Genomic DNA, 57,152 nt, shown 5'->3' with positions numbered 1-57,152 from the left:
CCAAGGTGCCCACCCTGCCGGACGCCGGGCACGGGCCGGGCGCACTGTTCGAGTCCAGCGCCTGGGTGGACAACCCGCACTGGGACGTCGACGAGGTCCACGAGATCTTCCGGCGGTGGCGGCGCATCGGGGACACCTACGACGGGGACCGGCTGTTCGTCTCCGAGGCGGTGGTCAACGGCCCGGAGCGGCTGAGCCGGTACGTGCGCGCGGACGAGCTGCACACGACCTTCAACTTCGACTACCTCAAGGCCCCGTGGGACGCCGGCCGTATCCGCGCGGTCATCGACGGCACGCTGGCCGCGCTCGAACCGGTCGGGGCCCCGGCCACCTGGGTGCTGTCCAGTCACGACGAGACCCGGCACGTCACCCGGTTCGGGCGTGCCCGGAGCGGCGCGGCGACCATGGGCTTCGACGTGACGGCACCCGCCGACCTCCGGCTGGGCCTGCGCCGGGCCCGCGCGGCGGCGCTGCTCACGCTGGCCCTGCCTGGCGGGGCCTACCTCTACCAGGGGGAGGAGCTGGGTCTGCCCGAGGTGGAGGACCTCCCCGAGGAGGCGTTGCAGGACCCGACGTGGGAACGCTCGGGACACACGGCCCGCGGGCGTGACGGCTGCCGCGTGCCGCTGCCGTGGTCCGGGGACCGCCCGCCGTTCGGGTTCGCCCCCGACGGCGTCGTCCCGTGGCTCCCGCAGCCGGCGTCGTGGCGGGCCCTGACGGTGGCGGCCCAGCGCGACGACCCCGCCTCGACCCTGTCGCTCTACCGCTCCGCGCTGCGCCTGCGTCGCAGGCTGCCTGGTCTCGCCGACGACCGACCACTGACCTGGGTCGAAGCGGGGGAGGACGTGCTCGCCTTCGACCGCGGACCGGCCTTCCGGTGCCTGGTCAACCTGTCCGACCGGCCGGTGCCGCTGGCCAGGCACGGGCGTCCGGTGCTGACGAGCGAGTCCGTGGCGGAGACGCTGCGGCCGGACACCGCGGCCTGGCTGGGAACCGGCTAGCGCTGCAGGGAGCGGGTCAGCACCAGGCGGTCCTGCCCCGGCCCCGCGCGGTCGGGGGCGAGGTGGACGGTCGCGCCCAGTGCGGTGTGCAGGCCGATGGTGGCGGCGTCCTCGGGCCGGGCCACCGCCTGGACCACACGCGCCCCCGTGCTGATCGCGATGGCGTCGAACCGGCGCACCAGCCGGCGCCCGAGGCCGGTGCGCCGCCGGTCGTCGCGCACGGTCAGGAGGTGGACGTAGGCCAGCCGGTCGGCGGAGACGGTGCCGAGCAGGTACCCGACGTCCAGCCCGTCGCATGAGCGGGCGAGCACGCCGAAGCCGCCGAACTGGTCGAACCAGACGGGATCGTGCAGCGACCGCGTGTCGACGTCCCAGAACCGGTCGTGCTCGGCCAGCAGCCGCGCGCGGACGACGCCGGCGGACAGCTCGGCGAGGCCGACGAGGGTGACCTCGCGGCTCACCGGCGGGCCGCCGCGAGCTCCTCGCGGGTCGGCGGGCCCGCGCTCACGCGGGTGCAGTCGAGGACTGCGACGAGCGCAGAGTCGTCGACGATCGCCAGCAGCTGCTCGTCCGAGAGCTCCTGCAGCGCCGCGTGGGCCGCGTGGGTCGCGATCCCGGCGGCGAGCGAGTCGCCCGCGCCCACCGTGTCGACGACGTCCACCCGGGGGCCGGTGCCCAGCCGGGCGACCAGCCGCACCAGGGCGCCGAGCCGGCCCGGGGCGACGGCGACGGCGAGGGCGTCGCCCCCGGGGCGGGCGACGGGGTACGGGGCGGTGCCCTGCGCACCGGCGCTGACCTCGTGCACGGGGAGGAGCTCGACGACCAGTTCACCCAGGACGCTCGACACCGGGGGATCGGTGTACACCCGGAGACCCTAACGGGGGAACGTCCGGGGGCGTCCCTGGTGGCTCACCGACCGGCACACCTGGGACCATGGGGGTGACGACCATCGCTGCGGCCCACCGGCCGGGGATGACTGGTGGACGATCCGCGCCGAGCAGGAGGACCCATGCCCAACCCGTTCGTCAAGCTGTGGAGGTACCTCACGGCCTCCGCCAACGCGAAGATCGACGAGAAGGCCGACCCGAAGATCCAGATCGCGCAGGCGATCGAGGCCGAGCAGCAGCGGCACCAGGCCCTGGCCAACCAGGCGGCTGCCGTCCTGGGCAACCAGCGACAGCTGGAGATGCGGCTCAACCGGCAGCTCGGCGAGGTCGAGAAGCTGCAGGCCTCCGCGCGCCAGGCGCTGGTCCTCGCTGACAACAGCCGCGCGGGAGGTGACGCGGCCAAGGCCGGCGAGTACGAGAACGCCGCGCAGGCCTTCGCCACCCAGCTGGTCGCTGCCGAGCAGGCCATGGAGGACCTCAAGCGGAGCCACGACGAGGCCCTGCAGGCGGCCGAGCAGGCCCGCGGCGCGGTCGAGCAGAGCCGGATGCGCCTGCAGACGACCCTCGCCGAGCGCACCAAGCTGATGAGCCAGCTGGAGCAGGCGCGGATGCAGGAGCACGTCGCGTCGTCGCTCAAGCAGGTCAACGAACTGTCGGCGCCGGGGAACACGCCCAGCCTGTCGGAGGTCCGCGACAAGATCGAGGCACGCTACGCCAACGCGCTGGGCCAGGCCGAGCTGGCGCAGACCTCGGTCGAGGGCCGGATGCTCGAGGTGCAGAAGGCGACCCTCGACGTCGCCGGCGCCTCCCGGCTGGACCAGATCCGGGCATCACTGGGTGGCGACCAGACGGCGGTCACCGGGGGCGCCTCGAACCCGGCGCTGGAGCAGGGTGCGCCGTCGGTGCCGACGCCGGAGGCGCAGCCGGCGGCCCAGCCCGCGGACCGGCCCGAGACCACCGCCTGACCCACCTCCCGCTCCGTCACGACGGGCCGGCCGCCTGGCGCGGCCGGCCCGTCGTGCTGTCGCGACACTCGACGGATCCGCATCGCAGTTGAGTGGCTGCGGGAGTCCCGCGGCGGACCCGGCCGACACCGCGAGCCCGGAGGTCGCGGCCGCACCTGCCACCGCGGCGCCCTCGGCTGCCATCGTGTCTGGCCCGGCCCCGACGGCCGCCCCGACGACGGGCGATGTGATGACCCGCTGCTCCGACGACCTCGCCGGCGTCGCCGCACTCGATCTGGTCGGCGTGGTCCTCGCCCGGCAGGGCGACGTGCTCGTGGCGGCCTTCGCCCTCGGGTCGCCCAGGCTCCGCGGAGGGGTGCGCTCGGGGACGACGTCCCGTCCGTCGTGGTGCCGTGACGCGCGCCGGCCTCAGTACCGGGTTGCGACCGGCTGCGGCCGGCCGGGCTCGCCCGTCCGCGCGGCCGGGTCGACGGGAGAGTCGGCGGCCTGACACCTCGGGCACCACCACGTGACCCGCTCCTGCAGATCCGGCCCCTGGTCGCCCAGCAGGATCGACGTGCCGCAGCGCCGGCAGGGGCGGCCCTTGCGGCCGAAGACCCAGTGGTCCTCGCCGCGGCGCAGGCTCCCCGTGGTGCTCTGCTCCGGATGCTCCCGGTTGGCCAGCATGAGGGTGCGAGCCCGCTCGACCAGCCCCGGGAGGTCCGGGACGTCGGCCACCCGGATCCACGGGTGGACGCCGCAGACGAACAGCGTCTCGACCTTGTAGAGGTTGCCGATGCCGGCCAGGTTGCGCTGGTCGAGGAGTGCGACACCGATCTGCTCGTCGGGGTGCGACCGCAGCCGCCGCAGCGCCTCCTCCAGGTCCCAGTCGGGACCGAGGACGTCGGGGCCGAGGTGGCCGACCAGCTGGTCCTCGTGTGCCGTGCGCACCAGGGCGACGTCGTGCAGCCGGTACCCGACGCACTCCCACTGCTCGGTGCCCAGCACGGCCCGGACGTCGAACGCGGGGCCGCCACGCCATCGCGTGCCAGGGCGGTAGATGTGCCAGCTGCCGTCCATCCGGAAGTGCGTGCGCAGCGTCCACCCGTCGGCGAACCGGACGAGCAGGTGCTTGCCGCGGGGGACGACCTCGCTGACCGAACGCCCGGCGAGATCGGTCGCGGCCAGCTGGGGGACCCGCAGTTCCCCCCGCTGCAGCGTGGCGCCGGCGAGCGCGGAGTGCATGCGCTTGGCGGCCAGCCAGACGGTGTCTCCCTCGGGCACGTCGCCAGTGTGCCGCGCGACGGCGCCACCTGCTGTGAGACCGCCGACAACGGGGATGACGACGCGGTCTCTCAGCGCTGAGAGATCCGTGGCCGTCGTGACCCCGCTCCGTTCCCGCCTGACCCGACGCGAGGTGGCCGGGCGGACGCCCGAGCCGGTGACCGTCACGGTCGCGCGGGTGGTCCGACCGCACCGCCGGCAGGCGTTCGAGCGGTGGGCCGCCGACGTGCTCCGACTTGCCGCGACGTATCCCGGCAACCTCGGGGGCACCCTGCTCAAGCCGGGGCCGGGCAGCTCGGAGTACCACCTGGTCTACCGCTTCCGGGACGACGCCTCGCTGGCTGCCTGGGAGGCGTCCCCGCAGCGGCACCAGGCACTGGAGCGGATGCAGGAGATGATCGACGAGGAGCGGTACGCGCGGGTCGCCGGGCTGGACAGCTTCTTCACCCGGCCGGCCACGCCGGGGCCACGGTGGCGCTCGACCGTCCTGACCATCGCCGCGGTCTTCCTCATCACCTCGACGCTGCAACTGCTGGTCATGCCGTTCATCGACGGCTGGCCGTGGCCGCTGCGGCTGCTGCTGTCGGCCTGCATCGTCGTGGTGCTGCTCGGCTTCGTCGTCATGCCCACCCTGACCCGGCTGTTCGCCGGCTGGCTGCGTCCGGATCGCTGACCCAGGCGCCGTGACCCGAGCGCCCGGCCGTCATCCCGCCAGGGCTCAGGCCCGGAGGCGCAGACCGCGGGGGGTCGCCGCGAACCCGGCCGCCTGCAGCGCCGAGGACAGGGGCGTCGACTCGTGCACCGACGCCCCATCGGCCTTCTGCACGACCATCCGGCCGAGCGCCCCCGCGGCCGCGGCGCCGGAGAGCGCCGTCGCGGCCTCCTTGAGCACCGTCTCCTCCTCGGTCCACGACAGCAGCGTCCTGCCGCCGCGTTCGACGTAGAGCACCAGGTCGCCGTCGACCAGCACCACGAGCGCCCCGGCCTTGCGGCCGGCCCGGTGGCCGGCGCTGGGGCGTCGGGTACCGGTGCCCTCGCCGACGTCCACGCCCTCCTCGCTGCCACCGGCCGACCGCTCCGGCCAGGGGAGGGCGGCGCCGTAGACGTTCGCCGGGTCGGTGGCGGCCAGCACCACAGCGCCACTGGGCACCCGGTCGGGTGTGGCAAAGCTGCGCAGGCGGTCGACCGAGCCCGGGGTGCCGAACTGGGCGGCGCCCAGAGTCTCGACGAAGTAGCCGCGCCGGGCGCGGCCGTTCTCCTCGAAGGCCCGCAGGACGGGGTAGACCGCGGGGAACCCGCCCGGCACCTGCTCGGCCATCACCGCACCGCGGGTGAGCACGCCGTGCCGTTCGAGCAGCGCCTCCGCGCGGGCGGTCGTCCGCTTGGTCGGGTTGGTCTCGCGGTCGGGCAGCCGGGACCAGCGGCCGGCCACCGTGGGGGGGCCGGTGCGCGTGGGCATCGCCGGGCGCCCCAGACGCGTACGCCCGTAGCGGTTGCGGTCCAGGCGCGCTCGCGGGGCTGCCGGCTGCCGCTTGTGCGTGCCGCCGCCGCCCAGCCGGGTGCGCAGCGGGGCCAGGGTGTCGTTGGTCAGCAGCCCCGCCCAGACGAGGTCCCAGACCACGTCGGCCAGGGCGGTGTCGTCGGTGGAGCCGACGAGGTCGGACAGGCCGCGGAAGAACAGTGCCTGGCCGGCGGCCAACCCCTCCAGGACGGCGGAGCCGACGTCACCCTCGCTGCCGTCGCCCACCCCACCCGGCTCCAGCGGTTCGGGCAACAGCAGTGGCGCGAGGTCGACCGGGACGAGGCTGATCCACCCGTCACCGCCGGGCAGACCGCCGGCGCCGGCCCACAGCACCTCACCGGCGCTGGTGAGCTCGTCGAGCATCCCGGGGGAGTAGTCGCGCACCCGGGCCGGCAGCACCAGCGACTCCAGGGCACTGGCGGGTACCAGCGCACCGGCCAGCTGCTCGACGACGGCCAGCACGCCGTCCGGACCGCGCATCCGACTGCCCACCGACTGCCAGGACGGGGTGAACCGCGCGAGGGTGCCGATCGGCACCGGCTCGACCTCCTGGCGGAGTCGCGCCAGGCTGCGCCGGCGGATGGAACGCAGCACGTCGGCGTCGCACCACTCCTGGCCGGTGCCGCCCGGACGGAACTCGCCGGTGACCAGCCGGCCGTTGCCGACCAGACGCTGCACGGTCGCGGTGACGACGGCGACCCCCAGGCCCAGCCGCTCCGCGATCTCGCCGGGCTGGAAGGGACCGTGCGTACGGGCGTAGCGGCCCACCAGGTCGCCCAGTGGATCGGGTACCGGTTCGGTGAAGACCTCCGGCACGCCGACGGGGAGCGCGGTCCCCAGGGCGTCGCGGAGGCGGCCGGCGTCCTCGATCGCCACGTGCCGCTCCTCGCCGGCGATCCGGACCACGAGCGCGCGCCGGGCGGCGACGAGCTCCTCGAGCCACTCCCGGGGCACACCGCGGGCGGCGGCCTCGGCCGGGGTCAGGTCGCCGACGAGGCGCAACAGGTCCGACGCGCCGTCCAGGCCGCGGGGGTGCCGGTCGGCCGGCAGGCGCTGCAGCTCGGCCTCGACCTCGGCCAGCGCCTCGGCGTCGAGCAGCTCCCTGAGCTCCGAGCGGCCGAGCAGCTCGGCCAGCAGGCCGGTGTCGAGGGCGAGCGCCTGGGCCCGGCGCTCGGCCAGCGGTGCATCGCCCTCGTAGAGGAACTGGCCGACGTACCCGAACAGCAGGGACTGGGCGAACGGGGAGGCCGCCTGCGTCTGCACGTCGACCACCCGGACCCGGCGGGCGCGCACGTCGCTCATGAGCTCGACCAGCCCCGGGACGTCGTAGACGTCCTGCAGGACCTCGCGGGCGGCCTCCAGCGTGATCGGGAAGCTGGAGAACTCGCTGGCCACCGAGAGCAGTTGGGCCGCCCGCTGCCGCTGCTGCCACAGGGGCGTACGGCGGCGGGGGTCGCGGCGGGGGAGCAGGAGGGCCCGCGCGGCGCACTCGCGGAACCGGCTGGCGAACAGGGCGGAGTTGCCGACCTCGGCGGTGACCTGGCGCTCCACGTCGTCGGGGTCCAGGACGGCGAGGTCGGCCTCCGGGGGCTCGCCGGTCGTGTCGGGCAACCGCAGCACGATGCCGTCGTCGGAGTGCATCGACGCCACGTCCACGCCGTAGCGCTCCCGTAGTCGGGCGGCGAGCACCAGCGCCCAGGGGGCGTTGACCTGGGCGCCGAAGGGCGAGTGCACGACGAGCCGCCAGTCGCCCAGCTCGTCGCGGAAGCGCTCGACGAGGAGCGTCCGGTCGTCGGGGAGGTGGCCGGTGGCCTGCTTCTGCTCGGCGAGGTAGGTGAGCAGGTTGGCCGCGCCCCACTCGTCGAGGCCGGCGGCCCGGGCCCGCTCCAGGCCCGCCTCCGGGGTCGCGGAGCCGACCTCCCGCAGGAACGCCCCCAGCGCGCGGCCGAGCTCCAGGGGACGGCCGGGCGCGTCGCCGTGCCAGAACGGCATCTTCCCCGGCTGGCCGGGAGCCGGGCTCACCAGCACCCGGTCGTGGGTGATCTCCTCGATCCGCCACGAGGAGGAGCCGAGCAGGAAGACGTCCCCCACCCTCGACTCGTAGACCATCTCCTCGTCCAGCTCGCCGACCCGCCGGCCGCCGGACCCCTCCCCGCCGACGAGGAAGACGCCGAACAGGCCCCGGTCCGGGATGGTGCCGCCGCTGGTCACCGCCAGCCGCTGTGCGCTGCTGCGCGCGGTGAGGGTGTCGGTGACGCGGTCCCAGGTGAGGCGGGGACGCAGCTCGGCGAACGCGTCGGAGGGGTAGCGGCCGGCCAGCATGTCGAGGACGGCGTGCAGCGCGGACTCGGGGAGCGAGGCGAACGGCGCCGAGCGCCGGACCAGCGCGGCCACCTCGTCGACGGTGCGCGGGCGCTCGGAGACGATCGCCACGATCTGCTGGGCGAGGACGTCCAGCGGGTTGCGCAGGTAGCGGATGGACTCGATGGCGCCGGCCTTCATGCGCTCGGCGACCAGCGCGCACTGCACCAGGTCACCCCGGTACTTGGGGAACAGCACCCCGCGGCTGACCGCGCCCACCTGGTGCCCGGCCCGGCCCACCCGCTGCAGCCCCGAGGCCACGGTGGGCGGCGCCTCCACCTGGACGACGAGGTCGACCGCGCCCATGTCGATGCCGAGCTCGAGGCTGGAGGTGGCCACCACCGCCGGCAGCCGGCCGGACTTCAGCGCCTCCTCCACGACGGCCCGCTGCTCCCGGGACACCGAGCCGTGGTGGGCCGCGGCGACCGGCTGCACACCCTCGGGCACCCCGCCGCCGGAGCCGGCCTGGGCCATGAGCGCGGCGGCGGTGGTGCCCGCCGGCACCGTCTCGCCGGTGGCCCGCTCGTAGGCCAGTTCGTTGAGCCGGCTGGTCAGCCGTTCGGCCAGCCGCCGGGAGTTGGCGAACACGATGGTGCTGCGGTGGGCCTGCACCAGGTCGAGCACCCGTTCCTCGACCGCGGGCCAGATCGACGTCCGCGGCTGGTTGCCGGCCGCCGAGCCGTCCAGCTCGCCGGTGGGCTGGCCGAGGGTGCTCATGTCCTCGACCGGGACGACCACCGAGAGGTCCCACTCCTTGGCCGAGTTCGGGGCCACCACCTCCACCGGGCGGCCGCCGGCGAGGAAGGTCGCGACCTCCTCGATGGGGCGCACGGTGGCCGACAGGCCGATCCGCTGGGTGGGGCGCTCCAGGAGCTCGTCGAGCCGGTCGAGGGAGAGCGCCAGGTGTGCGCCCCGCTTGGTGTCGGCCACGGCGTGCACCTCGTCGACGATCACCGTCTCGACGCCGCGCAGCGCCTCACGCGCCGAGCTGGTGAGCAGCAGGAACAGGGACTCGGGCGTGGTGATCAGGATGTCGGTGGGGCGCCGGGTGAAGGCCCGCCGCTCATCGGCGGGCGTGTCGCCGGAGCGGATGGCCACCTCGATCTCGGGGCGGGGCAACCCCAGCCGGGCGGCGGCCTGCCCGATGCCGGCGAGCGGCGCCCGGAGGTTGCGCTCGACGTCCACGGCGAGCGCCTTGAGCGGAGAGACGTAGAGGACCCGGCAGCGGGCGCTGGGGTCGTCGGGAGGCGGTGTGCTGGCCAGCCGGTCCAGCGACCAGAGGAACGCCGCGAGCGTCTTGCCGGAGCCGGTGGGGGCGACCACGAGGGCGTGCCCACCGCTGCTGATCGCCTCCCAGGCCCCCGCCTGTGCGGGGGTGGGGTCGGCGAAGGCGCCGGTGAACCACGCCCGGGTGGGCTCGGAGAACCGGTCGAGAGCGGTCACGGCCCCAGTCTCCACAGGGGGACGACACTCCGCCGGGCCGTCGGGGCCGTGACCGGGACGAGCACCCGATCGGGGTGTGCGCGCGACGGTGGGCACCGTGCCCCCTCCCCCGGTGCGCGGGTGTCCCGGGCACGGCGCCGGTGTCGGGCAGACTGACGGGCATGCGCCGTTCCCTGTACGAGGCCGAGCACGAGGACTTCCGCGAGATGGTCCGGGCCTGGGCCGAGAAGACCGTCGTCCCCTTCCACGAGCAGTGGGAGAAGGCCGGCATCGTGCCGCGCGAGGTGTGGACGTCGGCCGGCGCGCAGGGGCTCTTCGGCATCGACATGGACGAGGAGTACGGCGGCGGGGGCGTCCGCGACTTCCGCTACCAGGCGGTGATCGACGAGGAGCTGATGCGGATCGGCGCCACCGGCGTCGGCTTCGCGCTGCACAACGACGTCGCCGGGCCGTACCTGCGGGACCTGGGCACCGAGGAGCAGAAGCGCCGCTGGCTGCCAGGCTTCTGCAGCGGCGAGCTCATCACCGCCATCGCGATGACCGAGCCGGCGGCGGGCAGCGACCTGCAGGGCATCCGGACGACCGCCCGCCGCGACGGGGACGCGTGGGTCCTCAACGGCTCCAAGACCTTCATCACCAACGGCATCAACGCCGACCTGGTGATCGTCGTGGCCCGCACCGACCCCGACGCCCCCGGCTCCAGGGGGCTCAGCCTGCTCGTCGTCGAGCGGGGCATGGCCGGTTTCACCCGCGGCCGGAACCTGGAGAAGGTGGGGCTCAAGGCCCAGGACACCGCCGAGCTGTTCTTCGACGACGTGCGGGTGCCGGCCGCCAACCTCCTCGGCACGGAGAACCGGGGCTTCTACCACCTGATGGAGAACCTGCCGCAGGAGCGGCTGTCGATCGCCGTCGGCGCCGTCGCCTCCGCCGAGACGGTGCTAGCGCACACCGTCGAGTACGTCACCAGCCGGACGGCGTTCGGCAAGCCGGTGAGCAGCTTCCAGAACACCCGATTCGTGCTGGCCGAGCTGCAGACCGAGGTCACCATCGCCCGGACCTTCGTCGACGAGTGCATGCGGCAGCTCAACAGCGGCGACCTCACGCCGGTCGACGCCGCCATGGCGAAGTACTGGACGACCGAGCTGCAGAACAAGGTCGCCGACCGCTGCCTGCAGCTGCACGGTGGCTACGGCTACATGGACGAGTACTTCGTCTCCAAGGCCTGGCGCGACGCCCGCATCCAGCCGATCTACGGGGGCACCAACGAGATCATGCGCGAGATCGTCGGCCGCGCCATGGGCCTGTAGGAGCGCGCAGCGGTGACCCGTGGGCTGCCGTCGACGCTCGACCCGGCGCGCGTCCAGCGCCGCACGCTCGCGGTGCTCAGCGGCGGCGTGGCGCTGGGCGGGCTGGGCGTCACCGTGGGCATCACCGTCGGCGGTCTGCTGGCCCGTGACGTGGCCGGCAGCGACACAGCGGCCGGGCTGGGGCAGACGGCGGGCGTGCTGGGAGCCGCGGTCGTCGCCGTCCCCCTGGCGCGGATCAGCGACCGGGCCGGCCGCCGCGCCGGTCTGGCCGCGGGCTACGCGGTCGCCGGACTCGGGGCGGTGGTCACGGTCGTCGCCGCGGTGCTCTCCTCGCTGCCGCTGCTGCTCGCCGGTCTCTTCGCGTGCGGCGCGGCGACCGCCTGTGGCCTGCAGGCCCGGTACGCGGCGGCCGACCTCGCCGCCCCCGAACACCGTGGGCGGGCGCTGTCGCTCGTGGTGTGGGCCACCACCGTCGGTTCCGTCCTCGGCCCGAACCTCGCCGGCCCGGGCGGCGACCTGGGCGCAGCCCTGGGGCTGCCCGCGCTCGGCGGCGCCTTCGTCATCTCCTTCGCGGTCTTCGTCGTGGTCGCGGCCGGCAACCTGTCCCTGCTGCGCCCGGACCCGCTGCTGCTGGCCCGGCGGCTGCGGGGCGGAGCCGCCGGTGGCGTACGTCCGCGACGGGCGACCAGCGCGGCGCTGCGCGCGGTGTGGGCCGATCCTGGCGGCCGGCTCGGCCTCACCGCGGTCGTGGTGTCCCACGCCGTCATGGTCGGCGTCATGGTGATGACCCCGGTCCACATGGGGCACGCCGGCGGGCCCGCTGGGACGACTCTCCGCGTGATCGGTGTGGTGATCAGCGTGCATGTCGCCGGCATGTACCTGTTCTCGCCGCTGGTCGGGCAGCTGGCCGACCGGGCCGGCCGACGGAGGACGGTCGTGATCGCGGCCGGGCTCCTGCTCGCCGCCGCTGCGCTGGCCGGCACCGCCGCACCGGGGGACGCCGTCCAGCTCGGCGCGGCCCTCCTGCTGCTGGGGCTCGGCTGGTCCTGCGGGCTGATCGCCGGCTCGACGCTGGTGACCGAGTCGGTGGGGGAGGACCTCCGGCCGACGGCGCAGGGTGGCACGGACCTGCTCATGGGGTTGGGCGCCGCCGTGGCGGGGGTCGTCGGCGGCCCGCTGCTCGCGCTGGGCGGGTACGGGCTGGTGGCCGCGGTGTCCGCGGCGCTGCTCCTCCCGCTCCTGGCGGTGTGGGCCCGCGCCGGCGGCGCCGGGGCAGTGGTTCAGCGGCCGCGGTAGTTGCGGTACAGCAGCACGAGCGACACCAGGAGACACAGGGCGATGCCGATCTCGAGGACCAGGTCCCAGGTCGCCGAGCCCGTGGTGGGGAACACAGCGCCAGCGTAGGAGCCGCCCGTCGGGACCGGGTGTCCGCGGGCGCGCGCTAGCGTCGGGGACGTGCGCCTGCAGGATTTCTGGTCCCGACTCGCCGAGCAGTTCGGCTCCATGCGTGCCGAGAGCGTGGCGCGGGACCACGTCTTCTCCGCTCTCGGTGGACGCACCGCGGTGGAGGCCCTGGAGGCCGGCCTGCCGGTGCGGCGCGTGTGGCTGGCGATCTGCGAGGAGTACGACGTGCCGCGCAAGGACCGTTGACTCCCGGGAGCGGCGTGTCATGGTGGCAGTCGAACACACGTTCGGGCTAGATTGGGCGGTGCAGTCCACAGGCCGGGCGTTCCTCCACAGGTCCGCCGGATCTCCCGGAAGTGTCAGCCCCCAGCTCTAGCGTCGGCACCGACCCGCTTCCACGCGACTTCCCGAAGGTGAACACCATGGCAACGCTCGACCGCGACAAAGCCCTCGACATGGCCCTCGCCCAGATCGACAAGCAGTTCGGCAAGGGCTCGGTCATGCGCCTGGGCGACAGCCCCGAGGTGGCCATGAAGGTCATCCCGACCGGCTCGATCGCCCTCGACATCGCCCTCGGCATCGGCGGCCTCCCGCGAGGCCGCGTCATCGAGGTGTACGGCCCCGAGGCCTCCGGTAAGACGACGGTCGCCCTGCACGCGGTGGCCAACGCCCAGGCCGCCGGCGGCATCGCGGCGTTCATCGACGCCGAGCACGCGCTCGACCCCGAGTACGCCCGCGCGATCGGGGTGGACACCGACGCGCTGCTGGTCAGCCAGCCCGACACCGGTGAGCAGGCGCTCGAGATCGCCGACATGCTGATCCGCTCCGGCGCGCTCGACGTCATCGTCATCGACTCGGTGGCGGCCCTCGTGCCCCGCGCCGAGATCGAGGGTGAGATGGGTGACAGCCACGTCGGCCTGCAGGCCCGGCTGATGAGCCAGGCGCTCCGCAAGATCACCGGTGCGCTGAACAACTCCGGCACCACCGCCATCTTCATCAACCAGCTGCGCGAGAAGGTCGGCGTCGTCTACGGCTCCCCGGAGGTCACCACCGGTGGTCGGGCGCTGAAGTTCTACTCGTCGGTCCGGCTCGACGTGCGCCGCATCGAGACCCTCAAGCAGGGCACCGAGGCCGTCGGCAGCCGGGTGCGCGTGAAGGTCGTCAAGAACAAGGTGGCGGCGCCGTTCAAGCAGGCCGAGCTCGACCTGCTCTGGGGCACCGGCTTCAGTCGCGAGGGCGGCCTGATCGACGTCGGTGTCGAGCAGGGCATCGTCCGCAAGTCCGGCGCCTGGTACACGTACGAGGGCGACCAGCTCGGCCAGGGCAAGGAGAACGTCCGCTCGTTCCTGCGCGACAACCCCGACCTCGCCGACGAGATCGAGAAGAAGGTCAAGGAGAAGCTCGGCATCGGTCCGCAGCTCGACGCGCCCGCCGTCGCTGCCGCCGAGACGCCCGACTTCTGAGCCGATGAGTGGCTGGCCCGAGGCGCGAGACCACTCCGGCTCCGATCGCCGGCGTGGGCGGCGTCCCCGTCTGTCCCCTGACCCGGACAGCGAGGGCGCCGCCGCGCGGGGCGGGACGGCGAGCGAGGACCAGCCCGGTGACCCCGAGCAGGTGGCCCGCTCCATCTGTCTGCGCGCCCTCACCGGCGCACCCAAGACCCGGCAGCAGTTGGCCGATCTGCTCGCCAAGCGAGGAGTCCCCGACGACGCCGCGGAGCGGGTGCTCGACCGGTTCGGCGAGGTGGGCCTCATCGACGACGCCGCGTTCGCCCGCGCGTGGGTGACCTCGCGCCAGGCCGGTCGTGGCCTGTCGCGCCGGGCGCTCAAGGCCGAACTGCGGGCCAAGGGGATCGACGGTGAGGTCGCCGCGGAGGCGGTCACCCTGGTCGACGACCAGCACGAGTGGGACGCCGCCCGGCGGCTGGTCGCCCGCCGAGTGGCCGGCCTGCGCCGCGTCGACCGGGTCACCGCCGAACGGCGTCTGATCGGCATGCTGGCCCGCAAGGGTTACGGCGGAGGACTGGCCTCGTGGGTCGTCCGCGAGGCGCTCGATGAGGACGCCGCCGCCCAGGACGCCGCGGCGGACGAGCCGTCCGACGACGGGCCGGTGGACGTCCGCGCGGGCTCGTCCGAGCGTCACCCCGAGCTCGGCCTGGATGCCTGGCTGCCCTGAACCACCCGTGCAACGCCGCCTGCGGCTCGGGTGCGCCACGGCGTCCTGACGGGCCGCCATGCCGGAGTGCCCAGGACGGCGATCGCCGCGTCCGCGGACCGCGCCGGCGGCTCAGTCGCGGTGGCGCACCACGTTGATCACCGTGCCGTCCGGTGCCCGGACGAAGAAGCGGCGCACGCCCCACGGCTCGTTGGTGAGCGGATGCACGATCTCGAAGCCACGTTGCTGCGCTTCGGCGTAGGCACCGTCCACGTCGTCCGTCAGCACGGAGATGGCCGGGTCCTCGGGTGCCGTCGCGTCGCGCGTCAGCAACTGGAGGTTCGCCCCGGTGTCCGGGGAGGTGTAGCGGGCCACCCAGCCCAGGGTGAACTCCTCGATGCTCAGGCCGAGGTAGTCGGTGTAGAAGCCCTTCGCCGTCTCGAGGTCCGCCACCCTGAGGTCGGTGATGATGCGTCTGGCGCGCATGCGGCCCTCCTGCCTGCGACGGGTGTGCGTGATGATCGCCCGCGGGCCGCAGCCCCGTCCACCCGCGGGCGACGGCGCTCGGTCGCGCCGCCCTGCCACAGGTGTCGTCCCCCGGACCGGCTGGGGGTACCGCTCCCCGGGGACGGCCGCTCGCGACGCGACAGCCCCCGGACGTCACGCTGCGTCGACCGAGCCGTCCCGAGGACGGCACCCGGGCTCAGGTGGGGTCGGGGTCGCGCGGACCCTGCCGGTGGCCGGCGGTCAGGCCGACCTCGCTGACCCCGGCGTAGGGCTCGTGCCGTGCGCCCGCGTGCTTCTCGGCGCTGAGGCGCTCGATCAGGTGCGGGTAGTGCGCCTCGAACGCGGGCCGCTCCGAGCGGATCCTCGGGATCTCGGTGAAGTTGTGCCGCGGCGGCGGGGACGACGTCGCCCACTCCAGCGAGTTGCCGTGACCCCAGGGGTCGTCGCGCAGGGCCAGTCGGCCGTGCCGCCACGAGTGCACCACGTTGTACAGGAACGGGATGATCGAGGCGCCGAGCACGAACGAGAAGATCGTCGAGATCGTGTTCAGCGTGGTGAACCCGTCGGTGGGCAGGTAGTTCACGTACCGGCGCGGCATGCCCTCGTTGCCCAGCCAGTGCTGGATCAGGAACGTGCCGTGGAAGCCGATGAAGGTCATCCAGAACTGCAGCTTGCCCAGCCGCTCGTCCATCATCCGGCCGCACATCTTCGGGAACCAGAACGCGATGCCGGCGTTGGCGGCGAACACCACGGTGCCGAAGACCACGTAGTGGAAGTGGGCCACGACGAAGTAGCTGTCGTGCACGTGCCAGTCCAGCGGCGGGCTGGCCAGCAGCACCCCGGTGAGGCCACCCAGCAGGAAGGTGACCACGAAGCCGATCGACCACAGCATCGGCGTCTCGAAGGTCAACTGCCCCCGCCACATCGTGCCGATCCAGTTGAAGAACTTCAGTCCGGTCGGCACCGCGATCAGATACGTGAGGAAGGCGAAGAACGGCAGCAGCACCGCGCCGGTGGCGAACATGTGGTGCGCCCAGACCACGAGGGAGAGGAAGCCGATGGCCAGCGTCGCGGCCACCATGCCCTTGTAGCCGAACAGCGGCTTGCGGCTGAAGACCGGGATGACCTCGGTCACGATGCCGAAGAACGGCAGCGCGATGATGTACACCTCGGGGTGGCCGAAGTACCAGAACAGGTGCTGCCACAGCATGGGGCCGCCCATCTCCTCGGAGTAGACGAGCGCACCGAGGTTCCGTTCGGCGAGCAGGCCGAACAGCGCGGCAGTGAGGATCGGGAAGACCAGGATCACCAGCAGGCTGGTGACCAGCGTGTTCCAGGTGAAGATCGGCAACCGGAACATCGTCATCCCGGGTGCGCGCAGGCAGACGATGGTCGTCATGAAGTTGACGCCACCGAGGATCGTCCCGAGGCCGCTCACCGCGAGACCGGTGATCCAGAGGCTCCCGCCGACGCCGGGCGCGTGCTCGATCGTCGACAGCGGGGTGTAGGCCGTCCAGCCGAAGTCCGGCGGGCCGCCCGGGGTGAGGAACCCGGAGACCGCGATGGTGCTGCCCAGGAGGAACAGCCAGTAGGAGAGGGCGTTCAGGCGCGGGAAGGCGACGTCAGGCGAGCCGATCTGCAGCGGCATGATCAGGTTGCCGAACGCGAAGAACAGCGGCGTCGCGAACATCAGCAGCATCACCGTGCCGTGCATGGTGAACAGCTGGTTGTACTGCTCGGGGGAGAGGAACTGCAGGCCCGGGCGGGCCAGCTCCCCGCGCATGAGCATCGCCATCAGGCCGCCGAGGATGAAGAACACGAACGAGGTCGTCAGGTACATGAGCCCGATGACCTTGTGGTCCGTCGTCCGCAGGAGGGCACTGAGCCGGGAGCCGCGCGTCGGGGGCGGTACCTCGTTCGGGCGACTGACGATCGGCTGCGGTGCGAGTGTGGTCATGCCGTGCTCCCCGGGCGGACGTGGCGTCCACGCGCGGCACCGGCCGTGGACGGACACCGCAGCGGTCCTCGGTCGCGGATGCGGTGGCAGCCGTCGGAGGTCGGCGTCGCTCGTGGCTGAGCGTCAGCACCATGGTGGACCCCCGGCCCGCACAAGGGAACTGCTGGGCGTCGCGGGACGACGCCGGGCAGGGGAAGCGGAGCACGAGCTCCGCACACGGAAGGCCAGGCGGGAGCGGTGCCGGTCGGTGGTCAGTGCGACTGACCGGCCTCCCGGCGGTGGATCAGGCGCTGGCCCGGACGGCGGTCGCCGACCAGGCCGAGACGTCGACGGCCACGCCGTCGGGTGCCTCGTCGTCCGGCACCAGCCAGTCGCCGGCGGAGCCGCGGCCGTGGGTCAGGTACGTCTGTATCTGCAGGTCGAAGGCCCGCTCGGACGACGCGGCGCGGCTGACCGGGCCCAGGAACGTCAGGTCGACCTCCTCGCCGCCGAGCAGGCGCAGCACCACCCGGCAGCGCGAGCGCCGGTGCCGGGCCGGCGGGACCACCTCGCGGACGACGGCGGTCACCGCGCCGCCAGCGGCGGCGAAGTCGGGCGCGGCCGCGCGCATCCGGGTGACGAACTCCTGGGCGGGGTCCGTCCGCCCGTCCGGTTGGCGCACCAGGGGCGGGAGCGGCGGCACGGCGGGGCGCAGGGCGGTGTCCACGCCGGAGATCTCGGCAGTTCCCCGGCCGGACGTGACCGTCGCGGGTCCCAGGCGTCCCACCCGCTCACCGGCGCATCGCACCACGGCCATCCGCCCCGGGTCACACCGGGACCATGCCGCCGCCCCGGGTCACACCGGGACCGCGCCGCCGCCCCCGCCCATCTGCACGTCGGCGGGGAGTTCGGCCTCGGCGGTGGCCGCGGTCTTCGCGCTGCGTCGCGTGCGCGCCTCGACGATCCGTGCCAGCTGCGACAGCAGCACGTTGACGACGATGTAGATGACCGCGGCGCCGACGTACAGCTGGAACGTGTAGGTGTTGCCGAACTGGAAGTTGAAGAACTCCACCAGGCTGCGCGCCTGCCGCAGCAGCTCGATGTAGCCGACGATGAAGCCCAGCGAGGAGTCCTTGAGCAGGACGACGAGCTGGGCGACGAGGACCGGCAGCATCCGCCGCACGGCCTGCGGGAGCAGGACGAGGGTCATCACCTGCGACTTGCGCATGCCGAGGGCCATGGCGGCCTCGCTCTGGCCGCGATCCACCGACAGGATCCCGGCCCGGAAGATCTCGGCCAGGACGGCCATGTTGTAGAGCGTCAGGCCCAGCGCCAGCGCCCGGAACGCCGTCATCGGAACGCCGACCGTCGGCAGGAACAGCAGGCAGAACAGGATCAGCACCAGCAGTGGCACGGCTCGGAAGAACTCGATGACGACCGCGACCGGCCCGCGTACCCACGCGTGCTCCGACAGCCGACCGACGGCCAGGAGCGCGCCCAGCACGGTGGCGGCGACCATGGCGACGGCGGCGACGGCGAGGGTGTTGACCAGGGCCTCACCCAGCGCCTGGGGCACACCGGACGCCGGGTCGAACAGGATCGCCCACCGCTGGGCCTCCAGCTGCCCGTTGATGCCCAGCCGCCACAGCGCCAGGGCGATCAGCCCGATGACGACCAGGACGCCGACGACGGTGCCGATGCGCTGCCGACGGCGGGCGCGCGGTCCGGGCAGGTCGAAGAGGACGCTGGTGGTGCTCATCGGACGATCGCCACCCGGTTCTCGACGACCCGGATCAGCCACGCCGAGGGCAGCGTGATGAGCAGGTAGGCGGCGACGATGGCGGCGAAGACCGCCAGCAGCTTGTCGGCGTTGGCGTTGGCCAGCCGCTGCAGCGCGGCGGTCAGGTCGGTCACGGCGAAGCCGGCGGCGATGGAGGTGTTCTTGGCCAGCGCGATCCAGACGTTGCCCAGCGGCGGGACGACGGTGCGGAACGCCTGCGGCAGCACGATCGAGCGCAGGGTCTGCCCGAAGTCCAGGCCGAGCGCCCGTGCCGCCTCCGCCTGTCCGGGCGGGACGGAGTTGATCCCCGATCGCAGCGCCTCGGCGACGAAGGCTGCGGTGTACAGCGACAGCGCCGTCACCGCGGTGACGAAGCGGCTGGGGAACTGCACGTCGATGTAGACCACGCCGAAGAAGAGGAAGAAGAACACCACCGTCAGCGGGGTGTTCCGGAAGACCTCGACGTAGAAGGTGGCCAGCCCGCGCAGCGGCGTCACCGGGCTCACCCGCATGCCGACGAGCACGGTGCCGAGGACCAGGGCGCAGATGCCGCTGGTGACCGCCAGGGAGAGCGTGGTCAGGAACGCCCGCCACATCAGGTCGAAGTTGTCGCTGAGGAACTGCACCGCGCCCTCTCTACGTCAGTGACGGGACGACGCCGCCGGGTGGTCGCCCACCCGGCGGCGTCGCGGGGACTCAGTAGCGGTCGAGCGTCGGCGGCTCCGGGGCCGGCTCACCGGTGATCGCACCGGCGGTGCGGTCCCAGGCCTCGGCCCAGCGGCCGTCCTCGAAGGACGCCTCGAGGACGTCGTTGATGAACGCGCGGAACTCGTCGTCACCCTTGGCCAGGCCGATGCCGTACGGCTCCTCGGTGAACGGGTTGCCGACCAGCTCGAAGCCCTCGGGGTTGCCGGCGACCAGGCCGGTGAGGATGACGTTGTCGGTCGTCACGGCCTGGACGTTGCCGTTGGCCAGGTCGTCGGCGCACTTGGAGTACACGTCGTAGGTGACCAGGTTGGCCTCGGGGTAGTTGTCCCGGATGTTCTGTGCCGGGGTCGAGCCCTCGACCGAGCAGACCGTCTTGCCCGCGAGGTCCTCGGGGCCGGCGATGCCCTCGGGGTTGCCCGCGGCCACCATGATGTCCTGGCCGGCCTCGTAGTAGGGCCCGGCGAAGTCGACGACCTGCTTGCGGGTGTCGTTGATCGTGTACGTGGCGACCACGATGTCGACCTGGCCGTTCTGGATGAACGGCTCACGGTTGGCCGACACCGTCTCCGTCCACTCGATGCCCTCGGCCGCGATGCCCAGCTCGCCGGCGATGATCTTGGCGATCTCGACGTCGAAGCCCTCGGGCGTGCCGTCGGGGTTGAGCAGACCGAACCCGGGCTGGTCGTACTTCGTCCCGACGGTGATCGAGCCGGCCTCGTTGAGCTCGGCCATCGTGGTGCCGGCGTCGAACGAGACGTCCTCGGCGACCTCGTTGCCGCCGCCGGCGGCGTCCTCGGCCTGGCTCCCGGCCTCGCTGCTGCAGCCGGCCAGCACGACGCCGGCTGCCGCGACCGCGGCGGCGTATCGGGTGATCCGCATGTGTGTTTCCTTTCCTCCGGGCTCAGTGGTTGAGGATCTTCGAGAGGAAGTCCTTGGCCCGGTCCGACTGGGGGCGGGTGAAGAAGGTCTCGGGGTCCGCGGACTCGACGATCCGGCCGCCGTCCATGAAGACCACCCGGTTGGCGGCCCGGCGGGCGAAGCCCATCTCGTGGGTGACGACGATCATCGTCATGCCGTCGCGGGCCAGCGAGATCATGACGTCGAGGACCTCGTTGATCATCTCGGGGTCCAGCGCCGAGGTCGGCTCGTCGAAGAGCATGACCTTGGGGTCCATCGCCAGCGCGCGGGCGATCGCGACACGCTGCTGCTGGCCGCCGGACAGCTGCGCGGGGTACTTGTCCGCCTGGGCGCTGACGCCCACCCGGTCGAGCAGCTCGCGGGCGCGCCGCTCGGCCTCGGCCTTCGACTTCCCGCGCACCTTGATCGGCCCCAGCGTGACGTTCTGCAGGATCGTCTTGTGGGCGAAGAGGTTGAAGCTCTGGAACACCATGCCGACGTCGCTGCGCAGGTGGGCGAGCTCCTTGCCCTCCTCGGGCAGACGCTGTCCGTCGATGCTGATCTCGCCCTGCTGGATGGACTCCAGCCGGTTGATCGTCCGGCACAGCGTCGACTTGCCCGAACCCGACGGCCCGATGACGACGACCACCTCGCCGCGGTCGATCGACAGGTCGATGTCCTGCAGGACGTGCAGCTCGCCGAACCACTTGTCGACGCCGGAGAGGCGGACGAGAGGTTCTCCCTTCGCAGCGCTGGTCACCCGAGCGACCCTAGGGCCGGGAGGCGACAGCGGCGGACCCAGGCGATCACGAAGCAGTAACGAACGCGCGGGGGTTGTGAGCGGCGGAACACCCGTTCGGGTCGCCGTACCCTCGCAGGCGACATGGGTACCGAGCTCCAGAGCGCCGGACGGACCTACCGGGTCCGCACGTACGGCTGCCAGATGAACGTGCACGACTCCGAGCGCCTGTCCGGGCTCCTCGAGGCCGCCGGTTACGCCGCCGCGCCCGAGGGGGAGGACGCCGACGTCGTCGTCCTGAACACCTGCGCGGTGCGGGAGAACGCCGACAACCGGCTCTACGGCAACCTCGGGCACCTGCGCCCGGTGAAGGACGCGCACCCGGGCATGCAGATCGCCGTCGGCGGTTGCCTGGCGCAGAAGGACCGCGGCGAGATCGTCCGCCGGGCGCCGTGGGTGGACGTCGTGTTCGGCACGCACAACGTCGGGTCCCTGCCGACGCTGCTGGAGCGGGCCCGGCACAACGCCGAGGCGCAGGTCGAGATCGCCGAGGCCCTGGAGGTCTTCCCCTCCACGCTGCCGGCCAAGCGGGACTCCGCCTACTCCGGCTGGGTGTCCATCAGCGTCGGGTGCAACAACACCTGCACGTTCTGCATCGTCCCGGCGCTGCGCGGCAAGGAGAAGGACCGCCGGCCCGGCGAGATCCTGGCCGAGGTGCAGGCACTGGTCGACCAGGGCGTGCTCGAGGTGACGCTGCTCGGCCAGAACGTGAACGCCTACGGGGTGGAGTTCCGCGACCGCGGCGCCTTCGCCGACCTGCTGCGCGCGACGGGGGCGATCGACGGCCTGGAGCGGGTGCGCTTCACCAGCCCGCACCCCCGCGAGTTCACCGACGACGTCATCGAGGCGATGGCCGCGACGCCCGCGGTCTGCCACCAGCTGCACATGCCGTTGCAGAGCGGGTCCGACGACGTGCTCCGCCGCATGCGCCGCGGCTACCGGCAGGACCGCTACCTCGGGATCATCGACCGGGTCCGGGCCGCCATGCCCGATGCGGCGATCACCACCGACGTCATCGTGGGCTTCCCGGGCGAGACCGAGGCCGACTTCGAGCAGACCCTCGAGGTCGTCCGCGCCGCCCGCTTCGCCGGCGCCTTCACCTTCCAGTACTCCAAGCGCCCGGGGACGCCGGCCGCGGAGATGGCCGACCAGCTGCCCAAGGAGGTCGTGCAGGAGCGCTACCTGCGGCTGACCGCCCTGCAGGACGAGATCAGCTGGACCGAGAACCGCAGGCTGATCGGCCGCACGGTCGAGCTGCTGGTCGCGGCGGGGGAGGGGAGCAAGGACGCGGCCCGTGGCCGGATGAGCGGCCGGGGCCGCGACGGCCGGCTGGTGCACTTCACGGCCGCCGAGGGCGTCCGCCCCGGCGACGTCGTCGAGACCGTGGTGACCCAGGCCGCGCCGCACCACCTGGTGGCCGACGGTGCGCTGGTGTCCCACCGGCGTACCCGCGCCGGGGACGCCTCCGAGGCCGGCACCCGGCCCACCACGCCCGGCGTCCTGCTGGGCATGCCACGGATCGGCGCCCCCGCCTGATCCGCGTCAGGTCGCGACCGGCGGCCGGCTGACCGGCGGCCGGCTGACCGGGGTCGCCGCCTCGAGCTCGTCGGCCAGCCGATCGGGCATCGTGGACTGGACGATGTGCGGCGCCGCGAGGCCCAGCCGGTCCATGAACGCCGTGCCTGCTCCGGGGACAGCTCGGGGCACGACGGAGGCGGCCCGGACCGGCGCGCTCAGGCGACGTCGAGCAGCAGGTCGGTCAGCTCGCGGGGGCGGTTCTGCGCCACCAGGTGGGTCGTGGCGATCTCGCGGTGGACCCACGCCTCCGACGCCCGCGCCCGCGCGGCCGCCGCCTCGAAGGCCGGGTTGGCCGGCACCCGCGGCTCCTCGGCGGTGGCCCGGACGTAGATGCGCCGGAACGGCCACTCCTCCAGCGGGCGGGACAGCCGCACCGGCTCGGTGAAGCAGCCCACCGGGTGCAGCGTGCGGCGCGGGGTGCTGAACGCCTCCTCGGCCGGGTCCTCGTACGCCCGCACCGGGCCCTCGACCAGCCACGGGGCGCCCAGGGTGCGCGGTGGGACCGGGACGCCGAGCAGCCCGTACAGGGAGTCGCCGTCGTCCGGCACGAAGGCGTCCAGGTAGACCAGCGAGCGCACCCGCTCCCCGATCGCGTCGAGCGCGCCGGTGACGACCATCCCGCCGTAGGAGAAGCCGACCAGCACGATTGGGTCGAGGTCCTCGTAGAGGACGAGGTTGACGACGTCGGTGACGTGGGTGGTCAGGTCCACCTGCGGGCTGGCCAGGTGCGACCGCTCGCCGATGCCGGTCAGCGCCGGGGTGAACACCTCGTGGCCGGCCCCGGACAGCAGCCGCCGCACGTGCCGGAACCCGTGGGCCCCGCCCCATGCGCCGTGCACGAGCACGAACGTCGTCACGGCGTCGCCGTCCCCGTCTCAGCGGCGCGAGGCCGCCCTCTCCGCCTCGGCCAACCACTCCCGGCGGGTCTCCAGGTTGGCCCGGGCCTGCTCGATCCGCCGCGCGTCGCCGGCGCTCTCCGCCTTGGCCAGCTGCTCCTCGGCCTTGCTGACCGCCTGCCGCATCGAGGTGACCATCGGGTTCTCCGGTGCCACGCGGGCCCGCGTGGAGTCGACCGCGCCCCGGACCCGCTGCTCGACGGCCTGCATCCGGTCCTCCAGCTGCCGCATGACGCCGCGCGGCACGTGGCCGATCGCGTCGTAGCGCTCCTGCAGCTTGCGCAGCGCGTTCTGCGCTCCCCGCAGGTCGGTGGACGGGTCGAGCTTCTCGGCCTCGGCGAGGATCTCCTCCTTGGCCTGCTGGTTGGCCACCTGCTCGGCGTTGCGCGCCTTGTCCTGCTCCGACCGGGCGGTGAAGAAGACGTCCTGGGCGGCGCGGAACTGCTTCCACAGGTCGTCGTCGCCGTCGCGGCCGGTGCGGGGGACGGCCTTCCAGCGGTCCATCAGCGAGCGCATCGCCGCGCTGGTGGCGCCCCAGTCGGTGGACGTCGACAGCCGCTGCGCCTCCGCGATGAGCTCCTGCTTGGCCGCGCGGGCCTCGCCGCGCTGGGCGTCGAGGGCGGCGAAGTGCGCGCCCCGGCGTCGACCGAACGCGTCCCGTGCCGCGGCGAAGCGCGACCACAGCGCCTCGTCGGTCTTGCGGTCGATGCCGCGGATGGTCTTCCACTCCTCGACGATGGCCTTGAGCCGGTCGCCGGCGGCCTTCCACGAGGTGGACTCCGCCGCGATCTGTTCGGCCTCGGCGGCCAGCGCCTCCTTGCGGGCGACCTGCGCGGCGCGCGCCGCGGCCTTCTCCGCGCGGGACTCGGCCGCCGCGGAGTCGGCGGTCTCGACCATCGCGCGGGCGCGGGCGGCCAGCCCGTCGAGGTCGCCGACGGCGGTGGCGGTCGGGATGGACTCGGCCAGGGCCTGCGCCTTGGCCTTGATCTCGCTCGGGTTGCCCGTGTGCGCCTTCAGCCGCGCCTCGAGCAGGGACACCTCGGTGGCGAGGTCGTCGTAGCGGCGGGCGTAGTGGGCCAGGCCCTCCGCCGGGGCGCCGGCCTGCCACGAGCCCACGGCGCGCTCGCCGTCGGCGGTGCGGACGTAGACGGTGCCCTCCTCGTCCACCCGGCCCCACTCGCTCGGGTCCGACGACGGGGCGGCGGGCTGCTCCGGCGTGGTCGGCGCCGGCGTCGCGGCTGCGGCGGGGGCGGGTGCCGGTGCCTCCGGCAGCGGCGCCACCACCTCGGGGGTGGTGGCCTCCGGCGGCACGACGTCCGGCTGGTCGGAGCCCTCGGGGGACCCCGCCGCCGGATCGGCCAGCGTGGCGTCACCAGGGGAGGGCGCGGCCGCCGTCCCGGCCTCGGGGGTGACCGCCTCCGACCCGGCCGTCTCCGGCGTGGGGTCCTGCTGGGAGGTGCTTGCGGCGTTCTCCGTGCTCGACACGCACCGCAGTGTCCCACGCCGCATCCGGGACACTGTCGTGGTGAGCACCTCCGCGGCCGGACCGCGCACCCCGGGGCCGGCCGGAGCGGTGTCGGTGGCCTTCTGCCCGTGCCCGCCACTGCTGGTCCCGGCGGTCGCCGGACGGGCCGCCGCGGACACCGTGGCGCTGCGCCGGGCCTGCGCGGAGGCGCTCGGCGCGGTCCTCGCGACGCGTCCGGAGGTGGTCGTGGTGGTCGGCGACGGGGCCGAGGGCCGCTTCGGGGCCGGTGACGTCGGCGACCTGCGGGGCCTCGGGGTGGACCTGGAGGTGCCCTTCGCCGGACCGGCGCGACCCGGCGGCCGGCGCACGCCGCTCGCGCACACGGTCGGTGCCTGGCTCCTGGACGAGGCGGGGTACGCCGGCCCTCGGCTCGGCGTGGCCCCCGGCGACCTCGCCGCGGCCCTCGCCGGCCGGTCCGGTCCGGTCGCCGTCCTCGCGATGGGGGACGGCTCGGCGCGGCGCACGGTGAAGGCTCCCGGGTACCTCGACGAGGCCGCCGCCCCCTTCGACGACGCCGTGGCCGCGGCACTGGCCGAGGGGGACGCGGCCGCGCTCGCCGCCCTGGACGCCGCGGAGGGGGCGCGGCTGCTGGCCGCCGGGGTGCCCACCTGGCGGGCGGTCGGTGCGGCGCTGGCCGGCCGAGCGGTCCGTGCCCGCCTGCACGTCCACGAGGCGCCGTTCGGCGTCGGCTACCTGGTCGCCGACTGGGTCGCGGCGTGACGTCGCCGCCCCCCGTCGTCGCGCTGGTGGGCCCGACCGCGACCGGGAAGACGGGCCTGGGCGTCGCGCTGGCCCACCGGCTGGGGGGCGAGGTCGTCAACGCCGACTCGATGCAGCTCTACCGCGGCATGGACGTCGGCACGGCCAAGCCCGACGCGGCCGAACGAGACGGCGTGCCGCACCACCTGCTCGACCTGTGGCACGTCCGGGACGCCGCGTCGGTGGCCGAGTACCGCCGGCTGGCCCGGGCCGAGATCGACCGGCTCCGGGCTGCCGGCACGGTGCCGCTGCTGGTCGGTGGCTCCGGGCTCTACGTGCGCGCCGTCCTCGACGACCTGGACTTCCCCCGGACCGATCCGGTGGTGCGGGCCCGGCTGGAGGCGGAGCTGGCCGACGCCGGACCGGGCGCCCTGCACGCCCGCCTCGCGACCGTCGACCCCGCCGCGGCCGCGGCCGTGCTGCCGAGCAACGGGCGGCGGATCGTGCGCGCCCTCGAGGTCGTCGAGATCACCGGCGGGCCGTTCCGCGCCACCCTGCCCGAGCCCCGGCCGCACTACCCGGCGGTGGTGGTCGGCCTGGACCGCGAGCCGGCCGAGCTGGACGAGCGGGTCGCCACGCGGGTCGACCGCATGTGGGTCGCCGGCTTCGTCGCCGAGGTCGAGGCGCTGGCCGCCGACGGCCTGAGGGAGGGCCCCACGGCCTCCCGGGCGCTCGGCTACGCGCAGGTGCTGGCCCAGTTCGACGGCGTGCTCACGCCCGAGGAGGCGCGCGAGCGCACGGTGAGCACCACCCGCCGCTTCGTCCGGCGGCAGCGCTCGTGGTTCCGCCGGGACGCCGCGACGACGTGGCTCGACGCCGCCCGCCCGGACCTGGTGGACGCGGCGGAGGCCCTGATCGGCGCACATACGATCGGCGGGTGAACGCAGACCGGGTGCTGATCGGCCACGGCACGGAGAACGACTTCGTCGTCCTGCCCGACCCCGACGGCGCCGTCTGGCCGGAGGATCGGCTGGACGCGGCGATGGTCCGCCGGCTCTGCGAGCGCCGCGCCGGCCTGGGTGGCGACGGCGTGCTGCGCGTCGTCCGCAGCGTGCACGTCTCCGACGCCCCCGCGGTGCTGGGCGAGGCGCTCGGCCGGTGCGAGTGGTTCATGGACCACCGCAACGCCGACGGGTCGCACGCCGAGATGTGCGGCAACGGGATCCGGCTGTTCCTGCACGTGCTGGTCACCGAGGGGCTGCTGGATCGTGCGGCCTGCACCGACGGCGTGTGGATCGGCACCCGGGGCGGGCCGCGGCGGGTCGGCGCCGCGCCGGACGGCGGCTACTGGGCGGACATGGGCCCCGCCCGGCCCCTCGGGCGCGGCGAGGCGCTGCTGGACGGCGTGGCGTACGCCGGTCGCGCGGTCTCCATGGGCAACCCGCACCTGGCCTGCCTGACCGACGTCGACGTCGACACCCTCGACCTCACGACCGCGCCGTCGGTCGACGCCGGACTGTTCCCCGAGGGCGTGAACGTCGAGTTCGTCAACGTGGTCGAGCCCGCCGCCCACGTCCGGCTGCGGGTGTCCGAGCGCGGGGTGGGGGAGACGAGGTCCTGCGGCACGGGCGCCTGCGCGGCGGCCTGGGCGGCGCTGGAGGCCGGCGGCGCGGCCACCGGGACCGTGACGGTGGACGTCCCCGGCGGCCGGCTCACCGTCGCCGTCGACGCGACGACGACGGTGCTGACCGGCCCCGCGGTGGTGGTGGCCGCCGGCGTGCTCACCCCCGAGTGGCTCGGGAGCTGAGCCGCTCGGAGGCCGACCTCGCGGGTCAGGGACGGTCGGGGGTGTCGGCCCTGGTCTCCGGGTCGTCCGTCGGCGGTTCGGGCTTGTCCGCCGGCCCGACGTTCCCGGTGCCCGCCGGCCGCCCCTGGCCGCTGTCCTGGTCGGCGCCGCCGCCGAACAGGTTGCGCGGCGGGTCGAGGCCCTTCGGGTCGCGGCCCGGGTCGTCGATCCCCTCGTCCGCGCCCAGGCTGCTGCTGCCGCTCTCGGTCATCTCTGGCCTCCTCGGGATGGTCGTCGTCCGCCCCTACCCGGCCGGGCCGCCGCCACGCGTACGCCCGCGGGATGGTCCCGGGCGTCCACGGTGTTGTACCGGGCGATGACAACTCAGGTGCCCAGTCTGCTGGGCCGTGCCACGCTGGAGACGATGACGACAGCACCCGACCGCGCCGAGTTCCCCGACACCGAGGAGCGCGACCTGCGGGCCGCCCCGGTCGACGAGACGACCCGTCCCGCCCCTGCCGGTCAGTGGGACGAGCCGGACGACACGACCGGCTCCTACGAGCTCGAGGCGCGCGGTGCGCTGCGCCGGGTCGCCGGCCTGTCCACCGAGCTCGCCGACGTCACCGAGGTCGAGTACCGACAGCTGCGCCTGGAGCGCGTGGTGCTCGTCGGTGTCTGGACCGAGGGGACGCAGGCCGACGCCGACCGCTCCCTCGCCGAGCTCGCCGCCCTGGCCGAGACCGCCGGGTCCCAGGTCCTGGAGGCGGTCAGCCAGCGACGCGACAAGCCGGACGCCGGGACCTACGTGGGTTCGGGCAAGGCGGCGGAGATCCGCGACATCGTGGCCGCCACCGGCGCGGACACGGTGATCTGCGACGGCGAGCTGACGCCGGGCCAGCTCAACCAGCTGGAGAAGATCCTCAAGGTCAAGGTGGTCGACCGGACCGCGCTGATCCTCGACATCTTCGCCCAGCACGCGTCCAGCCGGGAGGGCAAGGCGCAGGTCGAGCTAGCCCAGATGCAGTACATGCTGCCGCGGCTGCGCGGGTGGGGTGAGTCGCTGTCCCGCCAGGCCGGTGGTCGTGTCGCCGGCGGTGGCGGCATCGGCACCCGCGGTCCCGGTGAGACCAAGATCGAGACCGACCGGCGGCGGATCCGCGCGCGGGTGAGCAAACTGCGCCGCGAGATCGCCGGCATGGCGACCGCGCGGGCCACCCAGCGGTCCAGCCGGGGGCGCAACGCCGTCCCCAGCGTGGCGATCGCCGGGTACACCAACGCCGGCAAGTCCAGCCTGCTCAACCGGCTGACCGGTGCCGGCGTGCTGGTCGAGAACGCCCTGTTCGCCACCCTCGACCCGACGGTGCGGCGCGCGCAGTCGCCCGACGGTCGCGAGTACACGCTCACCGACACCGTGGGCTTCGTGCGGCACCTGCCGCACCAGCTGGTCGACGCCTTCCGCTCGACGCTGGAGGAGGTGGCCGCCGCCGACCTGCTGGTGCACGTCGTCGACGGCTCCGACCCGGACCCGCTGGGCCAGATCGACGCAGTTCACGTCGTCCTGCAGGAGATTGACGCGTCGGCGGTGCCGGAGCTCATCGTGGTCAACAAGGTGGACGCGATGACCGAGGAGGACATCCTCATGCTCCGCCGGGCGCTGCCGGGCGCGGTGTGGGTGTCGGCCCGCACCGGTCAGGGGATCGAGCAGCTCCGCGAGATCCTCGCGGCCCGGCTGCCGCACCCCGACGTCGACGTCGACGTGCTGGTCCCGTACGACCGCGGCGACCTGGTCGCCCGGATGCACCGGGACGGCGAGGTGCTCAGCGAGCAGCACGAGGCCGGGGGCACCCGGCTGACCGCCCGGGTCGACGGCGCGCTGGCCGCCGCCCTGGAGGAGTTCGCCGCTCCGGTCGCCTGACCCGGCGGCGATCGCCGTCTCCCGTCCCACGCGTCGCACCGGTCACCCGACCTGTGCGACGCGTGTCTCGCCCGACGCTGGGCAGGGGGTCTCGCCCGGTCGGGCGAGGTCACGAGCACGTCACGGGCCGGTACCGTGAGGCGCGTGACCAGCGGCGCGGTGCGGCGGCGTCCCGGCGGGCAACTGCCGGTGGACGCCGCTCCGGCGTCGCCCCCGCGGGTCGTCTCCTCCGGCCGGCCGGCGTGGTGGCTGCTGGTCGTCGCGCTGGTCGTGACCATCGGGGTCACCGTCGACCTGCTCAGCCGCGGCACGCTGGAGCGGATGGACCTGCGCGTCTCCGAGGTGGTGAGCGCCTGGGACCTGAAGGACTCCGCCGCCTACTGGCCGGTGTGGGCCGTCACCCAGCTCGGCGGGCGCGGCTTCATCCTCATCGTCCTGACCGGCCTCGTCGGTCACCTGGTCTGGCGGCGGCGCAGCGTCGTGCCGCTGCTGCGCGTGCTGGTCGCGCTCGCCCTGCTCACGGTCGTGGTCTACGGGTTCAAGTACGGGACCGGCCGCACCGCACCGGCCTACCCGGGGTCGTTCTTCTACCGCGACGGCGCCTCCTACCCCTCCGGGCACGTCGCCAACGCGGTCCTGATGTGGGGGGTGGCGCGCTGGCAGGCGGTCGAGTTCCGGCTGGCGCCCGCTGCCCAGCGCACCTTCGGGCTGCTCAGCGTGGCCGGCCCGGTGGCCACCGGGGTGGCGATGGTCTCGCTGGACTTCCACTGGGTCACCGACGCCGTCGTGGGTGCGGCGGTCGGCATCCTGCTCTTGGGCGTGGTTCACGCACTGGACGCAGCGGTGCTGTCACGCTGGGTCGGTGCCCGAGCTGGCCGGCCCTCCGCGTAGCGGCGTCGCAGGGCGACGTCTCGGTGCGGGGGCGGCCCTCGCGGTGACGCTCGTCCTCGCTGCCGCTCTCCCGGCGTCCGCCGAGGAGGCCGCGCCGGCCCCGACGACTCAGTGCTCGATCACCGACCCCCGACTGCCGGAGCTGTCCGGCCTGGTCGTGGTCGGTGACCGGATGCTGGCGATCAACGACGGCGGCGGGCAGATCGACGTCTTCGTCCTGGACGCCACCTGCCGGGTGCTCACCGTGCGCACCGCGCCGGTGGACCCCTTCGACCCCGAGGACCTGGCCGTCGGTGCCGACGGGACGGTGTGGCTCGCCGACACCGGGGACAACCAGGGGACGCGGGAGACGGTGGCGCTGCTGGCGCTGCGGCCCGACGGGAGCACCGGGGTGTACCGGCTCATCTACCCCGACGGGGCCCGGGACGTCGAGGCGCTCCTGCTGGCCCCCGACGGCGCGCCCTACCTGGTCTCCAAGGAGGTGCTGGGCGCGAGCGGGGTCTACCGCCCGGTGACGGCGCTGGTGGAGTCGGGCACCGTGGCCCTCACGGAGATCGCCGGCGTGGAGTTCACACTCACGGGCACCTCCGGTGGGCCCGTGGGGCGGGCCGGCCAGCTCATGGTCACCGGGGGAGCGGTGGCCGCCGACGGGAGCCGCCTGGCGCTGCGGACCTACACCGACGCCTACGTGTGGTCGCTGTCGGGCTCCGATGTCGCCGGTGCCCTCACCGCCGAGCCCGTGCGGATGGCGCTGCCCGATGCGCCACAGGGCGAGGCGATCAGCTTCACCGCGGACGGCAGTGGGGTCGTCGTCGCCGGCGAGGGGTTGCCGAGCGACGTGACCATCGTCCCGATCACCGGGACGGCAGCCGGGGCCGGGGCGGCGGCAACAGCGACGTCGTCGGACGGCGGGCTGCCGGGCCTGCTGACCGCCTCCGAGGGGGGCGTCCCGCTGACCCCGACCGCGGTCGTCGCGGCGGTGGTCGCCACGGCGCTGGTGTGGCTGACCGGGAAGTTCCGCCGCCGCACCTGAGCCGGCCCGCGCACGGTCGGGACGTGAGCCCGGTGGGCTCCGTCCATCCGGCCGCCGGCGCGGCTGTCGCCGGAGCCGGTGAGCCGCCGGACCCGCCCGGGTCCGGCGGCTCACCCTCTGGACCTCAGACCCGGCGGAGCACCGTGACGACGCGGCCGAGGATGGTGGCCTCGTCACCGGGGATGGGCTCGTAGGCCGGGTTGTGCGGCAGCAGCCAGACGTGCCCGTCCCGGCGCTTGTAGGTCTTCACCGTGGCCTCGCCGTCGAGCATCGCGGCGACGATCTCGCCGTTCTCGGCGGTCGGCTGCTGGCGGACGACGACCCAGTCGCCGTCGCAGATCGCGGCCTCCACCATCGAGTCGCCGGCGACCTTGAGCATGAACAGCGTGCCCTCGCCGACCAGTTCACGCGGCAGGGGGAAGACGTCCTCGACGGCCTGCTCCGCGAGGACCGGACCACCTGCGGCGATCCGCCCGACGAGGGGCACGTACGTGGGGGCCGGGGTCTCCTCCGACCCCGCCGCCGACGGCTGCACGGACTCGCCGGAGGTGTCCCCGGGCAGGCGGACGTCGAGCGCGCGCGGCCGGTTCGGGTCGCGGCGCAGCCAGCCCTTCTTCTGCAGCACCGTCAGCTGGTGGGCGACCGACGAGGCGGAGGAGAGCCCGACGGCCTCGCCGATCTCGCGCACCGACGGCGGGTAGCCGCGGCGCTCGATCGAGTCGCGGATGACCTCGAGCACCCGCCGCTGACGCTGGGTGAGGCCGTCGCCGGCCTCACCTCGGTCGGGGAACGTGCGCACGGCTGCCGTCTCGGTGGCCGCCGGCGGGCCCGCCGCCCTCCGGCGGCCCCCTGACGTCCCGCTCTTCTCCGCCACCGTCGCCTCCTCGCCGGCTGCCCGTGCAGCACGTCTCGACCTTCCAGGACGACCGTAGCGCGCCCGGCGTGCCGGATCAAACACGTGTTCGAAGTCGTCGGTGGGTGGTGTGGCTTTCGTCGGGGGCTTCCGGTAGACAACGCTCAGACGTCCTGGCCGAACAGGTGTTCGACATCTGGTGGGTCGGCGAGAGGAGTGGTCGTGGCGAGCGTGCAGCGGGCGGTGCTCGACTTCGACGACGCGGTGCAGGTGCCGTGGCGTCCCCGTCTCCGGGCGGTTCCTGCGCCCGGCGAGCCCGGGGCGCGGCGTGCGCTGCGGCAGGCAGTGGCGCGACCCACCTCGCCGGGTGCGCGTGCGGGAGGGCCGGAGCCGGCCGGGGGCGCCGGGCCGGGTGCGGGTCGGCCGGCCCCGACCGGGGGTGTCCGGTCCGGTGCGGGGAACGGGGCGCGCCCGGGGGTCCGGGGCCCGGTGCGTCCGGTGCCGGGCGTCGTGGTGCCCTCGTCGCCGGGGCGTGGGGTGCGGGGTGGCTGCGGCCGGGTGGGGCGGCGGACGAGCCCCGGGCTGCGGTTGACCCTGCGGGGCCGGCGCGTCTCAACTGTCCTGGCGCTCGCGGTCGGACTGGCCCTGGGGGCCTGGCTCGCCCCTCTGCTGGGCGGGGAGTCGAACGACCTCCGACTCGTGGGCGAGCGCAGCGTCGTCGTGCAGCCGGGGCAGACCGTGTGGTCCATCGCCGGTGACGCGGCCCGTGACGACCAGGACGTCCGCGCCGTGGTGGACGCGATCGAGGACCTGAACGACCTCGACGGCGCGGTCGTCATCCCCGGTCAGGTCCTGCGACTGCCCTGAGGAGGCCGCCCCGGGCGTGCTGCGGGCTGCCGACGCGGCGCTGAGCTGGGTCGACGCGGCCGTGTGGCCAGGGAGCGACAAGGCCGGCACCTCAGCTTCGTCAAGCCTGCGCGCCCGGTCGCTGACACCCGGTGCCCGGCTCGCGACCTACGGTCGGTGGCGTGTCTGGGATGTCGGCGAGCCGAGCAGCGGTCTTCACGGAGCAGTCCCCGGGTGTCGAGGTGCAGCTGGACGGCGCCTGGCGGCCCGGCGTCATCCTGGGGTGGCGTCACGATGCCCGGGGTGCCTGCGAGGTGCGGGTGCGTGTGACCGTCGGCGACGCCGCGCACGAGACGTGGACCGACCTGGCCGACCTCCGACTGCCGGAGCCCGGGGTCTCCGCCCCGGCGGTCCCGCGGTCCGAGGCGCCGGTCCTGGCGGCATCCCCGACCGTGTCCTGGAGCCGGGCGGCCGCCCGGGAGCGACTCGTCGCCGACATCGTCGCCAGCCCCCGACTGCCTGACGGTGCGGTCGGGGCGTCGGGTGCGGAGACTCCGCGCCGACGTCGGCGCCACGGCGTCGACGTGACCGCCGAGCAGCCCGCGGTCCGCGCCGACGTGACCGGTCGGCACCGCGCCCCCGCCGCCAGGGGCCGGCATCGGGCCGCCGACGAGGAGACGCGCACGGATGCCGAGACGGCGGCGACCGCTCCGCCTCGCGCCGAGGTGGACTGCCTGACCCGGCCACTGCGACTGGGCGACCGCCTGCCGCGCCCGCGTCTCGTGCGCCCTGACGGCTCGGTCCGCGCCTGAGAGCCGGCGTCACCCGGGGGCGGGGTCGGTCGGTCCGGTCCCGTCGTGGTCGGCTGCCCTGCGCCTCCTGAACCGACACGCCATACACCCGCCCTGCTCCACCGTGCGACTGCCGGGAGGCGTGTCGCGCGTGTCCCGGTGACGCGTGGGACAGGAGCGCCCTGCTGGTCACGGGCGGGTCACGACGGAACGAACCGCGCGTGTCCCGGCTTGCACATCTAGTGGGGACCGTCCTAGGGTTCCCCTACATCTAGTAGTTGCACGGATGTAAGCCCGTCCACAGGCCGGTCCTCAGGTTCTCCCCCCGACGTCCACCGGATGTCCCCAGGAGGGTCCACAGCCGGCCCGCGGAACCGGCGTCGGCGACCGCTCCCGCGGTCGTCGTCCGGGCCGGGTGGGTGTCGCGTCGGAGTGCGGAGAGGAGGGCAGAGCGATGCGCTGCCCCTTCTGTCACAACCCCGACAGCCGGGTCATCGACTCCCGCGAGGCCGACGAGGGCGCCACCACGCGCCGTCGGCGGTCCTGCCCCGCCTGTGGCCGGCGGTTCACCACGGTGGAGGAAGCCGTGCTCGCCGTGGTCAAGCGCAGCGGCGTGAGCGAGCCGTTCAACCGCACCAAGGTCGTCGCCGGCGTGCGTCGAGCCTGTCAGGGCCGACCCGTGGACGAGGACCAGTTGCAGAAGCTCGCCCAGCAGGTCGAGGACGCCATCCGGGCCACCGGGGCGGCCGAGGTGCCCAGCAACGAGGTCGGGCTGGCCATCCTGCGGCCACTGCGGGAGCTGGACGAGGTGGCGTACCTGCGGTTCGCCAGCGTGTACCGCGCCTTCACCTCGCTCGAGGACTTCGAGAAGGAGATCACCGAGCTGCGGGCCCGGCACATCGCGGCCGGGACCCTGCCGCTCCCTGGCATGCAGAACGACCCGCCCGCCGTCCGCCGGCGGGGTGCGGGGCGGAGCCAGGCCGCCCCCGACGGCAGCCCCGATCGATGACGACGCCTGCCGGCACCTGAGAACTGTCAGCACCACCCGTTAGAACAGAGCGCGGCTCTCTTCCCCAGCCGCCAGCAGTCCCACAACAGAGGGAGAGCTCCGTGACCGAGACCGAGGATCGCTTGTCGGGCCGCACGCGTCGCGCCACCAAGGCGCCGACCCGGGGGAAGGGCCTGAAGATCAAGCGGGTCTTCACCACCGCCGGGGTGCACCCGTACGACGAGGTGACCTGGGAGCGTCGTGACGTCGTCATGACCAACTGGCGCGACGGCTCGATCAACTTCGAGCAGCGCGGCGTGGAGTTCCCCGCCGAGTGGAGCATCAACGCCACCAACATCGTCACGACGAAGTACTTCCGCGGTGCCGTGGGCACCCCCCAGCGCGAGAGCAGCCTGCGTCAGCTCATCGACCGGGTCGTGCTCACCTACGGCCAGGCCGGCCGCGAGCACGGCTACTTCGCCACCGAGGGTGACGCGGAGATCTTCGAGCACGAGCTGACCTGGATGCTGCTGCACCAGTACTTCAGCTTCAACAGCCCCGTGTGGTTCAACGTCGGCACGAGCGCGCCGCAGCAGGTCAGCGCGTGCTTCATCCTCGCCGTCGACGACACGATGGACTCGATCCTGAACTGGTACCGGGAGGAGGGGCTGATCTTCAAGGGCGGCTCCGGCGCCGGGCTGAACCTCTCCCGCATCCGCTCCTCCAAGGAGCTGCTGTCCTCCGGCGGCACGGCGTCCGGCCCGGTCTCCTTCATGCGCGGCGCCGACGCCTCCGCCGGCACCATCAAGTCCGGTGGCGCCACGCGCCGTGCGGCCAAGATGGTCGTCCTCGACATCGACCACCCCGACATCGAGGAGTTCATCGAGACCAAGGCGCGCGAGGAGGACAAGATCCGCGCGCTGCGCGACGCCGGGTACGACATGGACCTCGGCGGCAAGGACATCACCAGCGTCCAGTACCAGAACGCCAACAACTCCGTCCGCGTCTCCGACGAGTTCATGCGCGCGGTGGAGGACGGCACCGAGTTCGGCCTGCGGGCCCGTCTCGATGGCACGGTCATCGAGACCGTCGACGCCAAGTCCCTGTTCCGCAAGGTCACCCAGGCCGCCTGGGAGTGCGCCGACCCGGGCATCCAGTACGACGACACCATCAACGACTGGCACACCAACCCCGAGACGGGGCGGATCAACGCGTCCAACCCGTGCTCGGAGTACATGAGCCTGGACAACAGCTCGTGCAACCTGGCATCGCTGAACCTCATGAAGTTCCTCAAGGACGACGGCACGTTCGACTCGAAGAACTTCGTCAAGGCCGTCGAGCTGGTCATCACCGCGATGGACATCTCGATCTGCTTCGCCGACTTCCCGACCGACCCGATCGGTGAGACCACCCGCGCCTACCGGCAGCTGGGCATCGGCTACGCCAACCTGGGTGCCCTGCTCATGGCGACCGGCCACGCCTACGACTCCCGCGGCGGCCAGACCCTCGCCGCGGCGATCACCTCCCTGATGACCGGCACGGCCTACCGCCGCTCGGCGGAGCTCGCCGGCATCGTCGGGGCCTACGAGGGCTACGCCCGCAACGCCGACGCCCACGCCCGGGTCATGCGCAAGCACGCCGCGGCCAACGACGCCATCCGCCCGGTCGGCGCCGATGACGCCGACGTGCTGAAGGCCGCGACCGCCCAGTGGCAGGAGTGCCTGGAGATCGGTTCGGACTCCGGCTGGCGCAACGCGCAGGCCTCGGTGCTCGCCCCCACCGGCACCATCGGCTTCATGATGGACTGCGACACGACCGGCATCGAGCCGGACTTCTCGCTGGTCAAGTTCAAGAAGCTGGTCGGCGGCGGGTCCATGCAGATCGTCAACCAGACGGTCCCGCGGGCGCTGAAGAGCCTGGGCTACCAGGACGAGCAGATCGAGGCGATCGTCGAGTACATCGCCGAGCACGGCCACGTCGTGGACGCGCCGAGCCTCCGCCCGGAGCACTACGAGGTCTTCGACTGCGCGATGGGCGAGCGGGCCATCTCCCCGATGGGCCACGTCCGGATGATGGCCGCGGTCCAGCCGTTCATCTCCGGGGCCATCAGCAAGACGGTCAACATGCCGGAGTCGGCGACCATCGAGGACGTCGAGAACATCTACTTCCAGGGCTGGAAGCTCGGCCTCAAGGCGCTGGCGATCTACCGCGACAACTGCAAGGTCGGCCAGCCGCTGTCCGGTGGCAAGGGCAAGAACGACGGCACCAAGGACGAGGCGAAGGTCGAGGCCGCCGCGCCCGCCGCGCTCGCGCACCCGGTCCGCAAGCGGCTGCCGAAGAAGCGGACCAGCGTCACCACCTCGTTCAGCGTCGCCGGCGCCGAGGGCTACATGACCGCAGGCATGTACGACGACGGCAGCCTCGGCGAGGTCTTCCTGAAGCTCGGCAAGCAGGGCTCGACCCTCGCCGGTGTCATGGACGCCTTCTCCATCTCGCTGTCGATCGCGCTGCAGCACGGTGTGCCGCTGGAGACCTACATCCAGAAGTTCACCAACATGCGGTTCGAACCGGCCGGCATGACCGACGACCCGGACATCCGGATCGCCCAGTCGGTGATGGACTACATCTTCCGTCGCCTGGCGCTGGACCACCTGCCGGTGGACAAGCGGGCCAACCTCGGCATCTTCAGCGCCGAGGAGCGGGCCGCTCAGGTCTCCGGCTACGACACCTCCGCCTCGACCGCCACGGTCGCCGAGGAGGACGAGGTGGATCTCGAGGCGCTGCGGGGCTCCGCGCCGACCGAGGCCCCGACCAAGCCGGAGGCCAAGGCGGAGAAGCCGGTCAAGGAGGCTCACTCCTCGGCGGAGCTGCTCGAGCTGGTCACCGGGACGGCCACCGACGCGCCGCTGTGCATGACCTGCGGCACGAAGATGCGTCCGGCCGGCAGCTGCTACGTCTGCGAGGGCTGCGGCTCCACCAGCGGCTGCAGCTGATGATGTGAACGACCAGGAATCGTCCCTGCTGGCGCGGTCAGCAATCTCCTGAGTTCGGGCAGAGATGTCCGGAACTTGGCCAGGACGACATCCCTGACCACTGAGGTCGTCACCGGCCCGGTCCCTTGCGGGGCCGGGCCGGTGGCGTCTTGCGGTGCATCCGTGACAGCTGTCCAGGGGTCGGTTTGAGCCACGCGAGTCCGGGCGCCGTGCTGGCTGACGTGTGAGCACCTGCTCATCTGCGTCGTGTCGGCGGGTGTCAGCGGGCGAAGAGGGAGATCAGCGCCCGTGCGACGTCGCGGTGGTCGCGCACCGGCCGCAGCCGTCCGCGGCCGAGTCGGGCCAGGTCCCGGGCGAGTTCGACGTCGTCCTCACCTGACGTGTCCAGCAGGACGTCGAGCCGCGGCAGGCGGGCAGCGGTCAGACGCGGGTCAGGACCGGCATTGTGCACGCAGTCGGACAGCAAAAGCACCCGCGCGTCCCGCGGGGATACGTTCGCCAGCTGGCGGCCTGCCACCTCCAGCGCGAACGCCACGTTGGTCAACCCGCGGGCGGGAACCCGCAGCAGCAGATCGAGCACCCGCAGGGGGGACACCGGCTCGCCGAGGCGCACCAGGACGGCGGCGTCGGACCAGAACGCCACGACGGCCAGCTGGTCGCGGTGCAGCTCACCGGCGAGCGCCCCGACGGTCGCCGCCGCCGTCCGGACGCGCTCACCCTTCATCGACCCGGAGACGTCCACGACCAGGACCACGGATCGGCGGGTCCGCTCCCGCTCGCGCACGGTGATGTCGTCGTCCTCCGGCATCGGGTTGCCGGCGAGGACGTCGAGGGTCCGGTCGAGGTCGATGTCGTCGGCGACCGCCCGGTACTGGACACTCTCCAGCTCGCCGATGCCGCGGCGGGCATGGGTGTCCCGCCGCGGGCGGGGCATGGCGAGCCGGGCCGCGATCTCCCGCGCGCGCTGCCGGGCCACCCGCTCGTCGACGTCCGTGACGTCCAGGTCGGCCAGTCCGATGACCCGCGCCGGCTCGTCGGTCGTTCCCGGCGCGCTGCCCCCGCGCTGCCGGGCCGGGGGCCCGCGCCGCCCGGGGTCGCGGGCGGAGAGCACCAGCCCGCCCCGACCGCTCGGGGCCGGGGTGAACAGCGAGGGCTCCTCGGTGAGCGGCTTGGGCTTGCGACGCAGCGGCCGCAGGGTCCGCGACCGGGACGTCCGCGAGTCGCGCGGCCGGCGCACCGGGGAGTCGGCCTCGATCTCCCTTCAACCGGGCTGGGCGGCCGCGGGGCTCAGCAGGAAGTGGTCGTCCCAGATCTGGCGGAGCACGTCCTCTGGCGTCTCCTCGATCGTCTCGTCGAGGTGGATCCTGCCGGACAGCGCCACGACCATCGCGTCGAGGACCAGGCCGGTGTACGCCTCGGGCAACCCGCGCGGAGGGTCGATCGACGAGTCGTCGGGCAGCTCGACGCCGCGCATCGTGGCCAGCTGTGCGGCGATGAGGGCCACGTCGATCGCGCCCCGTACGCTGCTGCCCTGCTGCACGTCCTCGCGCTCCCGGGTGGCCCGGGTGAGCGCGACCGCGTCCGCGACGAGGCGCGGCGACCGGATCCCCGTGCGCCGGACGACAATGCCGCGCTCGGCCTCGGCGTCCTGATAGTCGACCGACAGGCGGCACAGCCGGTCGTGCACGGACGTCGACAGCCGGGTCGTCCCGATGTTGTCGTAGGGGTTCATCGAGGCGATGACGCGGAACGTCGGCAGCGCCTCCACGGTGCCCACCCGCGGGACGGCGATCCGCCGCTCCGCCATCGCGGTGAGCAAGGTGTTCAGCGTGTCCTCGGGCGCCCGGTTGAACTCCTCGACGTACAGGAAGCCGCCGGACCGCATCGCCTTCACGAGCGGGCCCGCGACGAAGTTGTCCTCCGAGTAGTCCTCGCGCAGCACCCGCGCCGGGTTGTGGTGACCGACCAGACGGGACGGCGTCAGGTCGGCGTTGCCCTCGACGAACAGCAGCGGGATCCCCCACTCGGCGGTGATGGCGCGCAGCAGGGTCGACTTGGAGGTTCCCGGCGGCCCCTCGAGCAGCATGTCCCGGCCGGCCGCGACGGCGGCGAGCAACAGGTCGAGCTCGCGCCCCCGCCCGACCAGATGGCCGGCGATGCGCGCACGGGCGTCCCGGACGGAGTGTGCCTCGTCGCGGGTCACCCGGTTGCCGGAAAGTGCCGGGTCGGACAGCGGGGCGTCGGTGCTCAGGGCCGCCTCCCGGGGTGCGGCGGGTGAACGTGAACGGTCGCGGTCTGTCTACCGCCGGCGCGGGCCGTCCGCCACCACAGGGTTCACCCGCTGCGCACCCGGCACCCTTGACCCAGGATGTGACCCACGCCACTGTCGGGGGCCGGGCTCATCGAAGAGGCCGCCACCGAGGGGAGGCACGCGAAGTGGGACGAGTGCAGGGCAAGGTCGCTTTCATCACCGGAGCCGCACGCGGTCAGGGGCGTTCGCACGCAGTCCGCCTCGCCCAGGAGGGCGCCGACATCATCGCCGTCGACATCTGCGAGGACGTGCCCGGCGTCCCCTATCCGGGCGCCAGCCGGGCGGACCTGGACCAGACGGTGAAGGAGGTGGAGAGCCTCGACCGCCGGATCGTCGCCCAGCAGGCCGACGTCCGCGACCTCTCGGCGCTGCAGGCAGCCGTCGACGAGGGGATGTCCCAGTTCGGCCACATCGACATCGTCTGCGCGAACGCCGGCATCGCCACCTTCGGCGGTGCACTGGACCTCAGCGAGAACGACTGGCAGACGATGATCGACGTCAACCTCACCGGCGTGTGGAAGACGGTGAAGGCCGCCGCGCGCCCGATGGTGGAGCGCGGGGAAGGTGGCTCCATCATCCTGATCAGCTCCACCGCGGGTCTGGTGGCGTTCCCGAACCTGGCGCACTACGTCGCCGCCAAGCACGGCGTCACCGGGCTCATGCGGACGCTGGCGGTGGAGCTCGCGCCGGCACGGATCAGGGTGAACTCCGTGCACCCCACCACGGTGGACACCCCGATGGTGCAGAACCCGGCCATGTACGAGCTGTTCGGGATGCCGGGGGCCAGCCGCGACGAGGCCGCTCAGGGCTTCAAGGCGGTCAACGCGTTGCCTATCCCCTGGGTCGACGCCGTCGACATCAGCAACGCCGTCCTGTTCCTCGCTTCGGACGAGGCGCGCTATGTGACCGGCGTGACCCTCCAGGTCGACGCGGGAGGCACCGCGCCGTACAAGATCCCACCCGAGGCCTGACTCGCCCTGAGAGCTGCGCTCACCGGCTGGCCACGTGACCTATGGGCATCCGGATCGGCTCCCGGGACAATCCCTGGCCGTTGGACCGACATTGGATGGCCGTCGACAGCTGATGTAGTGGGCCAGGAGATGTCCGCGTGGCGCGGACAGCAATGTCCTGAGTTCGGACGGCAATGTCCCGGACTCGGCCAACAGGCACATTGACCGACTGACCTGGGGGCGGCGCTCGGCTCCATCAACGATGGGGGTCGAGTGCCGCCTCCCCAGGTGGCCAGGACGAGAACGTGCTGGCCGCGCTTCGCGCCGGCGCGGACGGCTTACTCAGCAAGGGAACCGGGCCGGCCGAGCTGACCGGCGCCATCACCCAGGTCGCCGTCGGTGCCCGCGCCCTGTCACCCGGCGCGGTCGCTGCGGTCGTCGACCATGTCGTGGATCAGCGGGTCATCGCCGTCGACCCGGCGCTGGCGGCCCGCTTCGCCGAGCTCACGCCCCGCGAGCGCGAGGTTGTCGGCGCAGTCGTCTACGGCCTGGACAACGCCCAGATCGCCGAGCGGTTCCACCTCTCCCCGCTCACCGTCAAGACCCACGCCAACCGGGCGATGAGCAAGGTCGGTGCCCGCGACCGCGCCCACCTGGTCACCCTCGCCATCCGCGCCGGTATCCACCCGCGGTAGCCGCCCGACCGGCCGCGTGGGACCCCTCAGCCCCGCCACGCACCCACGGCGCTCCGATGTGACGGCGCGGGCCACCGCTCACAGGGGCAGGGGCCGGTTCTCCACAACGCTCTTCATGATCAGCATCTGTCCGCAACTTCCCCTCGAATCGGCTCGGGGACACGCGCGCATGAAAACCCCGCGCCGCCGGAGCGGGCCTCGTCTGCTACCGCGACCGCCCCCGGGCAGACCGGCTTCGCAGGCGGTTGCCTCCGCCTCTTGACCCGGTGGGCAAACCGGCGAAACAGTCTCCTGAACCCGACGGGGCACTTCGCCAGGCGCTGCTGCATCCAGGAAGAGGCGCCCCTTCCCACCCCGGGCAGGTGCCCACGCGGCAGCACCTCATCCCCAGAGCCCGGAAGCCCCGTGGGATCACAAGGAGGTTCTGCCATGACCCTCGACGAGAACAAGCTCAACGAACTGCTCGGTCGCTTCGTCACCGACGTGGGTGGTAGCTATCACGCCTTGAATGCCGTCATAGGTGACCGGCTGGGCCTGTACCGGGCACTGCAGATGACCATGCCGGCCACCCCCGAGGAGGTGGCCGCCCACGCGCACGTCGCGGAGCGCTACGTGCGCGAGTGGCTGGCCGGCCAGGCTGCCGGCGGCTACGTCACCTACGACCCCACCAGCGACCGCTACTCGCTCACCGAGGAGCAGGCGTTCCTCCTCGCGGACACCAATGGGATGCAGGCGGCCTCGGCCTTCCACTGTCCGGTCGCGGTGGCCAAGAACATCGAGCGGATCACCGACGCGGTCCGCACCGGCGGCGGCTTCCCGTGGCACGAGCACGACCCTGCACTGTTCGAGGGCGTCGAGCGGTTCTTCCGCCCGGGCTACGCGATGTACCTGGTCTCCGCGTGGATCCCCGCCCTCGACGGCGTCGAGGGCAAGCTGACGGCCGGGGCCCGGGTGGCCGACGTCGGCTGCGGGCACGGGGCCTCGACCCTGCTCATGGGCGAGGCCTTCCCCGCCTCGGAGATCGTCGGCTTCGACTACCACCGCCCGTCGATCGACGTCGCTCGCAAGCGGGCCGTCGACGCCGGGCTCGCCAACCGGGTGTCCTTCGAGGTCGCCTCCGCTGCGGACTTCCCTGGCACGGACTACGACCTGGTGACGATCTTCGACGCTCTCCACGACATGCCCGACCCCCTGGGCGCGGCCAAGCACATCCGCGAGGTGCTCAAGGAGGACGGCACCTTCCTGCTCGTGGAGCCGATGGCCGGTGACCGGGTCGAGGACAACGTCAACCCGGTGGGACGGCTCTACTACGGGGCCTCCGTGGTCCTCTGCGTGGCGCACTCCATGTCGGCGGAGCCCCGGACCGCCCTCGGCGCGCAGGCTGGTGAGGCGAGGTTGACAGAACTCCTGCACGACGCCGGGTTCGGTGCTGTCCGGAGGGCCGCCGAGACGCCCTTCAACATCGTGCTCGAAGCCCGCATCTGACCCTGCCCGCCGAACGCGTACGTGTCAGTGAAGGCGTTCGTCCTGCCCCGCCCGGGCGCTCCCCTCTGGAGCCCCCAGGGGCGAATGGGGCGCCGGCGAGGCAGGCGGGACAGGATTGCGCCGCCGCCTCGCCGTCCTGCCCGTCATGGCCCGCACTTGGGATCGGCCGGCTGCGGATCCTCGCCGTCGACGTCGGTGAGCTCGGCTACATCGACTCCACCGGGCCGACCTTCCGGGTGCGGTGAGCTCAGGCGGCCCGGGCGGACGGGCGACCGGCCCGAATCCGGCGCATGACGTCCCGGTTTGAACGGGTCCTGGAGGTCACTGGACTGACTCCGCTGATCCAGCTGGACTGACCCCGCCGACCACCGAGCCTGGCCGGGCTCGGTGGTCGGTGGGGTCAGTCCTGCCGGCACTCGATCGCGTACATCGCGTCGTCGGCCTCGCGGATCACCCGCTCGTAGGCGTCCTCGGGGTCGGTGCCGCCGGGCCACGACCCCGATCGCGATTGCTCGCGCCCAGGCGAAGCTCGGGGCCGGAGGGGACACGCTGACCGGAGGCGCGGGCTGCGAGCAGTCGGTGGCGCTGATCGCCATACGGTTGCGTGCACAGGACGGCGCCGGCCGCCACAGGCAGCCCGGACCGGTCCTGTCGAACGTCCTGTCGGCCTGCTTCGTCCAGGAGCTGGTGGGCCCCCGACGGCGCCTTCAGCCGCTCTGCTTTCTCGGGTGCATCAGACGCTGCATCTGCGCCGCAGCCTGCCCCTTCTCCCTGCGTTCACTGCGCTTGGCCTTGAGCGCCTTCCCGGACTTCTTCGCGGAGTGAGCGTCGTGCGGTGACTTGTCGGTCATGGCGGTCTCCTCGGCAGGCAGCACACGCTACGCCGCGGGAGCCCTGAGCGAGCTCGTAGCGGTGGCGGCATGACCGCCGGCGCCGTCCGGGCCGTCGGCGCGGGCGTCACCGGCGTCCAGCCGGGTGACCGCGTGGTCACCGCTCTCCTGCCCGCGTGCGGGCATCGTCGCTGGTGCGCCTCCGACCGGTCCAACCTCCGCGACCTCGGCGCCACGATCGCCACCGGGCAGCTGCCCGACGGCAGCTACCCCCTTCACCCTGGACGGCGAGCCGCTGGGCGGCTTCTGCATCGTCGGGGCCTTCGCGGAGACCTCCCTGTTGTCCGAGCCCTCCTGCGTGGAGATCGACCCGCACCACCCGCTGGACGTCGCCGCCCTCATGGCCTGCAGCGTCCCGACCGGGTGGGGCTCGGCGGTCAACGCCGGCCCGGTGCGCCCCGGCGACGTCGTGGTGGTCGTGGGCACCGGCGGAGCGGGCTGCAACGCCGTGCAGGGCGCCGTGGGCGTCGGCGCCCAGCGCGTCATCGCCGTCGACCCTGTCGCCTACCGCCGCGAGCTCGCCCGAACCCTGGGCGCCACGCACGCCGTCGCGGGCAGCGGGGAGGCCGTGGCTCGGGCCGTAAGTCTCTCGCGGCACCGGCACCGGCACCGGCATCGACACGACCGGCATCACCGGCACCGAGATCATCGGCGGCGCCTACGCCTGTCTCGGCAAGGGCGGCACTCTCGTGCTCACCGGGCTGAGCGACCACACGACCGAGATGACGGTCGGCCTGCCCGGCACCATCACCACCCGGCGCGCCCGCCGGCCGGACGAGCCGGAGTGGTCAGAGGCGGTGCTTCTGCTTGCCCCAGCCGAGGGCCGCCGTGACCAGGAAGAAGACCAGGCCGACGACGGTGAGCCAGAACAGGCCCTCGACGACGGCGCCGAGGACGCTGATCGCCAGCCAGATCACCAGCAGGAGTCCGAGGAAGCGGAGCACGGTCATCTCCCGGGGTCATGGCGGACGCTGTCCACCCGACCCTAGGCCCTGACCCCGCCCGCGCCCACGGGCCCGACGACGGCGAGCCGGGCGACACCGCCGCTGGTTGGATCGGCGCCATGGCCTTCCGCGCGTCCGAGACCCGCTACGACTCCATGACCTACCGGCGCACCGGCCGCAGCGGCCTCGACCTGCCCGCGATCAGCCTGGGCCTCTGGCACAACTTCGGCGACGACGTCCCGTTCGACCGGCAGCGCGACATCCTGCGCCGCGCCTTCGACCTGGGCATCACGCACTTCGACCTGGCCAACAACTACGGGCCGCCCTACGGCGCGGCCGAGGCCAACTTCGGCCGGCACCTCGCCGACGACTTCGCGCCCTACCGCGACGAGCTGGTCATCTCCACCAAGGCCGGCTACGACATGTGGCCGGGGCCCTACGGCCAGGGCGGCGGATCACGCAAGTACCTGACGGCCAGCCTCGACCAGTCACTGCGCCGGATGGGCCTGGGCTACGTCGACGTCTTCTACTCGCACCGCCCCGACCCGACCACGCCGCTGGAGGAGACGATGGGCGCGCTGCACAGCGCCGTCCGCGCCGGCAAGGCGCTGTACGCCGGCATCTCCAGCTACGGGCCCGAGGACACTGCGCGGGCGGCGGAGATCCTCGCCGACCTCGGGACGCCGCTGCTGATCCACCAGCCCTCGTACTCGATGCTCAACCGCTGGATCGAGACCGAGGGCCTGCTCGACGTGCTCGAGGACGTCGGCGCCGGGTGCATCGCGTTCTCCCCGCTGGCCCAGGGGATGCTGACGACCAAGTACCTGGACGGGATCCCGGAGGGCTCCCGCGCCAGTCAGGGCAAGTCGCTGTCCACCGAGCTGCTCACCGACGAGGCGCTCGGCCACGTCCGCGCGCTGGACGACATCGCGCGGCAGCGGGGGCAGAGCCTGGCCCAGCTGGCGCTGTCCTGGGCGCTGCGCGACCAGCGGGTGACCACGGTGCTGATCGGCGCCAGCAGCGTCGGTCAGCTCGAGCAGAACGTCGCGGCCCTGGAGCACCTCACGTTCTCCGACGAGGAGCTCGCCGCCATCGACCGGCACGCCGTCGACGCCGGCATCGACATCTGGGCCGGACCCCGGAAGGGCTGAGCCGCGCCGGGGGTGCTGCGCTACGTCCAGCGGTTGACGAACTCGACCGTCGCGGCGTTGACCTCGCCGGGGTGGGAGGCGCTCAGGAAGTGCCGGCCGCCCTCGACGACGCGGAGCTCGGCGTGCTCGCTGTTGACGAAGCGCGTGATCTCGTCCTCGGCGTTGGCGACGGAGTAGACCGGGTCCGCGGTGCCGTGCATCCACAGCACCGGGCACCGCACGCCGTCCAGCCGGGCGTGCAGGCCGTCGCGGTCCCGCAGGTTGACGGTGCTGGTGCGCAGCCGCGCACGGCCGGCATCGCCGGTGTAGTTCTCCTGGTACGCCGCATGCCAGAACGAACGCTCCTCCGGCGGCACGTCGTCGCCGAAGCCCTCCGCCAGGACCGCGTCGACCAGCTCGGGCGGGATGACCCAGTCCTCGCCGACGCTCTCGGCGAGGGTGTCGATGGCCGGGGTGCAGAAGTCGATCCCGTCCCAGCACCCGAGGTCGCGGCTGCGCTGGCTCTCGGAGTCCATCGAGGTGCCGAGCGGGATGATGCCCGTGACGGTGCCCGGGGCGAGCATGGCCATGCGAGCGGCCACCCAGCCGCCCTGTGACGTGCCCAGGACGAAGGCCTCGCGGATGCCGAGCGCGTCGAGGACCTGCAGGTCGGCGACGGCCGAGTCCCAGTACGTGAACTGCTCGTACGTGGCGCGGGTCCGGCCGTGGCCGTACGGCTCGAGTGCGAGCAGGTTGACAGTGGCGGCGAGCGCCTCGTCCGCGAACTGGGGCCGGTACAGGTCGACGGAGGTGGTGAACGAGTTGACCATCACCACCGTCGGGAGCGAGGCGTCGTAGGGCCCGCCGAACCGGTACCCGATGGTCGAGGTGCCCAGGTGCGGCACCGTGATCGTCTCTGCGCTGCTCATGATCTCCCCTGGTGTCAGGGATCGGCCCACGGCAGGTGGGCAGGCCGGATGGCCCGGCCATCGTGGCCTCACGCTCCGGACCGGTCAACCGCCCCGTCGCGCCCGTGGAGGGGCGGGGTCAGTGGGGGCGGTCGGCGGTGCCGTCCGCGTCGCGGCCGACACCCGGGTCCAGCGTGCGTTGCGCGATCGGCTCGGGTCCCTCGTCGAGCACCTCCGACGGCACCCCGACCGCCGCGGTCGACGACTCGGGGGACGGCTCGGGTACCGGCTCCGACGTCCGGGCCGCGAGCCGCTCCGGCTCCGGGATCTCCACCGGGCCCGGTTTGTCGTCGGGCTCGTCGGCGCCGCGCGCGGCCACCGCCGCACCCACGGCCGCGGCGCCCGCGGCCACCGCCGCGACCCCGGCCGCGACCGCGGTGCCCGACACACCGGCCTTGCCGCTGTCCCCGCGCGAGGAGGTCGCGTCCTCCACACCCGGCGTCCCGACACCGGCGCCGGCGTTGATCGAGCCGCGCCACACTCCGGTGGGGTAGCCCTCGTCCTCGACCAGCGCCTTGAACCGCTCCAGGTCCGAGCGCACCTGCCGCTCGACGACGCCGAGCGCGTCCCCGACCCGCTCGACGACGCCCTCGGGCTCGTACTCCAGCGTCAGGTGGACCACCGTGGAGTTCGGCCCGGCCGCCTCGAAGCGGACGGCCCCGGCGTTGGTCGCGCCACTCGTCGCGGCCCAGGCGATCCGCGCGTCGGGTACCTGCTCGAGGATCCGGGCGTCCCACTCCCGCCGGACGCCGCCGATCTCCGCCACCCAGTGCAGCCGGCGGTCGTCGAGCTGGCGGACCTCGGCGACCCCGCCCATGAAGTGCGGGAAGTCCTCGAACTGCGTCCACTGCCCGTAGGCGGTGCGCAGCGGGACGTCCACCTGGATGGAGCGCTCGACCCTCGTCGTCACGGGACCCCCTCGTCGCAGACCTGGACGCTGGATACCCCGTCCGCTCGCGCTGATGCGCGGGTCAGCGGCGGCGGCCCACCACCACGGCCGCGACGACCACGCCACCGAGCACCGCCAGCTGCACGATCGGCGCCGTGAGCGGCGCGACCAGCAGCAGCCCGGCTCCCGCGGCGGCCCCGGCCACGAGGCCCACGATGATCTCCACGCTGGACCGCACCTCGCGCGCCCGTCCCGCCACGATCCGCATGACGACGGTGGTCAGGGTGCCGGTCAGGTAGGTCGTGGACATGCCCGAGATGCCGAACCGCTGCACGGTGCTGCTCTGCACGCCGAGCGCCGCGGCCATCGCGAAGAGCAGGACCTGGGTGACCACCGGCCCGGGCTCCGCGCCGGTGACCCACCAGCCGACCGCGTAGCCGGCGAGCAGGACGAACTCGACGGCCAGGCCGACGGTCACCGGCCGCGGCCACACCGCGTCGTCCGGCCGGGGGAGGCCGGCCAACCGGGCGCCGAGGGCGCAGCCGGCGCAGAACGCGAGGATCGCGCCGCCGGAGGCGATGGCGAGGGCGCCGTCGGCGGAGCTGGCCGAGACGCCGAGGATGACCAGGTTGCCGGTCATGACGCTGGTGAAGGCGCCGCCGAGGGCGAGCAGGCCGATCGCGTCGGTCGCGCCGCTGACGACGGCCAGCGCCACCACGAGGGCCTGGCGCAACCCGGGGCGGACACCCCCGGTCGGGCGGAGTGGCGGAGCGGACGACGTCGTGGTGACGGCAGCGGACACGACGCTTGAGTCTCCGGGCGGTCGCCGTCACTCGCCTTGGTCGAACTGCCCACGGAACCGTGGCATCCATGTGCACTGTGACCCTCATGCCGAGGGGTGTGTCGCTCCTAACTTCGTCCTCACACAGCCACCGCTGGAGACCGACCGGAGAAGGCGAATCCCATGACCCAGATGCTCGACCGCACCGAGCTGCTCAGCCCCGAGGACTTCCGCGTCGCCCTGCAGGACGCCATCAAGGGCCGCGAGGCCAAGAACGCCTCCTTCAGCAAGGCGTGGGCCGACGGAAAGCTGGAGCGCCACCACTTCGCCCGCTGGGCGGAGAACCACTACACCTACGTCGGGCCGTTCGCCGACTACCTCGGCTACATCTACGGCAACACCCCCGACCACATGACCGACGCCAAGGACTTCCTCCTCCAGAACATGTACGAGGAGGAGCTGGCCGACATCCGCCACACCGACCTGCTGATCCGCTTCGGGGAGGCCTGCGGCACCACCCGCGAGGCCATCGAGGACCCCAACACGGCCAACGCCGTCACCCGGGGCCTGCAGGCGTGGTGCTACGCCACCGCCATGCGTGAGCACTACGTCGTCGCCACCGCCGCGCTCGTCGTGGGCCTGAAGTCGCAGGTCCCGAGCATCTACAAGAAGCAGATCGTGCCGCTGCGCGAGGTCTACGGCTTCACCGAGGACGAGATCGAGTTCTTCGACCTCCACATCACCTCCGACGAGGTGCACGGTGAGCGCGGCTTCCAGATCGTGCTCGAGGGCGCGACCACCCCCGAGCTGCAGCAGCGCTGCCTGCAGTTCGTCCGGTGGGGCGCCGAGATGCGCTACGCGTACACCCGGTCCCTCTACGACACCTACGTCGCCGAGGACCTCGGCGCCGCCTGACCGGCTGCGCACAGGACCGGGGTGCGGGCGGTTCCCGCCGGCACCCCGGTCCCGCTCCCGGCGCCGTCCCGCGCCCGTCCCCAGAACGTCCCGCCGGCCCGTACCGGCGTCCCTGCACCACCTCGACCGGAGGCCCTCCCGTGAGCCAGCCCGCGAGCCCCGCGACCGTTCCCGCTCCCACTGCCGGTGAGTGGGTGCACGTGGCCGAGATGAAGGACCTCACCCGCCGCAAGCGCAAGCAGGTCACCGTCGGCGGCTGCCCGATCGCCCTGTTCCTCGTCGACGACGAGGTGTTCGCGATGGACGACGTGTGCGTCCACAAGGAGCGGTTCCTGACCAAGGGCACCGTCCTCAACGGCCAGGTCATCTGCCCCGGCCACCAGTGGCGGTTCGACCCGCGCACCGGTGAGGCCGAGGACCAGGAGGGTCGCCAGGCCACCTACGCCGTGCAGGTCACCGACGAGGGCGCGATCCTCCTCGACCCCGAGCCCGCCACCCCCCGGCGCGAGAGCGCGCCCGACGCTCCCGCCTGAGGTGCACCCCATGACTGCTGAACAGACCCTCGTCGTCGTCGGCGCCGGCCACGTCGCCGCCGCCACCGCCAAGGCGCTGCGCCGCCGCGGTTTCGCCGGCCCCGTCGTCGTCCTCGGCGAGGAGCCGGTCGGCCCCTACCAGCGCCCCATGCTCTCCAAGGAGCGGCTGACGAGCCCCGGCGACGCCGGCCTGTGGCTGCTCGACCCCGCCTGGTGCGCCGCCAACGACGTCGAGATCCGCACCGGCAGCCCGGTCGAGCGGATCAGCGCCGCCACCGGCGAGGTGCTGCTCACCGACGGCCGCGCCGTCCGCGCCGACCTGGTCGTGCTGGCCACCGGCGGCCGCCCGCGGCAGCTGCCCGGCCTCGACGGCGACCGCGTGCACACCCTGCGCTCGCTCGCCGACAGCGACCGGCTGCGCGACCGGCTCGTCCCGGGCCGCCGCATCGGCGTGCTGGGCGGCGGCTTCCTCGGCACCGAGGTCGCCGCGGCCGCCCGCAGCCGCGGCGCCGACGTGGTCGTCCTCGACCGCGACCCGGTGCTGCTCAGCCGCGTCCTCGGCGCCGGCATCGGCCGCGCGCTCACCGACCTGCACGCCCGGCGCGGGGTGGAGTTCCGGCTCGGGCAGCCGATCGAGGGCGTCACCGCCCGCCCCGACGGCGTCTCCCTCACCCTGCCGACCGGCACCGAGACCGTCGACGACCTCGTCGTCTGCATCGGCATCGACCCCAACATCGAGGTCGCGCTCGCCTCCGGCCTGGCCGTCGGCAACGGCGTCGAGGTCGACGCGCACGGCCGCACCAGCATCCCCACCGTCTTCGCCGCCGGTGACGTCGCCGCCCACGACCACCCCCGCTACGGCCGGGTCCGGGTCGAGCACGCCGACGTCGCCCAGCAGCAGGCCGCCGCGATCGGCTCCACCCTCGCCGGCCGGCCCAAGGTCTTCGCCGACCCGCACTGGTTCTGGACCGACCAGTACGACGTCAACGTGCAGGGCCTGGGCCTCGGCGGCATCCGCCCCGGCGACGAGGTCGTCGTCCGCGGCGACGTCGCCGGCCTCGACGGCAGCGTCTTCTGGCTGCGCGACGGCGTGGTCGTCGCCGCGGCCGCCGTCGAGCGCGGCGAGGACGTCTCCGTCGCCCGCGAGCTGGTCGACCTCGCCGTCCCCGTGGACGCCGAGCGGCTGGCCGACGAGTCCGTCGAGCTCGAGGAGCTCCTGGAGTTCGAGGAGGTGCCGGTCTGATGGACCCCCGCACCGTGCGCAACCTGATCGACGGCCAGTGGGTCGAGTCGGTCACCGGCCGGGCCCGCGAGCGCCGCGACCCCGGCGACGACCGCCAGGTGGTCAGCGTCCACCCCGAGTCCGACGCCAAGGACGCCGACGCCGCGGTCTCCGCGGTCCTCGCCGGCTGGTCGCAGTGGGCGGACACCGCCCCGGAGAAGCGCGGCCGGGCGCTGGAGAAGGCCGCCGACGTGCTGGAGTCCCAGCGCGACACCCTCGTCGAGGAGCTGGTCCGCGAGGAGGGCAAGACCCGCGCCGAGGCCACCATGGAGGTCTCCCGCACCCCGCTGAACCTGCGCTTCTACGCCGGGGAGGCGCTGCGGACCGCCGGGCAGACCCTGCCCACCGGCGACGGCAGCCTGGTGTTCACCAGCCGGTCCCCGGTGGGCGTGGTCGCCGCGATCACGCCGTGGAACTTCCCGCTCAACATCCCGTCCCGCAAGCTCGGCCCGGCCCTGGCCGCAGGCAACGGCGTCGTCTTCAAGCCCAGCGAGGTCACCCCGCTGCTCGGTCAGCGCCTGGTCGACGCGCTCCTCGAGGGCGGGGTGCCGGCCGGCGCGCTCGCCGTCCTCCACGGCGGGGCGGAGGTGTCGCAGGCGCTGGTCGCCGACGACCGGGTGGGCGCGATCACCTTCACCGGCTCGACCGCGGTGGGGGAGTCGATCCACCGGGTGGTGCGGGCCAGCCAGCGCACCCAGCTGGAGATGGGCGGCAAGAACCCCGTCGTCGTCCTGGAGGACGCCGACCTCGACCGCGCCGCGACCCTCATCGCCAAGGGCGCGTTCGGTCTGTCCGGCCAGGCCTGCACCGGCACCAGCCGGGTACTGGTCCACGATGCGGTGCACGACGCGCTGCTGGAGCGGGTCGCTGCCAAGGCGGCCGCGCTGCGGCTCGGGCACGGCCTGGAATCCGGCGTGGACGTCGGCCCGCAGGCCACCGCCCGGCAGAAGGAGTCGGTGCTGGGCCACGTCCGCCGGGCCCTGGACGACGGTGCCCGGCTGGTCGTCGGCGGCCCCGGCGACCCCGGCGAGGACGACCCCGCCCTCGCGCACGGCCACTTCGTGCGGCCCACGGTCTTCGCCGATGTCGACCCCGGCTCCGCGCTCGCCACCGAGGAGGTCTTCGGCCCGGTGCTGGCGTTCCTGCGGGTCGGCTCGTTCGACGAGGCGATCGAACTCGCCGGCGCCACCCGCTACGGGCTCTCGGCGGCGATCGTCACCGCCGACGTCGGCCGCGCCCTCCGGTTCGCCCGGGAGGTCCCCGCCGGCCTCGTGAAGATCAACCAGACCACCACCGGACAGGCCATGAACGCACCGTTCGGCGGCCTCAAGGACAGCAGCACGCAGACCTCGAAGGAACAGGCAGGAGAAGCGATGATGGCCTTCTACACGGTCGACAAGACCGTCTACCTGAGCGCATGACCGAGAACCGGCCCGTCGCGGCCACCGACGAGGAACTGGCGGCGGCCAGCACCGAGTGCGCCTTCGTGCGGATCTGTCGCGCCGGGCAGGTGCCCAACGGCTACGTGCGCCGCTTCTACGCCGAGACCGAGCACGGCCAGCTGGAGCTGGCGCTGGCCCGGCTGGACGGCAAGGCCTACGCGACCAGCAACTACTGCACCCACCTGGACTGCCTGCTCAGCTCCGGCAAGCTGCAGGACGACGGCATCCGCTGTTCCTGCCACAACAGCGTCTTCGAGCTGGAGACCGGCCAGCCGATCCAGCCCCCGGCCACCGAGCCCATCCGCACCTACCCGGTGCGCGAGGAGGACGGCCAGGTGCTCGTCGGCATCTCCGAGCGCGACGTCCTGGAGGGCGGCCCGCGGCGTCGCCGGCCACCGGCGGCGGACTAGTGGCCGGCGCGGGGGGCACCTGGTCGCCGGAGGACGAGGCCGGGCGCGGGCCGACGATCGCCGCGGGCGGCATGGTCACCAGCAGCTCGCCGGTGGCCAGCCAGCTCGGCGCCCGCGTCCTGGCCGACGGTGGCACGGCGGTGGACGCGGCGCTGGCGATGACCGCGATGGCCTGGCTGTCCCTGCCCGGGCAGTGCGGCATCGGGGGTGACGCCTTCGCCGTCGTTCGCGAGCCCGACGGCCGGGTGTGGACGGTCAACGGCAGCGGTTACGGCCCGGACGGCGCCACCGCCGAGGGCTACCTCGACGAGGGGCTGACCGCGCTGCCGATGGGCGGCGCCCGCGCCGTCTCCACCCCCGGCGCGATGGCCGCGCTGCACACCCTGCACGCCCGCGGCGGCACCCGGTCGCTGGCCGAGCTGTGGGCGCCGGTCGTCACCGCCGCCCGGGCCGGCCTGCCGTGCACGGTGAAGAACCGGGCCGACATCGCCGAGCACGCCGGCTCCCTGGCCGCCGACGAGGGGCTGGCCCGGTGGCTGCTCCCCTCGGGGCGGGTGCCGGAGGTCGGTGACCGGCTGCCGGCGTTCGAGCTCGCCGACAGCATCGAGGCGCTCGCCATCGACCCCCTCGCGCTGTACTCCGGATCGCTGGCGGAGCAGGCCGTCGCCCTGCTGCGCGCCGGCGGGGCGCCGTTCTCCGGCGACGAGTGGGCGCTGGGCGCGGACGCGCCGGCCGAGCCGTCGATCACCGCCCGCTACGGCGACCTCGTGCTCCACCAGACGCCACCGCCCTCCCCGGGCTGGATGGTGCTGCAGCAGGCCGGCCTGCTCGACGGACAGCTGCTCGACCTGCCCACCCTCGGCGCCGACGCCGTCCACCTGATGGCGCTGGCGGCCCGGCGGGCGTTCCGGGACCGCTACGAGTCCTGCGCCGCCGACACCGACACCTGGCGCACGCTGCTCACCGCCGACGCGCTCGCGGCCGCCCGCGCCGGACTGGAGCACCAGCCGCTGGTCGCCGGTGGCGTCGGCATGGCCGGGGACACCACCAGCTGCGTCGCCGTGGACGCCGAGGGGCGGGCGGTCAGCGCGATCTCGTCGCTGGCGTTCACCTTCGGCGCCCGCATCGCGATCCCGGGCACCGGCATCGCGCTCAACAACCGGCTCGGCCGCGGCGCTTACCTCGTGCCCGGGCACCCGAACGCGCTGGCCCCCCGGCGCAAGCCGCTGCACACCCTCAACGCCTGGGTGCTCACCGACGGGTCGGGCCGGCTGCGGCACGTGGGCAACACCCCGGGCGGCGACGGCCAGGTGCAGTGGAACACCCAGGTCATCTCGCACCTGGTCGACGGCGGCCTCGACCCGCAGGCCGCGGTCGCCGCGCCGCGGTTCACCGTGCACCCGGGCAGCGACGCCGATGCCCTCGGCGCCCCGGAGACGCTGCAGTGCGAGACCCGGCTGGGCGCGGACACGCTGGCCGGGCTGGCCGACCGCGGCCACGACGTCCGACCGTGCGGGGCGTGGGGCGCGGGTGGCAGCGCGCTGGTGGTCTCGGTCGACGAGTCCCGCGGCGTGCTGGCCGGCGGTGCCGACCCGCGGCAGGACGGGGTGGCGCTCGGTGTCTGACGACAGCCGCGGGAGCATCGCAGCGAGCGCCAGCGAGCGAGGAGCGGACCGGGGCGCGGAGGCAGACCGGCGGACACCGTCTGACCGGGCGCGCACGGCCGTCCCGCCGCAAGGGGACTACGTGCCGGCCGTCGTCCACGGCGACCTCGTGTGGACAGCCGGGATGACCCCCCGCCGCGCCGGCGAGCTGGTCGTGCGCGGCGTGGTCGGGGCCGACGTCGACCTCGCCACCGCCCGCGAGGCCGCGGGCCTGGCCATCGGCAACGCGCTGACCGCGATCGCCGAGACCGTCGGCGACCTCGGTGGGGTGCGGGCGCTCAAGCTCACCGTCTTCGTCGCCGCCGTCGACGGCTTCACCCAGCACCCGGCGGTCGCCGACGGTGCCTCGGCGGTGCTGCGGGAGCGGCTGGGGGAGCGGGGCATCGTGGCCCGCAGCGCGGTGGGCGTCCGCACGCTGCCCTCGGGCGCCCCCGTCGAGGTGGAGCTCGTCGCCGCCGTCGGCGCCTCGGCCTGACCCCAGCTCCGAGACGATGCACGGGAAATGCCCCATCCGGACGTCCGGATGGGGCGTTCCCCGTGCAACCGCCGCTCAGACCAGCGCCGGGTCCTGCGCTCCTCAGACGAGCGCCGGGTCCTGCGCTGTTCAGACGAGCGCCGAGTCCTGCGCTCCTCAGACGAGCGCCGAGTCCTGCGCTGTTCAGACCAGCGCCGGGTCCTGCGTCACGTGCTCGGCGAAGGCCTCCAGCGCCGCCGCGCCCACCGCCTTGTCCTGCTCGCCGTTACCGCCGCTCACGCCGACGCCGCCGACGATCTGGCCCTCGTGCACGATCGGGAAGCCGCCGACGAAGATCGCGAACTTGCCCGGGAGCATGTGCGCGATGCCGAAGGCCTCGTTGCCCGGCAGCGCCGGGCCGTTCGGGGGCTCGTTGAACAGGTGCGTGGCCCGCTCGTGGCCGGCGGCGGTGAACGCCTTGGCCATGGAGATCTCCACGCCCGTCAGGCGGGCACCGGGCAGCCGGTGCAGCGCCAGCACGTTGCCGCCGTCGTCGCAGACGCAGATCGTCTGCTTGACGCCGATCTCCTCGGCCTTCGCGCGGGCGGCGGCCAGCATCGGCAGGGCGTCATCGAGGGTGATGCGGAAGACCTGGTGCACGGGGTTCTCCTCCTCCGGCGCGGGGACCGGGTCGACGGCTGCCGTCCCCCGCGGAAGTGGGGGCGGCGTGGATCCACCCTCCGCGCTGGACGGACGCCCCGACAATGGTGAGACTGCCGTGACAACTCGGTGCGACCTTGTGCACTCTGACCGAAGGGATCCGTGGTGCCGCACCCCCACTCCGACGACGCGCTGACCCTCGCCCGGCTGCTGCAGGAGCCGGCGCTGCGCCGGGCGCGCATCCACGCCGGGCGCACGGGGGCGGTCACCCGGCTGGACTGGGTGACCCCCTGGGCGGTCGCGCTCAGCCAGGAGGAGCCGCTCACCGGGGTGCTCGTGCACGCCCACGCCGCGGACCTGGCCGCCTCCGGCTCGTCCCTGGCCGACGCCGCCGGGAGGCTGGCCGAGCTCGGGGCGGCGGCGCTGCTGGTCGACGGGCACGCCGCCGACCCGGGGGACGCGGCGGCCGCGGCCCGGCTGCCCCTGGCGACCATGGCCGACGCGGTGCCCTTCGCCGTCCTCAACCGACTGGTCGCCGACCTCACCCTGGCCCGCGAGACGCACGTCCTCCGGTACGGGCTGGCCGTGCACCGCGCGCTGGCCGAGCTGCTCTACCGCGGCGCGGAGCTGTCGGCGCTGTGCAGCCAGATGGCGCGGATGTCGCAGCGGCCGGTCGCCGTCTTCGACACCCAGGGCCACCTGGCCGCCCTGGAACAGCGGCAGCCCCGCACCGTGGAGGCCCCCGACCTCGTCGCGGCCTTCCGTGCGCAGGCCGAGGCGCTGGGTGCCACCGGCGAGCCGACCGAGCTGCACCCGAGGCTGGCGCCGTTCACCCTCGGCGCGCGTGAGCTGTCGTGCGTGCTGACCCCGATCGTGCTCGGTGGCCGGCACGACGGCTGGATCCTGCTGCTCGAGGAGACCGACGACCCGCACCCGCACGACCTCGCCGAGCACCGGGTCCTCGTCGAGCAGGCCGCGCCGATCATCGGCACCGAGATGCTGCGGCTGCGCAGCGTGCAGC

56 protein-coding genes (2 of these 56 running past the window's edge) are annotated in these 57,152 nt (G+C 73.6%); 32 read left to right on the top strand and 24 right to left on the bottom strand.

Features of this window, described 5'->3' with window-relative positions; genetic code table 11:
- Positions 1-1,001 carry the 3' portion of a glycoside hydrolase family 13 protein gene (locus tag CRP39_RS18460; protein ID WP_097207825.1) on the top strand. The gene continues 643 nt to the left of window position 1, outside the view, so 1,001 of the gene's 1,644 nt are visible here — the last part of the coding sequence; the start codon falls outside the window, past its left edge; it ends in the stop codon at positions 999-1,001.
- Here the strand turns inward: CRP39_RS18460 and CRP39_RS18455 are convergent.
- Entirely contained in the window at positions 998-1,462 is a 465-nt protein-coding gene (locus CRP39_RS18455; RefSeq protein ID WP_172442508.1) for a GNAT family N-acetyltransferase, read from the bottom strand. The genes CRP39_RS18460 and CRP39_RS18455 overlap by 4 nt on opposite strands.
- Positions 1,459-1,866, bottom strand: coding sequence for a hypothetical protein (locus CRP39_RS18450; protein WP_097207823.1), 408 nt, complete (start codon positions 1,864-1,866; stop codon positions 1,459-1,461). The genes CRP39_RS18455 and CRP39_RS18450 overlap by 4 nt, the downstream gene beginning before the upstream one ends.
- Before the next feature lie 144 nt (positions 1,867-2,010).
- Between CRP39_RS18450 and CRP39_RS18445 the strand changes: the two genes are divergently transcribed.
- Positions 2,011-2,853 (top strand): PspA/IM30 family protein, encoded by an 843-nt coding sequence (locus CRP39_RS18445; RefSeq protein WP_097207822.1) that lies wholly within the window; start codon positions 2,011-2,013, stop codon positions 2,851-2,853.
- A 408-nt stretch (positions 2,854-3,261) separates the two neighbouring features.
- Here the strand turns inward: CRP39_RS18445 and CRP39_RS18440 are convergent, their stop codons facing one another.
- Entirely contained in the window at positions 3,262-4,116 is an 855-nt protein-coding gene (locus CRP39_RS18440; protein ID WP_097207821.1) for a DNA-formamidopyrimidine glycosylase family protein, read from the bottom strand.
- Between the two features lie 88 nt (positions 4,117-4,204).
- On the opposite strand from CRP39_RS18440, the gene CRP39_RS18435 reads away from it, so the two are divergent.
- Positions 4,205-4,789: an antibiotic biosynthesis monooxygenase gene (locus tag CRP39_RS18435; RefSeq protein WP_245853957.1), complete on the top strand. Its 585-nt coding sequence runs from the start codon at positions 4,205-4,207 to the stop codon at positions 4,787-4,789.
- A gap of 45 nt (positions 4,790-4,834) precedes the next feature.
- On the opposite strand, the gene CRP39_RS18430 is transcribed toward CRP39_RS18435, so the two are convergent.
- Positions 4,835-9,442, bottom strand: coding sequence for an ATP-dependent helicase (locus tag CRP39_RS18430; RefSeq protein ID WP_097207819.1), 4,608 nt, complete (start codon positions 9,440-9,442; stop codon positions 4,835-4,837).
- Between the two features lie 161 nt (positions 9,443-9,603).
- Between CRP39_RS18430 and CRP39_RS18425 the strand changes: the two genes are divergently transcribed.
- From CRP39_RS18425 to CRP39_RS18405, 5 genes are all read left to right on the top strand, one after another.
- Positions 9,604-10,749 (top strand): acyl-CoA dehydrogenase family protein, encoded by a 1,146-nt coding sequence (locus tag CRP39_RS18425; RefSeq protein ID WP_097207818.1) that lies wholly within the window; start codon positions 9,604-9,606, stop codon positions 10,747-10,749.
- A gap of 12 nt (positions 10,750-10,761) precedes the next feature.
- Positions 10,762-12,045, top strand: coding sequence for an MFS transporter (locus CRP39_RS18420; protein WP_097207817.1), 1,284 nt, complete (start codon positions 10,762-10,764; stop codon positions 12,043-12,045).
- Between the two features lie 159 nt (positions 12,046-12,204).
- Positions 12,205-12,399: a DUF3046 domain-containing protein gene (locus tag CRP39_RS18415; RefSeq protein ID WP_097207816.1), complete on the top strand. Its 195-nt coding sequence runs from the start codon at positions 12,205-12,207 to the stop codon at positions 12,397-12,399.
- A gap of 176 nt (positions 12,400-12,575) precedes the next feature.
- Positions 12,576-13,616 carry a recombinase RecA gene (recA, locus tag CRP39_RS18410; RefSeq protein ID WP_097207815.1) on the top strand — a complete coding sequence of 347 codons (1,041 nt, stop codon included), beginning with the start codon at positions 12,576-12,578 and terminating at the stop codon, positions 13,614-13,616.
- A 151-nt stretch (positions 13,617-13,767) separates the two neighbouring features.
- Positions 13,768-14,328, top strand: a complete 561-nt coding sequence (locus CRP39_RS18405; protein ID WP_245853956.1) for a regulatory protein RecX — start codon at positions 13,768-13,770, stop codon at positions 14,326-14,328.
- 111 nt (positions 14,329-14,439) lie between these two features.
- On the opposite strand, the gene CRP39_RS18400 is transcribed toward CRP39_RS18405, so the two are convergent.
- The 7 genes from CRP39_RS18400 to CRP39_RS18370 form a co-directional block, all read right to left on the bottom strand.
- Entirely contained in the window at positions 14,440-14,793 is a 354-nt protein-coding gene (locus CRP39_RS18400) for a VOC family protein (RefSeq protein WP_097207813.1), read from the bottom strand.
- Positions 14,794-15,010: 217 nt separating this feature from the next.
- Positions 15,011-16,771: an aa3-type cytochrome oxidase subunit I gene (gene ctaD / locus CRP39_RS18395; RefSeq protein WP_097207812.1), complete on the bottom strand. Its 1,761-nt coding sequence runs from the start codon at positions 16,769-16,771 to the stop codon at positions 15,011-15,013.
- Positions 16,772-17,054: 283 nt separating this feature from the next.
- Entirely contained in the window at positions 17,055-17,477 is a 423-nt protein-coding gene (locus tag CRP39_RS18390) for a hypothetical protein (protein WP_097207811.1), read from the bottom strand.
- 129 nt (positions 17,478-17,606) lie between these two features.
- A complete protein-coding gene (locus CRP39_RS18385) occupies positions 17,607-18,509 on the bottom strand; it encodes an amino acid ABC transporter permease (RefSeq protein ID WP_097207810.1) in 903 nt (300 codons plus the stop codon).
- Positions 18,506-19,156, bottom strand: coding sequence for an amino acid ABC transporter permease (locus CRP39_RS18380; protein WP_216359806.1), 651 nt, complete (start codon positions 19,154-19,156; stop codon positions 18,506-18,508). The genes CRP39_RS18385 and CRP39_RS18380 overlap by 4 nt, the downstream gene beginning before the upstream one ends.
- A gap of 70 nt (positions 19,157-19,226) precedes the next feature.
- Positions 19,227-20,117: a glutamate ABC transporter substrate-binding protein gene (locus tag CRP39_RS18375; RefSeq protein ID WP_097207809.1), complete on the bottom strand. Its 891-nt coding sequence runs from the start codon at positions 20,115-20,117 to the stop codon at positions 19,227-19,229.
- Positions 20,118-20,139: 22 nt separating this feature from the next.
- Positions 20,140-20,895, bottom strand: a complete 756-nt coding sequence (locus tag CRP39_RS18370) for an amino acid ABC transporter ATP-binding protein (protein WP_097207808.1) — start codon at positions 20,893-20,895, stop codon at positions 20,140-20,142.
- A 123-nt stretch (positions 20,896-21,018) separates the two neighbouring features.
- On the opposite strand from CRP39_RS18370, the gene miaB reads away from it, so the two are divergent.
- Positions 21,019-22,470, top strand: a complete 1,452-nt coding sequence (gene miaB / locus CRP39_RS18365) for a tRNA (N6-isopentenyl adenosine(37)-C2)-methylthiotransferase MiaB (protein ID WP_097207807.1) — start codon at positions 21,019-21,021, stop codon at positions 22,468-22,470.
- A 6-nt stretch (positions 22,471-22,476) separates the two neighbouring features.
- Here miaB and CRP39_RS28115 read toward each other — a convergent pair whose 3' ends face one another.
- The 3 genes from CRP39_RS28115 to CRP39_RS18355 form a co-directional block, all read right to left on the bottom strand.
- On the bottom strand, positions 22,477-22,605 hold the full coding sequence (locus CRP39_RS28115) for a hypothetical protein (protein WP_260180643.1): 129 nt from the start codon (positions 22,603-22,605) through the stop codon (positions 22,477-22,479).
- Positions 22,606-22,667: 62 nt separating this feature from the next.
- Positions 22,668-23,369, bottom strand: a complete 702-nt coding sequence (locus CRP39_RS18360; protein WP_097207806.1) for an alpha/beta fold hydrolase — start codon at positions 23,367-23,369, stop codon at positions 22,668-22,670.
- An 18-nt stretch (positions 23,370-23,387) separates the two neighbouring features.
- The gene (locus tag CRP39_RS18355; protein ID WP_097207879.1) at positions 23,388-24,893 is read right to left on the bottom strand and encodes a DUF349 domain-containing protein; all 1,506 of its coding nucleotides are present in this window, start codon (positions 24,891-24,893) and stop codon (positions 23,388-23,390) included.
- 40 nt (positions 24,894-24,933) lie between these two features.
- On the opposite strand from CRP39_RS18355, the gene CRP39_RS18350 reads away from it, so the two are divergent.
- From CRP39_RS18350 to dapF, 3 genes are read left to right on the top strand one after another with little or no spacing between them, the layout of a single operon-like run.
- Positions 24,934-25,653 (top strand): class III extradiol ring-cleavage dioxygenase family protein, encoded by a 720-nt coding sequence (locus tag CRP39_RS18350; protein ID WP_097207805.1) that lies wholly within the window; start codon positions 24,934-24,936, stop codon positions 25,651-25,653.
- Positions 25,650-26,573, top strand: coding sequence for a tRNA (adenosine(37)-N6)-dimethylallyltransferase MiaA (gene miaA / locus CRP39_RS18345; RefSeq protein WP_097207804.1), 924 nt, complete (start codon positions 25,650-25,652; stop codon positions 26,571-26,573). The genes CRP39_RS18350 and miaA overlap by 4 nt, the downstream gene beginning before the upstream one ends.
- Positions 26,570-27,439 carry a diaminopimelate epimerase gene (gene dapF / locus CRP39_RS18340; protein ID WP_245853955.1) on the top strand — a complete coding sequence of 290 codons (870 nt, stop codon included), beginning with the start codon at positions 26,570-26,572 and terminating at the stop codon, positions 27,437-27,439. Before miaA ends, dapF begins: the two co-directional genes overlap by 4 nt.
- Before the next feature lie 25 nt (positions 27,440-27,464).
- Here dapF and CRP39_RS18335 read toward each other — a convergent pair whose 3' ends face one another.
- Entirely contained in the window at positions 27,465-27,689 is a 225-nt protein-coding gene (locus tag CRP39_RS18335) for a hypothetical protein (protein ID WP_097207803.1), read from the bottom strand.
- 153 nt (positions 27,690-27,842) lie between these two features.
- Between CRP39_RS18335 and hflX the strand changes: the two genes are divergently transcribed.
- The 3 genes from hflX to CRP39_RS18320 all read left to right on the top strand — a co-directional run bounded on the left by hflX (position 27,843) and on the right by CRP39_RS18320 (position 31,257).
- Positions 27,843-29,333: a GTPase HflX gene (hflX, locus tag CRP39_RS18330; protein WP_183358960.1), complete on the top strand. Its 1,491-nt coding sequence runs from the start codon at positions 27,843-27,845 to the stop codon at positions 29,331-29,333.
- Positions 29,334-29,477: 144 nt separating this feature from the next.
- Complete coding sequence (locus tag CRP39_RS18325; protein ID WP_245853954.1) at positions 29,478-30,224, top strand: phosphatase PAP2 family protein; 747 nt, start codon at positions 29,478-29,480, stop codon at positions 30,222-30,224.
- A gap of 43 nt (positions 30,225-30,267) precedes the next feature.
- Positions 30,268-31,257, top strand: a complete 990-nt coding sequence (locus CRP39_RS18320; protein ID WP_097207801.1) for an esterase-like activity of phytase family protein — start codon at positions 30,268-30,270, stop codon at positions 31,255-31,257.
- Positions 31,258-31,381: 124 nt separating this feature from the next.
- Here the strand turns inward: CRP39_RS18320 and lexA are convergent, their stop codons facing one another.
- The gene (gene lexA / locus CRP39_RS18315) at positions 31,382-32,131 is read right to left on the bottom strand and encodes a transcriptional repressor LexA (protein WP_097207800.1); all 750 of its coding nucleotides are present in this window, start codon (positions 32,129-32,131) and stop codon (positions 31,382-31,384) included.
- Positions 32,132-32,668: 537 nt separating this feature from the next.
- Here lexA and CRP39_RS26450 point away from each other — a divergent pair.
- From CRP39_RS26450 to CRP39_RS18295, 4 genes are all read left to right on the top strand, one after another.
- The gene (locus CRP39_RS26450; protein WP_216359805.1) at positions 32,669-32,977 is read left to right on the top strand and encodes a LysM peptidoglycan-binding domain-containing protein; all 309 of its coding nucleotides are present in this window, start codon (positions 32,669-32,671) and stop codon (positions 32,975-32,977) included.
- Positions 32,978-33,138: 161 nt separating this feature from the next.
- A complete protein-coding gene (locus CRP39_RS18305; protein WP_143426695.1) occupies positions 33,139-33,768 on the top strand; it encodes a hypothetical protein in 630 nt (209 codons plus the stop codon).
- Positions 33,769-34,201: 433 nt separating this feature from the next.
- Positions 34,202-34,756 (top strand): transcriptional regulator NrdR, encoded by a 555-nt coding sequence (gene nrdR, locus CRP39_RS18300; RefSeq protein WP_097207797.1) that lies wholly within the window; start codon positions 34,202-34,204, stop codon positions 34,754-34,756.
- A gap of 101 nt (positions 34,757-34,857) precedes the next feature.
- Positions 34,858-37,728: a vitamin B12-dependent ribonucleotide reductase gene (locus CRP39_RS18295; RefSeq protein ID WP_097207796.1), complete on the top strand. Its 2,871-nt coding sequence runs from the start codon at positions 34,858-34,860 to the stop codon at positions 37,726-37,728.
- Between the two features lie 259 nt (positions 37,729-37,987).
- On the opposite strand, the gene CRP39_RS18290 is transcribed toward CRP39_RS18295, so the two are convergent.
- Positions 37,988-38,965, bottom strand: a complete 978-nt coding sequence (locus tag CRP39_RS18290) for a vWA domain-containing protein (RefSeq protein ID WP_245853953.1) — start codon at positions 38,963-38,965, stop codon at positions 37,988-37,990.
- A gap of 24 nt (positions 38,966-38,989) precedes the next feature.
- Entirely contained in the window at positions 38,990-39,931 is a 942-nt protein-coding gene (locus tag CRP39_RS18285) for an AAA family ATPase (RefSeq protein WP_216359804.1), read from the bottom strand.
- A gap of 233 nt (positions 39,932-40,164) precedes the next feature.
- On the opposite strand from CRP39_RS18285, the gene CRP39_RS18280 reads away from it, so the two are divergent.
- The 3 genes from CRP39_RS18280 (at position 40,165) to CRP39_RS18270 (ending at position 43,169) form a co-directional block, all read left to right on the top strand.
- Complete coding sequence (locus CRP39_RS18280) at positions 40,165-41,010, top strand: mycofactocin-coupled SDR family oxidoreductase (protein ID WP_097207794.1); 846 nt, start codon at positions 40,165-40,167, stop codon at positions 41,008-41,010.
- A 284-nt stretch (positions 41,011-41,294) separates the two neighbouring features.
- On the top strand, positions 41,295-41,684 hold the full coding sequence (locus CRP39_RS18275) for a response regulator transcription factor (protein WP_097207793.1): 390 nt from the start codon (positions 41,295-41,297) through the stop codon (positions 41,682-41,684).
- A 429-nt stretch (positions 41,685-42,113) separates the two neighbouring features.
- A complete protein-coding gene (locus CRP39_RS18270) occupies positions 42,114-43,169 on the top strand; it encodes a class I SAM-dependent methyltransferase (RefSeq protein WP_097207792.1) in 1,056 nt (351 codons plus the stop codon).
- 707 nt (positions 43,170-43,876) lie between these two features.
- Here CRP39_RS18270 and CRP39_RS26965 read toward each other — a convergent pair.
- On the bottom strand, positions 43,877-44,020 hold the full coding sequence (locus CRP39_RS26965) for a hypothetical protein (protein ID WP_172442507.1): 144 nt from the start codon (positions 44,018-44,020) through the stop codon (positions 43,877-43,879).
- 69 nt (positions 44,021-44,089) lie between these two features.
- Here CRP39_RS26965 and CRP39_RS18260 point away from each other — a divergent pair, with 69 nt between their 5' ends.
- Positions 44,090-44,764, top strand: coding sequence for an alcohol dehydrogenase catalytic domain-containing protein (locus CRP39_RS18260; RefSeq protein ID WP_245853952.1), 675 nt, complete (start codon positions 44,090-44,092; stop codon positions 44,762-44,764).
- Positions 44,765-44,847: 83 nt separating this feature from the next.
- Here CRP39_RS18260 and CRP39_RS26960 read toward each other — a convergent pair whose 3' ends face one another.
- Positions 44,848-45,009: a hypothetical protein gene (locus tag CRP39_RS26960; protein WP_172442512.1), complete on the bottom strand. Its 162-nt coding sequence runs from the start codon at positions 45,007-45,009 to the stop codon at positions 44,848-44,850.
- A gap of 113 nt (positions 45,010-45,122) precedes the next feature.
- Here CRP39_RS26960 and mgrA point away from each other — a divergent pair, with 113 nt between their 5' ends.
- The gene (gene mgrA / locus CRP39_RS18255) at positions 45,123-46,154 is read left to right on the top strand and encodes an L-glyceraldehyde 3-phosphate reductase (RefSeq protein WP_097207875.1); all 1,032 of its coding nucleotides are present in this window, start codon (positions 45,123-45,125) and stop codon (positions 46,152-46,154) included.
- A 20-nt stretch (positions 46,155-46,174) separates the two neighbouring features.
- Here the strand turns inward: mgrA and CRP39_RS18250 are convergent, their stop codons facing one another.
- From CRP39_RS18250 to CRP39_RS18240, 3 genes are all read right to left on the bottom strand, one after another.
- Positions 46,175-47,062 carry an alpha/beta fold hydrolase gene (locus CRP39_RS18250; RefSeq protein ID WP_097207790.1) on the bottom strand — a complete coding sequence of 296 codons (888 nt, stop codon included), beginning with the start codon at positions 47,060-47,062 and terminating at the stop codon, positions 46,175-46,177.
- Between the two features lie 118 nt (positions 47,063-47,180).
- Entirely contained in the window at positions 47,181-48,011 is an 831-nt protein-coding gene (locus CRP39_RS18245) for an SRPBCC family protein (protein ID WP_097207789.1), read from the bottom strand.
- 61 nt (positions 48,012-48,072) lie between these two features.
- On the bottom strand, positions 48,073-48,792 hold the full coding sequence (locus tag CRP39_RS18240) for a DUF1275 family protein (protein WP_097207788.1): 720 nt from the start codon (positions 48,790-48,792) through the stop codon (positions 48,073-48,075).
- Between the two features lie 162 nt (positions 48,793-48,954).
- Between CRP39_RS18240 and CRP39_RS18235 the strand changes: the two genes are divergently transcribed.
- The 7 genes from CRP39_RS18235 (at position 48,955) to CRP39_RS28110 (ending at position 55,492) form a co-directional block, all read left to right on the top strand.
- Complete coding sequence (locus tag CRP39_RS18235; protein WP_216359803.1) at positions 48,955-49,686, top strand: iron-containing redox enzyme family protein; 732 nt, start codon at positions 48,955-48,957, stop codon at positions 49,684-49,686.
- Positions 49,687-49,826: 140 nt separating this feature from the next.
- Positions 49,827-50,219 (top strand): Rieske (2Fe-2S) protein, encoded by a 393-nt coding sequence (locus CRP39_RS18230; protein ID WP_216359802.1) that lies wholly within the window; start codon positions 49,827-49,829, stop codon positions 50,217-50,219.
- A 10-nt stretch (positions 50,220-50,229) separates the two neighbouring features.
- On the top strand, positions 50,230-51,462 hold the full coding sequence (locus CRP39_RS18225) for an NAD(P)/FAD-dependent oxidoreductase (RefSeq protein ID WP_097207787.1): 1,233 nt from the start codon (positions 50,230-50,232) through the stop codon (positions 51,460-51,462).
- Positions 51,462-52,922 carry an aldehyde dehydrogenase family protein gene (locus CRP39_RS18220; RefSeq protein ID WP_097207786.1) on the top strand — a complete coding sequence of 487 codons (1,461 nt, stop codon included), beginning with the start codon at positions 51,462-51,464 and terminating at the stop codon, positions 52,920-52,922. Before CRP39_RS18225 ends, CRP39_RS18220 begins: the two co-directional genes overlap by 1 nt.
- Complete coding sequence (locus CRP39_RS18215; protein ID WP_097207785.1) at positions 52,919-53,353, top strand: Rieske (2Fe-2S) protein; 435 nt, start codon at positions 52,919-52,921, stop codon at positions 53,351-53,353. The genes CRP39_RS18220 and CRP39_RS18215 overlap by 4 nt, the downstream gene beginning before the upstream one ends.
- Positions 53,353-54,978, top strand: a complete 1,626-nt coding sequence (locus tag CRP39_RS18210) for a gamma-glutamyltransferase family protein (RefSeq protein WP_216359801.1) — start codon at positions 53,353-53,355, stop codon at positions 54,976-54,978. The genes CRP39_RS18215 and CRP39_RS18210 overlap by 1 nt, the downstream gene beginning before the upstream one ends.
- Positions 54,884-55,492, top strand: coding sequence for a RidA family protein (locus CRP39_RS28110; RefSeq protein WP_281253791.1), 609 nt, complete (start codon positions 54,884-54,886; stop codon positions 55,490-55,492). Before CRP39_RS18210 ends, CRP39_RS28110 begins: the two co-directional genes overlap by 95 nt.
- A 183-nt stretch (positions 55,493-55,675) precedes the next feature.
- On the opposite strand, the gene CRP39_RS18200 is transcribed toward CRP39_RS28110, so the two are convergent.
- A complete protein-coding gene (locus CRP39_RS18200) occupies positions 55,676-56,131 on the bottom strand; it encodes a GlcG/HbpS family heme-binding protein (protein ID WP_097207784.1) in 456 nt (151 codons plus the stop codon).
- A gap of 165 nt (positions 56,132-56,296) precedes the next feature.
- Between CRP39_RS18200 and CRP39_RS18195 the strand changes: the two genes are divergently transcribed.
- Positions 56,297-57,152 carry the 5' portion of a PucR family transcriptional regulator gene (locus CRP39_RS18195; protein WP_097207783.1) on the top strand. Its footprint extends 848 nt past the window's final position, so only the first 856 of its 1,704 coding nucleotides appear in the window; its start codon is at positions 56,297-56,299; its stop codon lies off the right edge, out of view.

Origin of the sequence: Geodermatophilus sabuli (genome assembly GCF_900215145.1) — a bacterium.
GTDB lineage: Bacteria > Actinomycetota > Actinomycetes > Mycobacteriales > Geodermatophilaceae > Geodermatophilus > Geodermatophilus sabuli.
The sequence above is the reverse complement of the archived record's forward strand: the minus strand, read 5'-3'. Positions and strand labels throughout refer to the sequence as shown.

Excerpts from the sequence above, each read along its gene's own strand:
- CRP39_RS18445 (WP_097207822.1), top strand. The coding sequence starts at position 2,011 with ATGCCCAACCCGTTCGTCAAGCTGTGGAGGTACCTCACGGCCTCCGCC.
- CRP39_RS18425 (WP_097207818.1), top strand. The coding sequence starts at position 9,604 with ATGCGCCGTTCCCTGTACGAGGCCGAGCACGAGGACTTCCGCGAGATG.
- recA (WP_097207815.1), top strand. The coding sequence starts at position 12,576 with ATGGCAACGCTCGACCGCGACAAAGCCCTCGACATGGCCCTCGCCCAG.
- CRP39_RS18400 (WP_097207813.1), bottom strand. The coding sequence starts at position 14,793 with ATGCGCGCCAGACGCATCATCACCGACCTCAGGGTGGCGGACCTCGAG.
- ctaD (WP_097207812.1), bottom strand. The coding sequence starts at position 16,771 with ATGACCACACTCGCACCGCAGCCGATCGTCAGTCGCCCGAACGAGGTA.
- CRP39_RS18385 (WP_097207810.1), bottom strand. The coding sequence starts at position 18,509 with ATGAGCACCACCAGCGTCCTCTTCGACCTGCCCGGACCGCGCGCCCGC.
- CRP39_RS18375 (WP_097207809.1), bottom strand. The coding sequence starts at position 20,117 with ATGCGGATCACCCGATACGCCGCCGCGGTCGCGGCAGCCGGCGTCGTG.
- miaB (WP_097207807.1), top strand. The coding sequence starts at position 21,019 with ATGGGTACCGAGCTCCAGAGCGCCGGACGGACCTACCGGGTCCGCACG.
- CRP39_RS28115 (WP_260180643.1), bottom strand. The coding sequence starts at position 22,605 with ATGGACCGGCTGGGCCTCGCGGCGCCGCACATCGTCCAGTCCACGATG.
- CRP39_RS18335 (WP_097207803.1), bottom strand. The coding sequence starts at position 27,689 with ATGACCGAGAGCGGCAGCAGCAGCCTGGGCGCGGACGAGGGGATCGAC.
- hflX (WP_183358960.1), top strand. The coding sequence starts at position 27,843 with ATGACGACAGCACCCGACCGCGCCGAGTTCCCCGACACCGAGGAGCGC.
- nrdR (WP_097207797.1), top strand. The coding sequence starts at position 34,202 with ATGCGCTGCCCCTTCTGTCACAACCCCGACAGCCGGGTCATCGACTCC.
- CRP39_RS18270 (WP_097207792.1), top strand. The coding sequence starts at position 42,114 with ATGACCCTCGACGAGAACAAGCTCAACGAACTGCTCGGTCGCTTCGTC.
- CRP39_RS26965 (WP_172442507.1), bottom strand. The coding sequence starts at position 44,020 with ATGACCGACAAGTCACCGCACGACGCTCACTCCGCGAAGAAGTCCGGG.
- CRP39_RS18260 (WP_245853952.1), top strand. The coding sequence starts at position 44,090 with ATGACCGCCGGCGCCGTCCGGGCCGTCGGCGCGGGCGTCACCGGCGTC.
- CRP39_RS26960 (WP_172442512.1), bottom strand. The coding sequence starts at position 45,009 with ATGACCGTGCTCCGCTTCCTCGGACTCCTGCTGGTGATCTGGCTGGCG.
- mgrA (WP_097207875.1), top strand. The coding sequence starts at position 45,123 with ATGGCCTTCCGCGCGTCCGAGACCCGCTACGACTCCATGACCTACCGG.
- CRP39_RS18250 (WP_097207790.1), bottom strand. The coding sequence starts at position 47,062 with ATGAGCAGCGCAGAGACGATCACGGTGCCGCACCTGGGCACCTCGACC.
- CRP39_RS18235 (WP_216359803.1), top strand. The coding sequence starts at position 48,955 with ATGACCCAGATGCTCGACCGCACCGAGCTGCTCAGCCCCGAGGACTTC.
- CRP39_RS18225 (WP_097207787.1), top strand. The coding sequence starts at position 50,230 with ATGACTGCTGAACAGACCCTCGTCGTCGTCGGCGCCGGCCACGTCGCC.
- CRP39_RS18220 (WP_097207786.1), top strand. The coding sequence starts at position 51,462 with ATGGACCCCCGCACCGTGCGCAACCTGATCGACGGCCAGTGGGTCGAG.
- CRP39_RS18215 (WP_097207785.1), top strand. The coding sequence starts at position 52,919 with ATGACCGAGAACCGGCCCGTCGCGGCCACCGACGAGGAACTGGCGGCG.